Raw genomic sequence first — 41,707 nt, forward strand, 5'->3', positions numbered from 1 at the left:
GCCAGCTTAACGAGCGCCCCAGAAAGACCTTGCAATACCAAACCCCAGCAGAGAAATTTGAAGCCTGTGTTGCAGCGACCAATTGAAACCACAGGGACACAGCGGACTTTCACCTGATATTTCCTAATGTCTGCTTTCAATTTAGTTGCGGCAGAAGTTCTCTGACTGCGATCTATCATTTGCGGCTTCACGTTCACGAATGTCACCTAAACGCTTACTATTGACATGGCCATGACATCGGTGTCATGACATCGGTGTCATTTACGTGTTGAGCGATTCTAGATCGATTGACGCAGCGGTTTGGGAGGGCTGGTTATGGCGACAATCTATGATGTTGCACGCGTTGCTGGCGTATCGCCCAAAACCGTGAGCCGTGTGCTGAACGGGGATGCTCCGGTCAAGAAGCACACCAAGGACGCCGTCAACAAAGCGATCACTGAACTTGGCTATGTGCCATCGACCGCCGCACGGGCGATGCGATCAAACAAATCTGGTTTGGTGGGGCTGATCACGGGTGCGATTTCATTGTCTCCGAATCGGTCCGAGAATTCCGGTCTTCCTGATCTTTATATTGTTCAGGGTATCCAACGGGCGATGGAGGCCAGCGGCAGAACGCTGTTGATTGCCGACACGGGCGGGCAGATGGACAGGGTGCCACAGCTTATCCGCACGTTCGAAGAGCACCGCGTCGAAGGGCTTATCTATGCGGCGGACCACCACCGGCAGGTTTCTTTGCCGGCTGTGTCTGCGTCCACGAAGATGGTCTTGGCGAACTGCTTTGATGACAAGGGAACACCATCTGTGTTGCCCAACGACTATCAAGGCCAATTGAACCTAGTGAACAGCCTGATCGCGAAAGGGCACCGGCGCATTGCATACATTTCGCTTAGCACCCAGCTTGTTGCGACGGGCCTGCGCATTCAGGGATACAAGGACGCGTTAAGCGCCGCCAATATTGAGTTTAACCCATTCCTGCTTGTGCCTGCCGAAGTGGGTATCGCGGACGATGATGCAGGGGTTCAACTGCTATGGGATGCGATTGACCGCGTTCTTAGCTTGCCCGAACCACCAACCGTTATTTGTTTCGGCAATGACCGAATGGCGATGCGCGCCTACGGGATCTTGCGGAGCCGCGGCGTATCGCTGCCAGCTGATCTGTCGGTTGCGGGCTATGACGGCCATCGACTGATTACCGACACCCTTTACCCGACATTGACCTCAGCCGAGCTGCCCTACGCCGCGATTGGTATTCGCGCTACGGAACTGCTGCTTGGCATAATCAATGGCACCGCAGACGTGCCCACCCGGCCAATATTGGTGGGTGGCCCCGTAAACCCCGGCAATTCCGTCAAGGATCTGCCAACACCCATTACCAAACTTTCGTCAATAGGGAGGACGACCAAATGAAACTCGGAATGACTCTGAGTGCAGCACTTGTTGCATCTGTAAGCTGGGCCAGCATGGCATCAGCGCAAACTGAACTGAGCATGTGGTACCACGGTGCTGGCAACGAAGTCGAAGCCAACATCCTCAACAAGATCGTTGAAGACTTCAACGCCAGCCAGTCCGATTGGACTGTGGTCGTCGAAAGCTTCCCACAGGAGAGTTATAACGATTCTGTTGTCGCTGCGGCTCTCGCTGGCAACCTGCCAGACATCATCGACGTTGACGGTCCAGTCATGCCGAACTGGGCATGGGCGGGCTATATGCAGCCACTGAAAATCGACGAAGCGGCCATCGAAGGCTTCTTGCCCGGCCCGTTGGGCTATTGGAATGGCGAGCTTTACTCCGTCGGCCTGTGGGACGCAGCTGTCGCAATGGTGACACGTCAGTCTACGCTTGATGCACTGGGCCTGCGCACTCCAACGCTTGAGCAGCCTTGGACAGGCGAAGAATTTCAGGCGGCCCTTGATGTGGCAAAGGATTCTGGCGATTTCGAATATGCGCTCGACCTCGGCATGGCTTGGACAGGTGAGTGGTATCCATATGCCTTCAGCCCCTTCCTTCAGTCCTTTGGCGGCGACATCGTTGACCGCTCCACGTACACAACAGCCGAAGGTGCTTTGAACGGCCCAGAAGCGCTCGCGTTTGGTGAGTGGTGGCAGTCCATGTTCGTAGATGGCTATGCACCGGGGACATCTCAGGACCCAGCGGACCGTGACACCGGTTTTGTTGACGGCAAGTATGCGTTCTCTTGGAACGGCAACTGGGCGGCATTGAATGCGCTGGAAGCACATGACGACACCCTGTTCTTGCCCGCCCCTGACTTTGGCAACGGTCCAAAAATCGGTGCTGCGTCTTGGCAGTTCGGTGTGTCCTCTGCCTCCGAGAACCCAGATGGCGCGTCTGCGTTCATCCAGTTCGCTTTGCAGGATCAGTACCTTGCCGATTTCTCAAACGGCATCGGCCTGATCCCACCAACCGCTGAGTCCGCTGCGATGACTGAGAACTACGGCGAAGATGGTGCAATGGCTGTATTCTTCGATCTGACACAGGCGCAGGCGCTCGTGCGTCCTGTAACACCTGGGTACGTTGTGTCCGCGAAAGTGTTTGAAAAGGCACTGGCAGACATCGCCAATGGTGCGGATGTTGCTGACACGCTCGACGCGGCTGTTGATGAAATCAACGCTGACATCGACCGCAACGGGGGCTACGGCCACTAGGGATCGCAATATTCCTCCCGGGGGTGGCGGCCACGCCATCCCCATCTCTAACTTACGGAAAGCAGTGAAAAATGGCGTCGAGACTGACAACATCCAACCGCGCGGGCTGGGGCTTCGCACTCCCGGGCTTTGGGTTGATCATGATGTTCATCGTGATCCCATTTTTCTTTGCCTTCTACCTGTCGCTGACCAACCAGCGGCTGATTTCCCCGAACCCGACCGAGTTTGTGGGGCTGAGCAACTATGATCGTTTGCTCAGCATTTCGGTCCTGACGATTGAGCCTGAAGTCGATGATACGGGTGCCGTGGTGCGTGACGATGACGGCGCACCGCAGTATCCGCGCGTGCGATCCTTCACCCGCAACAATCCAGATTATCCGGAATATGCAGGCATGCGCGAGTGGTTCCGCTGGCATTCCGGCGACACGGCCAAGGTGGTGGTGGCCACTGATGTGGTATTCTGGAAATCCCTGCGCAACACGCTGATGTTTGTGCTGATCGTAGCCCCGGTTCAGGCGGGTCTGGCGCTGGTGCTTGCGCTGTTAGTGAACCAGAAGCTGCGCGGAATAAATATTTACCGTGCCATCTATTTCATGCCTGTCGTGGTCTCGATCGTCGTAGTCTCTCTGCTGTTCCGGTTCATCTATGACGGCAACGACGGGCTGTTGAACAATATTCTTGGTTTTCTTTCCTTTGGGTGGTTTGAAGGCCGCGATTGGCTCGGCAACCAAGACACAGCCCTTGGTGCGATCAAGGCAATGTCGATCTGGCAAGCGGTCGGGTTCCACATGGTCATTTGGCTGTCAGGCCTGCAAACGATCTCGCCTACACTCTATGAGGCATCGTCCATCGAGGGCGCATCCAAATGGCAGACCTTCCGCTATGTCACATGGCCGGGGCTGCGCAACACGGCCGTGTTGGTCATCATCGTGATCACCATGCAGGCCTTCGCCCTGTTTGCACAGATCGACGTTATGACAAACGGCGGGCCATTGGACAGCACCACAACCTTGGTTTTCCAAGCCGTCGAGCGCGGCTACGGCAAACAGGATATTTCGGGAGCCTCGGCGATCTCTGTCGTCTTGTTCCTGATCGTACTGAGCATCTCACTTATTCAACGCTATATCACGAGGGCGCGGTAACATGGCTGCTATCAATCAAGACAACCACGGTCTGCGCCTTGCCATGCGCTATGTCGTCCTGACCCTACTAGCGGTGGTGTTCATCTTCCCGCTGCTGTTCATGGTCATGTCAAGCTTCAAGCCAGACCTGCAATTGCTGCGGGATACGTCCAGCTTGCGGGCCTTCTTGCCGGTCGGTGACATCAGCCTGAACAACTATTATGACGCGTTTGCCCGCGCCCCGATCGGTCTGTTCGTCTTTAACTCTGTGCTGGTGACAGGAGTGACTGTTCTGCTGAGCTTGTTCTTTTGTTCACTGGCCGCATTTTCGTTCGTCTATCTGAACTGGAAAGGCCGTGATCTGGCACTGACGATCATTATCGCAACGCTGATTATCCCGTTCGAAACCATCGCCATCCCACTTTTGTTGTTAGTGTCCAAGCTGCCATGGATCGGGCTGGAGGGGGTCCAGATTGGCTGGCTCGACAGTTACCACGTCCAGATTATCCCATGGATCGCAGACGGCTTGACGGTTTTCCTATTCGTTCAATACTTCAAAGACCTGCCAAACGAGCTGATCGAAGCCAGCCGCGTTGAAGGTGCCACGTGGTGGCAGATTTACCGCAAGGTCGTTATGCCGCTCTCCGGTCCCGTCATTGCAACCGCCGCAATCCTGAAGTTTCTCGTGATGTATAATCAATACCTCTGGCCACTAATCGTTGTGCAACAGGAAACCTACCGCCCCGTAATGGTTGGTCTGCAATACTTCTTCCAGCTCAATATCTCATGGGGTGAAATCATGGCCTATCTGACGATCATCACGGTGCCCGTCCTGGCCTTCTATTTGATACTGCAACGGGCGTTCATTGCATCGATTGCCTCAACCGGCGTGAAAGGCTAAATCATGGTTCTCGCACTCAAAGACCACTTCGTTTGGGACAGCTGGTATGTCTATGATGGTGAAAAATACCACTGCTATTTCCTGAAAGCGCCCCGTTCAATTGGCGATCCGGAGCTGCGTCATGTCAACGTATCCTATGGTCATGCGACCAGCACGGATCTGGTGAATTGGGATCACCTTGGTGAATGCTTCCGGCCATCGGAGGACGGTTGGGACAACTACACCACATGGACAGGGTCAGTGGTGCGCGGCAACGATGATCTGTGGCACCTGTATTATACCGGCACTCGCCAGAACGACCCGCAATTGGCGCAAAAGATCGGTCACGCGACCTCAACCGATTTGCATAACTGGGAACGGGTCGGTGACGGGCTGATCCTCGATCTGGTCGGGCTGAACGCACACCACTACGAGGTTGATGTGTCTAACGGGGAATGGCATGACCGCGCCATGCGCGATCCATGGGTCATGCCGGACCCGGAAGGGGACGGGTGGCTGATGTATTTCACCGCGCGCGCGCCCGGTGTGGCAGAGGCGAACGACGCTGGTTGCATCGGATTTGCCACATCACAGGATGGATATAACTGGACGTTGGAGCCGCCTGTCTTCGTAGGGGGCTTCGGGCAACTTGAGGTCCCGCAGGTCTTTGAAAAGAAAGGCACTTGGTATTGCCTGTTTTGTACCGCCAACAACCACTACTCCGAAGAACAAACTAGCTTGCGCCCCGTCGTAACAGGCAACCACTACCTGATCGGGGACAGCCCTCGTGGCCCGTGGCGTATTGCCCCCGGTTTCCTTGATGGGACTCAACCCTGTACCCGCTATGCCGCCCGCATTGTGGATACGGATGACGGCATGTTCATCCTTGGCTTTGCAGACAGACCAAATGGCATCGATTTCATTGGCCACATCATGGACCCTGAGCCGGTTGAAATCACAGAAGACGGGCATCTGATTATCCCGCCCAAATTGAAAGCAGCAGAATAATGGCTACCGTCAAACTTCGCGATATCCGCAAAAGCTATGGCAAGGTTGAGGTCATCAAAGGTGTCGATATCGATATCGAAGACGGTGAGTTCGTCGTGTTCGTCGGCCCGTCCGGCTGTGGCAAATCCACATTGCTGCGCATGATCGCTGGGCTTGAGGACATCACCGATGGCACGCTCGAAATCGACGGTCAGCGGATGAACGATCTAGAACCCTCCAAGCGCGGCATTGCGATGGTCTTCCAATCCTACGCCATTTTCCCGCATATGACCGTGCGTGAAAACGTGGCCTTCGGTTTGACCATCAACAAGGTGAACAAGGCCGAGAAGTCAGCGAAAGTTGCCGAAGCTGCACGTATCTTGCAGATGGAACACCTGATGGACCGACGCCCGTCGGAACTCTCTGGCGGTCAACGCCAGCGCGTCGCCATTGGCCGTGCCATTGTTCGTGATCCTAAAGTGTTCTTGTTCGATGAACCCCTTTCAAACCTCGATGCCGCCCTTCGCATGGATATGCGAATGGAAATCGGCAAGCTGCACCAAGACCTTGGCGCGTCGATGATCTACGTCACCCACGATCAGGTCGAAGCGATGACATTGGCAGACAAGATCGTTGTTTTGAAAGACGGCTTGGTCATGCAGGCCGGTGCCCCGATGGAGTTGTACCACGAACCCGCTAATCTGTTCGTCGCTGGGTTCCTTGGCGCGCCGTCGATGAATTTTTTAAAGGTCACGGTCGAAGATGTCGGTGACGACTGGGTGCAGGTGACCAGCGACGCTCTCGCCAGCGTGAAAGTCCCCAACAAAGGCCGTCGCTTCACCAAAGGGCAGGCGGCCACGCTGGGAGTACGCCCACAGTATTTGATGGCTGCCCCTGATGGACAGGGCATGCTGAACGGCAAAGTCATACTGACCGAACGGTTGGGTAGTGAAACGGTCGTGAACCTTGCCGTCTCGGATGGAACGACACTGATAGCCGCCATTGCCGAAGATGCCGTGTTGGCGCCCGGAGACGATATGGCGTGGACGTTTGATCCAGCCTCGGCCCACGCATTTCCCGAAGTTGACTAATCACGCGTCGGTTCTGAAAAAATTCCCCAGAGCCGCGCCTTTTTAGCCGAAAAGGCGTCGACTGAAACGTTCACTTTGGGTTTCGACAGGACACCGTGAAAGCAGTCGTTCGTATGTCCTGCAGCATCTGACGTTTTGGGCTCGAAGCAGATCTTCGCTGCTAAGGGAATCAAAGACCGCTTTGGGCCGTCAGTCCCCGAGCATCCAGCTGCCTTCGGGGTGGAAGGCGTGAAACGCGAAAGCGAAGGGGATGTCGTACACCACATCCCGATCCTGCTCATCGCGGACACGGACATTACCCACCTCGCGCCCCTGCCGGATGTTTCCGGTATCGAGCGCGGAGGCCTGCCCCTCGGCCCAACTCAGCGTCAGGCCTGCTTCGGTGATCGTACGCTCGCGAGACAGGCGCGTCAGTGGCCAGGCTCGGTTACCAACCCGGACGACGCGTTCCAGTGGTGGAATACCTTGCGGCGGGTCCTCGCCTGAATAAAGGAAGGGCTGTGTCGTGTCGTATTGGCGATATGGATTGGTGCCGTAAGCCCGGCGCCAGTTCGGCTGGTCGAGAACAAGTCCGTCTGGATGTGTGTGGCGGAACGCCGCCCAGCTTTCCATCCAGGCCGGAAGCTGAGTCAGAGCACGTCCCGACATCTCGCCCGCGATACCTTCTCCTATTGCCTGCTGCCACCAGCTTTCTGTCTGGTGGTCGTACATGATCATGTCCGAATGACGCAGTAAGCCGGAGACGCCAAAGGTCAGAGTCCGTCCGCCCAGTAGACCGTCGAAGACCATTCCAGCGTTGCATAGCGGGCAGAAGGTGACGGTGATTGGTTGTCCATCCACTACGTCGTTTACGATCTCGTGCCACATAAGATAGCGTATCGGATAGGCACGGGCAGGACCGTCGTCCGGCACGTAGGTCATGACCGGTTCGCGGCCATCGAGCCGCGTCTCCTCGGAAGCGCGGATAAAGCTGGGATCGAGGATAGCCGGGATCCCGTCGCGCGGCGGCCCACCCGAGATGACCTCGCCAAGGTCGATGGCGAGGCGCGAGAAATCCGTGTTCGGCCAGGCAGCATCAAAAAGGGTCACCTGTGCCGCAGCAGGTGTAGCGGCCAGCAGGGGCAGCGTGGCAAGAACCTTCAGAAAGTAGCGCCGTGCTCCGAAGGGTTGCTTGGGCGTCATGTGGGCTCTGGTCATGGCGAAAGCTCCAGTCAGGTCAACAACGGCAGATTAGACCATCCCGCGATCACACCGCATACACACTTGCGTCAGCCTCCCTCACCGAAAACTCCTCCATGTTTGCGCAGAGTCTATCCCATAGCGTTTTGGTGTCCGTCGCCATGTAAAATGGAACATCAGAGCGGCTTGAGCATTGGAGGCTCTGGCTCGTTTGTGTGATTGATTATGCGGCTTGTTTTTGATGTTGCAAGCGACGGTGTTGGATTGTCTGTTTCTTGATCTTCTTCCTTTCCCTGAGAATGGCTTTGTCGCGGCCGAAGTAGACGTCGGCGGGTGTGACGTTGTTGAGGCTCTCGTGGTAACGCTGGTTGTTGTAATACTCGACGAAGGCCCCGTTTTGGCGTTCGAGATCACCGGGTATGGAACAGGTTTTCTATGCTGAATGACGGGGCACTTAGGTTGAGCCAACAGACTGCTCGAACGTGCTGTGCAATGTCTGACGTCAGAGCTCTTTTGGCACTTCTTGTTCGGGAATACCTCTCCATCCCCTTTTTCATAGGAGTTGCTCGGTCTTCCCTTTGCCACGCCGAAAGTGCGCGTAGGTTCGGTCAAGGTCAATGCGCCCTCCCGCAACCAAAATAAACACAACCAATCAATGCGTTAACAGCCACCTTCGGGTGGCGCTTTGCGTTGGCAAATCCCAGCTGGAAGCACTGTGGAAGCAACCAAAGCGAAATCACAGGTGCGGCAGCCAAGCAACGCGCAACGGTGAACCGTACATCCGACCGTTCCCACGAAAGCCTATGGTCGAGCCTCATAGCCCATAGAAATTTGACGTACCGCAGCCCGTCGTAACCCTCCGCAATCAACGTGGATCCACCCAACCGTTCCATTCCCGTAAGTTATCCGTTCCGAACCGTGCGACCAACCGTCGGCAACGGCTCATCCAACCGCACAAATCAATGGGATACGAAAATGACTGTGAACGCCAACCAAGCCAAACTCAGCCTCCTCCTGCCAGCACTCATCAATCCAGCAACCGCAGCAGCAATCGGCCTTGGTATCGTCGCGGTAGGATTTTTCAACCTGCTGGGGGATGATGACGAGGAAGATGCGCCAAAGCTGATCGCAGGACCGGACAAGGCAACGGTATGCGCGCCAAAACACTGTGGGGAAGAACAGTGTTTGAATTACTGTGGGGCAAAGAAAAAGTTTGCCACAAAGACGATCCATGCATTCTCTACAATTCGTTGCGCTCGCTAATTTCAAATCCTGGCAATATTATAATGATCCCGAAATCAGAAGTGCGAGGCATCAGTATGAAGACAGATGAGATTCACACTGCGCATGGCCTAGTAGAAGTTACGTTCAACTCTGATTTAGACGCAGTCTATCTACGTTGGATCAGCGAGTATGACGAAGGGACACGAGTGAGAGACGCTGTCCGGGCTGCCTTAGATTATGTCCGCGCCAATGATGTCAAACACTGGGTCGTCGATGTTTCGATGTCTTCTCATGCATTGTCTAACGAGGACTACGAATGGGTAAGCAGTGAGGATTTCAGAGCCTCAATCCGAAACTCGCCTTTGCAGAAATTTGTGCTATTGCCGCCCCTGCCGGATTCAGGTCAAGATGATCGTTGGGTCAAAGACTGGGAACAAAATACTCTTGCCAACTTTGGCGACCGCGTGAAAGCCAAAGTCTGCGACGGGCTCAAAGACGCTCGTACATTCTTGCTACAGGAAAAGGAGTAGCTCGGTCTTTTCACTTTCAAATGGAGAAAATCATGAGCGTTTACGTTGTCGGCCAACTGAACATTCACACGCCTGATGACTACGAGGAGTATCTGGCTGGGTTCACGTCAATTTTTGAGCGCTACAAAGGTGAATTGCTAGCAACATCTAAGCAGGAGACTGAAGTTCTGGAGGGGACTTGGGCAATGCCGCGCACGGTTTTGATGCGATTTCCGACCGCCGAAGCTGCTCGTTCCTGGTACAACGACCCTGATTACCAAAAGCTCGCTGAAATCCGTCGTCGGAACGCAGACACAAACTTGGTTATCGTGCATGGTATCGATTGATCGGTTGCCGATGGCATAAAGCGTGTACAGACATGCTTTCTTCGACCGTTGCAGCAAACACTTTGGGAAAGAACTGTGTTCAAGTTGTTGTGGGCAAACACTGTGCTGCATTTACTGTGTTCACACAGTAAATCACCCCACAAAACCTCCCACCAACACACGAAAAGCTGTGCGATGAGTGTGCAATGCAGGAACTGAAAACTGTGCGATGGCTATGCTATTGTCTATGTTGGTAAAAATGGTGCCCGGGGGTGGAAACGAACCAACGACACGAGGATTTTCAGTCCTGGGCTTTCTTGATTTGCTCAATTTTGGTGACTCATCAGACTGATCCTAGTCCAAATATAAACCTATACCGCATCCTCGTGAAAATCTGGAAATATCTATAGCTGGACATGCGCGTGCTTCACACGACTTGAAAGTGCTTAAGAATAAAGGAAGCAACAATGTCTGAACATGAAGGTATGACTCGGGCGGCGCCGTTGCAGGATCCCACGCTTCTTTAAGTCCGCGCCTATGTGAATGGTGAGTGGATCACTGGTACTGAGACATTTTACGTGACAAATCCAGCAACCGGGCAGGTCATTGCAAAGGTTGCTGATCTGGGCGTTTCTGACACATCTGCTGCGATTGATGCCGCTTATAAGGCTAAGCCAGAATGGGCCGCTTGGACAGGGAAAGAACGCGCGGCCGTCTTGCGCAAATGGTATGATCTGATGATCGCGCATGCCGATGATCTGGCAATGATCTTGACCATGGAAATGGGAAAACCTTGGGCCGAGGCCCGCGGTGAAGTCCTTTGTGGTGCGTCGTTCATTGAGTGGTTCGCCGAGGAAGCAAAGCGTATCTATGGTGATGTGATCCCGGGACACCAACGCGACAAACGGATCATTGTGCTCAAGCAACCAATTGGTGTGGTCGGGTCAATCACGCCTTGGAACTTCCCCAATGCTATGATCGCGCGAAAAGTTGCACCTGCCTTGGCTGTCGGCTGTACCTTTGTGGCGCGGCCTGCTGAGGTGACCCCGCTTTCGGCGTTGGCCATGGCCGTGTTGGCTGAACGTGCTGGAATACCTGCAGGCGTGTTTAACGTGATCCCTTCATCGGACAGTGCCGCAATCGGCAAAGAGCTTTGTGCAAATGAAAAGGTGGCCAAGATCACCTTTACGGGCTCGACGCGACTGGCCAAAATTCTGATGAGCCAATGTTCGGACTCCATAAAGAAAATGTCATTGGAGTTGGGCGGAAACGCCCCTTTTATTGTCTTCGATGATGCGGATATTGATGCTGCCGTCGCAGGTGCAATGATCGCAAAATACCGCAATAATGGGCAAACGTGCGTCTGTGCCAATCGGATATATGTGCAGACCGGTGTCTATGATGCCTTTGCGCAAAAACTGACGAACGAAGTTGCCGGGCTCAAGGTTGGGAACGGTTTTGCTGATGGCATTGCAACTGGTCCTTTGATCAACGCCGCCGCCGTAGCAAAAGTTGAAGACCACACTGCCGATGCCGTCAGCAAGGGTGCGACAGTTGCCCTTGGCGGCAAGCAGGCAGAACTGGGCGCTGGCTTCTTTGAACCCACCGTGTAGACCGGAGTGACCCGCGACATGAAGGTCGCACGCGAAGAAACCTTTGGCCCTGTGGCCCCTTTGTTTAAATTTGAGGACGAAGCGGATGTTGTTGCTATGGCAAACGACAGTGAGTTTGGACTGGCGTCGTATTTTTGCAGTCGTGACATGGCCCGTATCTGGCGGGTGGCTGAAGCGCTGGAATCCGGCATGGTCGTCATCAATACAGGCTTGATTTCCACTGAAGTGGCCCCTTTTGGTGGGGTCAAGCAATCTGGGCTTGGACGCGAAGGCTCAAAATACAGCACTGAAGACTATTTGGAAATCAAATATCTCTGCATGGGCGAAGTAGGTTAGGCACGCAGTCCCAATATCGCCCGCGCTTGCGCGGGCGTGGCGACTGGGCGGTCATATCGCGCGCAAATTTCTGCTGTGCGTGTCACCAAAGCTGCGTTGGAAGGGGCAAGCGTTTGCTTGTCCCATCGCACATTGTCCTCAAGCCCTGTACGCGTGTGACCGCCAGCGGCGATGGCCCATTCACTGACCGCGACCTGACCTGCGCCAACACCTGCCGCACACCATTGTGCGTCGGGGGCCAAGCGGCGGACCGTTTTGACATAGTAGTCGAAGACATCGCGATCCACTGGCATTGCGTTCTTCACGCCCATGACAAACTGGACATATAGGTCTCCGTGAATGCGCCCGTCACGGTTCATCGCGGCGGCCTGATGAATATGGGATAAATCGAAAGCTTCGATTTCTGGTTTGATCCCATATTTGCGCATTTCGGACGCGAGCCAATCAACCAGATCAGGCGGGTTCTCATAGACGCGGGTAGGAAAGTTGTTCGACCCAACGCTGAGCGATGCCATATCAGGGCGCAATGGCAGCATGCCTCCGCGTTCTTCACCAGCGCCGGATCGCCCACCTGTGGACAATTGAATGATCATGCCGGGGCAATACTTGGTCACGCCTTCCATCAATGCCGCGAACTTATCGGGATCAGAGGATGGTGTTTCATCATCATTGCGCACATGCGCATGGCAAATCGTAGCCCCAGCTTCAAACGCGGCATGGGTGGATTCGATCTGTTCATTGATTGTGACTGGAACCGCCGGATTGTCTTGCTTGCGCGGGACAGAGCCGGTGATTGCAACGCAGATAATACATGGGTTTGTCATCATAAGACTTTAGTGTTGTAGCGCCTTGTCGATGGCGCCAGCCAGTTTTTGTACCAGTTCGTCAATTTGAGCGTCACTAATAATGAACGGCGGTGCCAAAAGTACGTGATCACCTGTTTGTCCGTCGATTGTACCGCTCATCGGATAGCAGATCATGCCTGCGTCAAATGCGGCTTGCTTGATCTTGGGAGCAATCTTGCGCGAAGGGTCGAAGGGGGCTTTCGTATCGCGATCCGCCACCAGTTCAATGCCCTGAAACAGCCCGCGCCCCCGAATATCGCCCACGTTCGAATGTTGGCCGAACTGGGCATGAAGTGCCGCCATCAGCTTGTCACCTTGTGTTTTGACGCGCGGGATAAGCTTGCGATCCAGCATAGCGTTCACGACAGCAACACCGGCGGCCGCGGCGGTGGGGTGCCCGAGGTAGGTGTGCCCATGCTGGAAAAACCCTGACCCCTTCTCGATGGTCTCATAAATCTCGCGACTGCATAGCATTGCGCCGATTGGTTGGTATCCAGCGCCCAAACCTTTGGCGATACATAGAATATCTGGCGCAACACCGTCTTGTTCACATGCAAAAAGGCTGCCAGTGCGGCCCATGCCGCACATGACTTCGTCCAGGATCAGCAGGATGCCGTATTGATCACAGATTTCGCGGATGCGTTTAAAGTAGCCCGGGGCAGGGGCCAATGCACCTACAGTCGCCCCAACGACAGGTTCGGCGGCAAAGGCCATGACGTTTTCGGGGCCAACGCGGAGAAGCTCTTCTTCCAGCAGGTTTGCGGCCCGCAACCCATAGGCCTCGGGCGTTTCATCTTCGCGTTTGAGGCGATATTCATAACACGGATCAATATGGCTCATGTCGATTAACAGTGGACCAAATTGCGCACGCCGCCATGCGTTTCCGCCGGCGGATAAGGCGCCCATTGTGTTCCCATGATAGCTTTGCTTTCGCGCGATAAGGCGGCCGCGCTTTGGTTCACCTTTTTCGACGAAATACTGGCGCGCTAACTTAAGCGCTGCCTCCATCGCCTCTGATCCTCCAGAGACAAGGTAGACGCGGTCCAAGTTCCCCGGTGCATGTTCAATAAGCAAGTCTGCGAGTGTTTCAGCAGGTTCTGATGTAAAGAAACCAGTATGAGCATAAGCCAGCTTGTCTAGTTGGGCTTTGACTGCGTTAATAATGGTTTGATCCCCATGCCCTAAACACGACACGGCTGCGCCGCCAGAAGCATCCAAATACTGTTTGTCGTGGTCATCATAGAGATAACATCCCTCACCACGTACCGCGACGGGTGGTAACTGTTTGGTATGGCGCGGAAATATATGTGACATCTGATGATCCTTATGCAGCGCCGGGGATTTGCACTCGACGGCCGCCTTCTTGGAAATTATCCATATCGAGGTTCCATATCGTGCCGGGCCAGCGGACTTCCATTTGTTGGAGCCTTGGGCGGTAAACAGCGGTGTAAAGCGTGCCAAAGCCGGCATCGAAAGCGGTGGAGTAGAGCGGTGGGCGCAGGAACGCGCCGATGAATTTATCTTCTGGATCCCGGTGCAAGGTGAGCCGTTGCAGCAGGAACCTTTCGCGTTCCACCGTAGCGGTGAAACGTGCGTGACTGAGCCACTCGACGTTTTCTTGGTGGTTGGTCGCGACAGCCGCATGTGTGATAACCGCAGGCCGATCCGGTGCCATCATCGCAGTAAGGTAGCGGCGTTTGGCATCCAGCACGGTCACGTTGTAGCTCATGTGGGTCGGCACACGTGCGAGAACGACACCAGCCTCTTCAGCAGTTGTGCAGGTCTGCAGAACGTAGCGCAGGATGAGCGGAACACCGAATCCATCGCCGACAACGCGCCTGCCGCCAAACGTCAGCGAGATAGCAAGACCTGCGTCATTCATTCCGTCAACCAGGCCCCAAAGCCCGTCTGACGTTCCCATCACACGACGCCCTTGCCAACGGGTGTGCAAGACAAGGCTGTCGAAGGCGTTCGCATTGTAGTCGTAGTTACGCACCATTACAGGCTCTTCACCCGGCCAAATGGCTTGACTACAACCAGAAAGATAAGGCGGCGGGCAATAGAAACTCAGGAAGCGCGAAGCCTGATCGCCGCCACCAGCCAATTCACAAAGCTCATCATAAAGTGGGACGATCTCTGGCATATGTTCTTTGAGCGCACGGCGGCTTTCCAGATAACTCGGCCGCGCCGCGTCGCCTTCTTTCAGCCACCAGCGTTTGTAATCCGGCCAATATTCCGCGAAAAGCCCGGTCCATTTTGGACCGGGCAAATCTTCGCTGAGGGCGCGCCAAAGCATCGTTTGTTTCCTCTTACAGAATTTTGAACGCAGGTTCTGCGATGGCAGGGCCCGCATTGGCGACCGGTAAGGCTTTGCCGTCCACGGTTTGCTTGATGCCGTGGATCCACTTTTTCGCGCGCTCATTCAACTGGAAGTTCTTGGTCATCGACCGGCCTCGTGTCACCAAGATGCCGATGTCGGCACCCTCATAGCGGTAGCTCCCAGGCTGCATGATCTGCAAGAAAAAGGCTTCGTTTTCGGATTCAACGGCACGTCGGTGATAGTCGAAACGGTCAAAGACAACGCGCCCATCTTCCAGCATTTTGTAGATGCCGGTTTCAGGGGCCGCAGTGCAGATATCGACGTTGTCTTCGGTGTGTTTGATCACCATTTGCGACCAACTGTCGATCATATCGGGGTTGGCCCAACGATCGTTTAGCTCTGTCGTATCCAGATCAAACTTTTTCTTGGAAAATTCGAGCAGGTGAAACAGGAACAATGGTGCATCAGCATGCGCGAATGCAGCGTGGTTGGTCATGGAAGAGGCGCCCGTGATACGCGGGTTCAATTCACCCAACCAAAGATCACCGGTCTTCTTGTCGATTAGGAAATCCAGTTCAAAGTAGCCACGATAGCCTTCCTTACGCAGCTGCTCGCCGAATTTGAACGTCAGCTCGCGTGCCTTTTGACGAACCTTTGGCGGGAATGCCGTGGATAGGATCTCATTGCCGCACCAGCCGCCACGGTAGGGTGTCAGTTCTTTGAAACCGACGAGTTCCGTCATCAATGGCCCAACGATTGTGCCCTCCTTGGTCGCACATGCCTCGATCGCTGACCCCCGGCAATCGATCCGCTTCATGATCTTTATCTCGCCTTCGCCGATGATCTCATGCTCATGGCGCCGGAAATCTGCTTCGGACTTGATAAAGAAAGTTGTGTGGCCACTGTCGCCAAAAGCGGACTGCAGCACCAGATCATGGCCGATACCGGCCTTTTCACAAGTCTTCTGCAAGTCTTCGTAAGACTTCACTTCGGCCAGTACGTTAGGCACGGAAGGAACGCCAGCCTTGTTACCAATGCGGACAGTTTCAATCTTGTTGTCCATACTCGTGCGCAGTTTTGCCTTTGGGAACCAAACTTCAGCGCCCAGTTCTTTGGACAGCCGTTCTGTTTCCTCATCAAACATCAAGAATACGAACTTTGGCTTGCCGCCGCGACGTTTAATAAAGTCGATGACTTCTTTGTGCTGCAGCAGATAGTTGTTAATGTCTTCGATGGATTGGAATTCTGCGTGCGGCTGTTCAGACGGGCAGAAGACGTTTGGGTGCTTGCCACCGTAGCAGTCAATGTAGCAGATATATTTGAAATTCTTCACCCATTCATCAAGACCTAGCAAGTTGAAGTTGGTCGCCGAAATGAAATAGATCGGATCCTCGTTGCGGTGAAAGAAGCGGCGGATTTCCGAGATGTTCTTCAGCACTGTTGGCATTGTATTTTTCCTTTTCTTATTCGGCGGCGGTTTTAAGGTTTTTGGCTTTGGGCAACGCAGCCAGGGCCTCTGATGTGAAGACGCGCAAACCCAGATCGGCGCGGTAGCCGTGGATTTCATTCACATCAAGGGCCAGCATAAAGGCCAAGATTTCCTGGCTGATGACTTGCCCCGGGACAAGGATAGGAAAGCCGGGGGGGTAGGGGATGATGAAACCCGCCGAGACAACCTCTTCTCCCGCATCAAGCGCATCTTTAAGCGATCCTGTGAGTTCCAGGTAGTCACAGTTGGATTCCTGATAACTCAGATAGTAGGCCGTCCGGATATCGCCCTCTGGTGTCACGTCATCAGGACGGAATGCATCGTGGAACCGGCTGAAGTCAGGTAGCGGAGGATAGTTCTCGGTGAGGTTCTTCACGCGTTTGTCGAATGACAACCGCTCCATCCGTGAGGCATCATCGAGCAATTCGTCCAGCTCGTTGGCGATTTCAACCAGTACTTCGATCAGATAGGCAACTGATGATCGGGTGGTTCCGATGTTGGTCATGAACAGGACGGTATTTCGCGAAGTCTTGTTTATCTGGATACCATATTTGTCCATCAGAACGTCGTTCTTGAACGTGTCTCCATCCCAACCGGTGCCGCCAACAGCCAGCGTGACGCGCGTGGCATCAAGCACGAAATCATCCTGCTCCCAGCAATCCCACATGTCGGTCCAGCCTTGATGATTGTCGAAATAGCTAGTGACACCGCTTTGCCGGTATTGTTCCGGGATCATGTCGCCCGCGGTCAGCACCTTGAAGTATTTTTGCAGCAAAGGGTGGCTGCTGATGGCCTTTCGCATCGACATGGCGGCCTCAATCTGGCGCTGCACGAATTCGAACCCTTCAAGCTCCACCTGACGGCGACCAACATCAAGCGATGCGATGATCTGGTAGTTGGGCGAGGTCGATGTGTGGGTCATATAGGCTTCGTGGAAGGACTGTTCGACTTCACCTTTGAAATCCTGATCGCTCACATGGATCATTGACCCTTGCCGCAAGGATGTCAGCGTTTTGTGCGTCGATTGCGTGGCATAAACCCTGATCCGCGCATTCGGTGGTGCAATGAGACGAGTGTTCAGCAGTTCTTCGTCACTGGCATCTGCCAGCTCTTTCTGCTGCGCTTCATAAGCTGCACGGTGCGCGTCCGTCTTTAGCCGCTTGCGCAAATTATTGGCCGTGCGCATGCCAGTGCGCTGGCGGTAGGTGGGGCTGAAGCGGGCAAATGCAAACCATGCCTCATCCCATAGGAAAACAAGGTCAGGCTTGATCGCCAAACATTCTTCCATGACCCGTTCGACATTGTAGACCAATCCGTCAAATGTGCAGTTAGTCAGCAACAGCATTCGCACGCGGTCGAGCTTCCCAGCGGCCTTGAGCGCCAATAATTGATGTTTGATTTCTTTGAGCGGCACTGCCCCGTACATGGAGTATTCATTGAGTGGATAGCTATCGAGATAGACAACCTCGGCACCCGCCAGCACCATCCCATAGTGATGCGATTTGTGGCAGTCGCGGTCCACCAAAACAATATCACCGGGCCTGACAACGGCTTGCACGACGATCTTGTTGCAGGTCGATGTGCCATTGGTGGCAAAGAAGGTCTGTTTGGACCCGAACGCGCGGCTTGCCAGCTCTTGTGCCTCTTTGATAGGCCCGTGTGGCTCCAGCAGGCTGTCGAGCCCTCCAGACGTCGCAGATGTTTCGGCAAGAAAGATATTGGGCCCATAGAACGCGCCCATATCTTGAATCCAATGTGAGCGGGTGATCGACTTGCCTCGGCTAATCGGCATGGCATGGAAAACGCCCGTCGGCTGTTTGGAATAATTCACTAGAGCGGTGAAAAACGGAGTCTTATTGCGGGCCGCAACACCGCGCAGAATATTCAAGTGCAGCTCCATAAAGTCTTCTTGATTGTAGAAAACCCGCCGGCAGATGCCCAGATCAAGACCCGCGATGTCCTCGACGGATCTTTCGGTAACGAGGTAAGCATCCAGTTCTGGTCGGACCCGTGCAATCAAACGGCAAAGTTCGGGTCCATAGTCCTCAGGGCGCATGGCGTCGATTTCATCTGAATCGCTCGCGTTGCTCAGGTATTTTGTCAGGATTTCATTGGCGTTCTTGGATTTCAGAACCAGCCCTGGCCGGACCACGATCGCTTGGATGTTGTGGTTGAACAGAACTGCGATAAGCGCATCCTCAAGGCTGGGCACAACGACGGCTTCGTAGCTAAACGGATCCTCCGGGCGGCGCATGCGTGTTACGTTGCTTTTCAGCCAGCGTTCTTGGTGATCATTCACATTGTCGACGATCAGCACCTCGAAATAGGGGCGGGTCATGGCGCGCGCCTCTGGGGACAGCATCGCCTCGTCGTTGTGTTCTTCGTCGTCAGTGGTGTCGCGTTCCAGCGGAATGTTGCGGCGGCGGTAAGCTCCGGTGGTCAGTGCGCGTGTGACGCGATGCACTGTGAAGGACAAATCGTCGTAGTTGTTGTGTTCAAACTGTCGGCGCATATGGTCAAACGCCGCCATGCCGGGGAAGGCCCAATAGGGTTCGATCAGGGCCAGAGATTCGAAAAGGTCCGCGATCCGCGTCTTTAGGGCGGTGATCTTTTTCGCCCCACTTTCACGGCAGATGGACGTAGTCGCCTCACGAAGTGCACTCCATCTGTCGGAACGCAATTGTGTCGCAGAATAATAGTCGCTGACGGAATCCATCGGTCGTTCTCCATATTGTGGCATGCAAACGATGACTGACCCCGCGATGTGGCACAGCCAGAGTTTTTAGCCGCTAGATGTCTTGCCCATGACGGGCGATATTCCCAACGCGCGGGTGCGTTCTGTGGCGTGGGCCTCGGCTTCGGTGTTGACGGGCAAATCGACATGCAATCCAGCCCGAGACCCCTGTTGCGGTATTTCAAGCGGACCCAACGATTTGAGGTAGGCGTCGGTGCCGCTTTCACGGTCATAGACCGAAAAGTCGCTGGACCGGTCGCGGAAGCTTTTAAGAACCTGACCGAGACCCTTCATGCCGGTTTCGCGCTGGCGGCGAACCATAGACAGGTCCACTTCGATGGGGAACATGTCCTCTTGCCCTGCGGATTGGTGCAAGACCAGCGATGTGGGGTCAACAACCAGCGATTTACCCACGCCTCCGGCGCCTAAGCCGTTTACGTCTATGACATAGCACTGGAACTGCGCCGCTGTTGCCCGCGCGATCGCTAGTTCTGCATCGCGGTCCGTGGTTCCTGTCAGAACAGGGTGCAACAGCACTTCGACACCCTGCGATGTCAGCTGACGCGTCGTCTCGGGGAACCACATATCATAGCAGATCGACAGGCCGAACCGGCCTACATTGGGCACGTCAAAGACGCAGAAATCTGTGCCTGCGGAAATGCCGACTTCGTAAGGCAGGAACGGGAACATCTTGGCGTAACGACGGATAACGTTGCCGTCCGGGTCAATGACAAGCGAGGTGTTATAGACGCGGCCATCCTCTGGGTGGGTCAGGAACATTGAGCCGGGGATCAGCCAGATCTTGTGACGGCGCGCGGCCTCGCAAAATTGGTTGATGATGTCGTTTTGCGGCGGCAGCTTAAACTTTTCCAGTGGTCCAAACGGCGCAAGCTCGCTGAACAGCACCATCTGTGTCCACGGAAAACGCAGCATCAATAGGTCAATGCGGTGCAGCATTCCTTCGACGTTGGAATGCAGGGCGTTAACGTGCATCTGCACGCCAGCTATTGCGAAAGGGGTCATCAGCAAAATTCTCCGTAAATACGGAGGCGCACCTTAAGGGCCGTCATGATCTCCGCTTCAGGCAACCCTTACGCCCTTACGACAAGAACTGAAACAGGCGATCTGCGCACAACGCGGTCAGCGTTTGACCCGACCAGAAACTCGCGCACGCGGTCAGGTTTATGCGATGCCATGATCACCAGATCACATTTGATTTCCTCAATCGTTTTGAGCACCTGTTTGTGGATTTTGCCGAAGGCGAGGTGCTGTTTGACGGCGATATCATCAGGTACTTCTGTCTTAACGAGGCCATCCAAAGCGGCACTTGCAGCATCAATGGCCTGCTTTTCAAAATCATCGGGAAAGAACCCTTCCACAAGCGGGCTGCCCATATCAGGCACGACCGACATTATGTGTAGTTTGGATTTTGAAGCACGCGCCAGTTCGACCGCTTGCGGCAACGCTTTTTTCCAGGATGCTGGATGGTTCAGGTCGACAGTCAATAGAATACAGTTGAACATAGTATGTCCTTTCTAAACGGTGGCCGGTTTGCGAACAGCGCGGCCGTTGCGGCCACGTTGCAAGAGGACCACCAAGGCCAGCAGGAGTAGGGCAGGCAGGAACATCAGATACTTTGTAGGCTGCCCGACAGGGCGAAGCACGCGCAGCACCTCCTGATCCCAGTCCAGTCCAGCTGTCTCAGCCGCGCTGCCAAAGCTGACGTCGTCGATGATCAACGTGTCGCCATCGTTACGGAACATCAGGCCCGCGTTTTCCAACCGTTCTTCGCCTGTGGCACCGTCTTCAATTGTCAGAACGGCGACAAACTCAATGGGGTCACCAAGATCGTTCAACCCCGCGACACGCAGGCGCAAGTCCTCACCCACGGGTGTTGCCATCGCCGCTGCTGCAATCTCGGTCGGGTTTTCTTCACTATAGGGCGGATAGACCATGTCCATCCAAAAGCCCGGACGGAATAGCGTGAATGCAATAAGCAATAGCGCCACCGTTTCGTATATACGGTTTTTGGCCAAGAACCACCCTTGGGTCGCGGCCGCGAATAAGAGCATTGCAATGGTTGCGACAATGAACACAAAGACGCCCTGCGCCCAAGTCACATCAATCAACAGCAGTTCTGTGTTGAAGATGAACAAGAAAGGCAAGGCTGCCGTCCTAAGGCTATAGAAGAACGCGACGACCCCTGTTTTGATTGGATCACCACCTGAGACAGCAGCCGCCGCAAAACTGGCCAGGCCAACGGGTGGTGTCACATCGGCCATAATGCCGAAGTAGAACACGAAGAGGTGAACCGCGATCAGCGGTACAATCAGCCCGTTTTGCTGGCCCAGTGTCACAATCACTGGTGCAAGCAAAGCTGATACCACAATATAGTTCGCCGTTGTTGGAAGGCCCATTCCAAGGATCAGCGAAAGGATCGCCGTCAGGAACAAGATGGCGAGGATATTACCGCCAGACAAAACTTCGACCACATCAGCCAAAGCTGACCCAACACCTGTTTGGCTGACTGCGCCTACAATGATGCCCGCTGTCGCCGTGGCGATACCGATACCGATCATATTGCGCGCGCCTGTTTCAAGGCCCTCAATGAGGTCTTTGCCGCCTTGCAACACTGCAGCCCCCAGCGCGTTTTCGCCGCGCATCATGGCCGTCAGTGGGCGTTGGGTGACGAGAATGAACACCATATATGCTGTAGCCCAGAAAGCTGACAATCCTGGTGACAAGCGATCCACCATCAGTGCCCAGACCAGCACGACAACTGGTAGAATGAAGTGCAAGCCGGACCGGATTGTAGGGCCTGGCAATGGCAATGTGTTTACAGGAGCGTTTGGATCGTCAAGCTCGAGCGGCGCTTCTTTTGAAGAGATATAAAGCAAGCCCACATAGACCAAAGAGAGGAAAGCAAAGATGATGTACCCGGCAGAGTTCGGGAACGCGGGACGTATCCAGCCCATGCCATAGTAAACGATGAATGAAATCGCGCAGATCGCAGCGATGGTAAACGCGATGCCGATCAATCTCTGAACGATGGGTTTGGGCGTATATGCGCGTGGCAGACCCTCCATCCCGGCTTTCAGCGCCTCAAGGTGCACAATGTATACCAGTGCGATGTAAGAGATCACCGCCGGTAGGAATGCGTGTTTGACCACATCAAAGTAAGGAATACCCACATATTCGACCATCAAGAAGGCTGCAGCGCCCATCACAGGCGGCATGATTTGGCCATTCACAGACGATGCTACTTCGACGGCTCCTGCCTTTTCGGACGAAAAGCCTACCTTCTTCATCAATGGTATGGTGAAGGTACCCGTTGTCACCACATTGGCGATGGATGAGCCTGAGATCAGCCCTGTCATAGCAGAGGATACAACGGCGGCTTTAGCTGGGCCGCCTTTCATGTGACCCATCAGGCTGAAGGCCACCTGAATGAAGTAATTGCCAGCGCCCGCGCGATCCAGAAGTGAGCCGAACAAAACAAAGAGAAAGACAAACGATGTTGACACGCCCAGGGCTATGCCAAACACGCCCTCTGTTGTAATCCACTGGTGGTTCACAATTTCGGACAGACTGTTGCCTTTGTGCGCGATGATGCTGGGCATATTGGGCCCAAGTACTGTGTAGACAAGGAAGGCCGAGGCCACGATCATCAATGCAGGGCCAAGCGCGCGGCGCGTCGCTTCGAGTAGCAACATCAGGCCAATGACAGCCACGACAAAGTCTTGCAGGATCGGCGCACCGACCCGTCCCGCGATATCACGGTAGTAAACAAAGAGATAAAGCGCTGCGAGAGCACCTACGATTGCCAGTGCCCATTCCCAAACCGGTACGCGGTCTTTGGGAGAGCCGAGAACGACGGCGGCAACAACTGCGATGGCGACCAATGGAATCCACCAGATGACGGTGCTATCTTTAGCGCCCGTCATAAACAGAAAGGCCAGCACCACGGGGACAGTGATGCCCAGCCCGATTTGGAATTTTGTACGAGTTGCCGGAAACGCTGCAAACGCAAGGAATATGGCGAATGCCAGATGGATTGACCGGCTCTCGGTGTCGTTGAAGACGCCCCAGCCAACGATAAATGGAATAGGGGACGCGATCCAAAGCTGAAAAAGTGACCAGGCAAGGGCGACACAGGTCAGGAATATCCCAACCGTCCCAGCGGCACCACGTCCGCCAGTGTCAGAGGAAGCAACCAGCGCGTCGAGTTCTTCCTGGCTAAGACCACCACGACCAGCGGCCGCGTTCTCTACTGCAGCAGCTTGCTGTTGATTTGGATTATCCGACATTTTGTTCCCCCTTGCGGCCCTTTTCGGGCACATCGTCTTGTCTTTTTTGTCTGATGCGGCGGGATTGAGCCGCCGTATCAGTGATCAATCGACACGTGGAGGAATTACATCCAGCCACGCTCTTTGTAGTAACGCTCTGCGCCGGGGTGCAGCGGAGCGGACAGACCATCGCTGATCATTTCTTCTTCGGTCAGGTTCTCAAACGCAGGGTGTAGACGCTTAAACCGGTCAAAGTTGTCGAAGACTGCCTTTACGACCTGATAAACGACTTCATCATCAACACTGGCGGATGTGACAAATGTCGCTTTGACACCAAAAGTTGAGGTCGCATCAGGCGAACCTTCGTACATGCCACCAGGAATTGATGCAGCTGCATAATAAGGGTTGTCCGCGATCAATTGGTCGATCTCTGGTCCGGTCACGGGGATCAAAACCGCATCGACGGTAGAAACTGCTTCTTGGATGGATCCGTTGGGGTGACCCACAGTATAGATGATCGCATCCACCTTGTTGTCGCCCAGTGCGGCAGCCTGCTCGGCTGGCTTCAACTCGGACGCAAGTGCAAAGTCATCCATGGTCCAACCCAATGCATCCATAACAACTTGCATGGTCGCATATTGGCCCGAACCGGGGTTGCCGATGTTGACGCGCTTTCCCTGCAGGTCGGCGAAGGTTGCGATGCCGGCGTCAGCACGTGCGATCACAGTGAAAGGCTCACCATGGACAGAGAATATGGCACGTTCGTCCGAAAACTGGTTGCCTTCGAATTCGGAGGTCCCGTTATAGGCGTGGAACTGCCAGTCAGATTGGGCCACGCCCATATCCATATCACCAGCCATGATCGCGTTGATGTTTGCGATAGAACCGCCTGTCGATGGGGCGGTGCATTTCAGGTTGTGATCGGGTGTGCCACGGTTGACCAAACGACAGATGGATTGGCCTACAACAAAGTAGACTCCTGTCTGGCCGCCGGTTCCGATGGTGATGAATTGTTCTTGTGCAGTCGTCGCGGTACCGGCCAGCATGGCCCCCGCAAACGCAAGGTGCTTAAAGACTTTCATTATTTTCTCCCAGTTATTTCAATCGTATCGAGCCTTCCTTCGCGGAGGGCTTTTTTGCCCTTGGGGGCGGACAAACAGACGCAACACTGTGCCCTGACACTCTTCGTTCAAGGTTGCGGCGCTGCGTATTCTGCGCCAAGTCAAAGAAGTTCGTACTGACCAAGACTGACAAAGGGATATGATTCATGCAACAAAATTCATCATCTGATGGTCAAAATGTTTAATATATTGAACATTGGGCGGTGTAATTGGCGAGAATAGAGGCTTTCCCGGCAGGGAACTGATACTCGCGTGGCCAAGTACAGGGGCCAAAACGAAGAAAAGCGGGCAATTTGCCCGCCTTTCCTAACATATAATTCATCTTAAGACTGTTGGTCGGCAACGGCAGCAGCAAGAGCCTCTTCGAAGATAGTCAAACCTTCGTCGATAATGGCGTCCGATGCCGTCAGTGGGACCATGATCCGCAAGGCATTCCCATGCATACCACAGGCCAGTAGGATCAGACCGCGCTGCAATGCATGCGCGACAACCGCTTTAGTCAGATCTGGATCTGGCTTGGCTGTTTCAAAGTCAGTGACAAACTCAACCGCCAGCATTGCGCCAAGACCGCGAATGTCCCACATCCGGTAAGGTGCGACCCGTGCTCCAATTTCAGCAAAGCGTGCGCGGAAAGTTTCGCCCAGGGCCGTTGACCGTGCCAGGAGACCCTCTTCCTCAATCGCTTCGATCGCTGCCAAGGCAGCTGCGCAGGCAACAGGGTTGCCGCCGTATGTGCCGCCCAATCCACCTGGGATAACAGAATCCATCACTTCGGCGCGGCCGATGACGCCCGCAATCGGGTATCCGCCAGCCATCGATTTTGCGACAGTGATCAAGTCAGGCACGACGCCTGAATGCTCAATCGCGAACCATGTGCCAGTGCGGCCGAAACCGGCCTGGATTTCATCGGCAATCAGCATGATGCCATGGGTGTCGCAGATGTCGCGCAGGGCTTGCATCATCTCGAATGGGACAGGTGTGTAGCCACCTTCGCCCAAGACAGGCTCAATAATAATGGCGGCGATACGCTCTGGCTGTGCATCTGTCAGGAACAGATTTTGCAGACCGGTCAGTGCGTCCTGAACGGTGATCCCGTCACGCACGCTTGGGAAGGGTGCGCGGAAGATATCGGACGGGAAGGGCCCCACATCTTTCTTATAAGGGCTGATCTTTCCGGTCATCCCGAGCGTCAACAGAGTGCGGCCATGATATCCGCCAGTAAATGCAATGACACCGGGGCGGCCAGTTGCCGCGCGCGCGATCTTGACCGCGTTTTCAACGGCTTCGGCACCTGTCGTTACCAGCAACGACTTTTTCGTATGATCACCGGGAGCCAGCGCATTCAGCTTCTCGGCCAAGGCGATGTAGGGCTCATAAGGGACAACCTGAAAACTTGTGTGGGTATAGTGATCTTCTTGAGCTTTGGCCGCGGCGATCACTTTGGGATGGCGGTGCCCTGTGTTGAGCACTGCAATACCACCTGCGAAATCAACGAAACGGTTGCCTTCGACATCCCACAGTAGTGCATTTTCTGCGTAGCGCGCAAAGATGGGTGCTGCAGACGCAACACCGCGCGCAACAGCGGCCTCGCGACGTGCGATCAATGAGGCATTTGTTGTTGCAGTCGCAGCGACGTCGGGAACCACGGAGATTTTTGGCGGGGTCTTGGTGGCAGACTTGCGAGATTTCTTCTTTGCAGTGGTCGTCATGTCAGGTGATTCCTTGTTGGAGAGAACACGATCCTAAAGGGGGTGTTTAAAATTTTCATAATGCGTTTAATTTAGCTGTCAATATAGATTCTTACTCTGTGATGCATAGATTTGTTGCGGTGCAGGAAAACACTGTTTTGAACGCAATAGGTGTTCCGATAGTCTGAGTGTTGCACTACGTTGATCTTGTGACAAAAATTGAACTGCCCCAAAGGAAGTACGCGTGGACATTGGCAAAAGACTGCAGACTATTCGCAAGCAGAACGGATTATCCCAGCGCGAACTTGCGGCACGTGCAGGCCTGACCAATGGCACCGTTTCACTAATTGAGCAAAACAAAACGAGTCCATCGGTCGCATCACTCAAAAGCTTGCTGGATGCGATTCCTCTGAGCATCGCAGAGTTTTTTGCAACGATTGAGGAGAGTGATGAGCCAAAGATCTTCTATAGCGCGAACGAATTTGTCGAAGTAGCCCCACAATCAGGTTTTGCCTCGGTCTCTTTGCGCCAGCTTGGCAATGCAAGTACGCATACCTTGCAACTCTTGGACGAGACTTATCCTCCAAATGCCGACACTGGCCCAGAACTGTTGTCACATGCAGGCGAGGAAGCTGGGATTGTAGTGAGTGGTCAGATCGAGATAACAGTTGGCGATCAAGTCCGTGTCTTGGGCCCAGGCGAGGGTTATCTCTTTGAAAGCCGTCAGCCGCACCGTTTTCGCAATGTTGGAAAAGTTGTCTGTCGCGTAGTTAGTGCCTGCACTCCGCCGACATTCTGATCCACGCTCTGCGCAATCCTCATGACTCTTCAATTGGATTGAAAACAGGGAAACGGCTCCAGCAAACCGGACTTTAGCTGCGACGGTCATCAAGGTCTGCTTGGGGCCGTTGGCGCCAAGCACTGCCCACATGCCAAGGGCCAACCAAAAGTCGGCAGCAAGCAACAAACACAGTCGGTCCCAAAGCTGGGTTTAAGTGCGCAACGCCACTGACCCAGAAAACAGTGTTTTGACAGCAACTTGAAAAACTGTGGTCCAAGACTGTGTTGGGTTGCTGTGTTCCAAGAGTAAGTTCATTTGCTGTGTTGAAGATACGATGGGGTAAACACTGTGTTCCATTTACTGTGTTAACACAGCGATTCCAAAACACTGTGTTCAACACAGCAAATCCATCATCAAATCCCACACAAACACACGAAATACTGTGCGATGAGTGCGCAACGCAGAAACTAAAAACTGTGCGATGGCTATGCTATTGTATTTTTGCAGAAATAGCGCCGATAGGCGGAATCGAACCACCGACACGAGGATTTTCAATCCGTGACACGCTTCGGCACTATCGCGAAGCAATTTCATAACCCAAAGTCAGCTTCATACCAAGAGCGGACTCTGGTCCAATCCGTGGCGACGACTGGGTTGCGGGACAAAATGCCTTTTCGCGGCGGTTGCGCCAACAAAGGCTATGAGAAGGTGGCAACGAGCTTGGTAAGCGAGGCGACCCTGAAAATATGAAATTTTGACAGGGTCATCTTCGTAACTCTCATTTGAGGATTTCGACCATTTCAGCATAGCCGCGTGACGTGGCATGTTGCAGCGGCGTGACCCCGTCGCGATCTCCGATGGATTTATCTGCACCTGCATCAACGAGGATCTGCACTGTCTTGATGTGGTCAGCCCCACCGTCGCCCAAAACGACAGCCTCTATTAAAGCCGTCCACGCCAGATTGTTGATATGATCCAGCGGTGCGCCACCTTCGACAAGACGCGCAACTACGTCGTGATGCCCGAGGTGGGCCGCAGCGATCAAGGCTGTGCCGTCGTAAACGCTGGTGATCAGGTCCGGCGCGTTACCGAGCTCCATTGCCAGCGAGACCATTTTGGGGTCATCTGCGACGGCTGCGATTGTCAGCACATCATATACGCGATTTTCGAAGGCATTCATATCCGCTCCACCATTGGCCAGTGCGATCAGCGCGTCATCATGTGATGCAAAGGCTGCGACATGTGCGGGTGTGCGCTGTGAGCGATCCCGGATGTCCACATCGGCGCCTGCTGCAATCAAACGGTTGATCTCCTCCACGTCGCCCTCGTGGGCGGCAAGGTGCAAGCCTGTGTAAGACGCGATGTCTGAGGCAGATGGGGCCGTTTGCGCATGGGCAGATCCGGCGGTGCCGATGGCCAAAGCGAACAGGAGGGAACGAAGCATCGTGTTACCTTTCAAAGAGAGGGGCCCGCCCCAATAAGGGACGGGCCGTGTGATTTATTCAGCGCCGATTGCGTCAAGACCTGCACGGGCGCATGTCTCGTCGATTGCGCCGGATGGCGCGCCGCCAACACCGATGCCACCGACCAATGCGCCACCGATCCGGATGGGCAGACCGCCAGCCTGGATCACCAGACGGTCATCCATATCGCGCAGTCCACCGTTTTCTGGGTTGCCGCCGATAAAGCCCGCAAGACCTGTCGTGTCACGGCCCATGCTGGCGGATGTGAATGCTTTGCCAGTGCTGGAACCCACAGTGTGTGGACCTGCATTGTCAGCGCGCAAAAGCACTTTGGTCTCACCACTGCGCGCAACGATTGCGACGCTGACATTGTGGCCTTCGACAGAACAAGCAGCGACAGCGGCCTGGGCGGCTGTGGTTGCCATCTCAAGCGGCAAGTAGGGTGCTGTGGGCAGGTCTTGGGCGAAGGTTGCGATGGGTGTTAGCAGAGCTGTGGCAAGTGCAATGGAACGGATCATTGGTGTGTTTCCTTTTGTTGAACTGATGCACCGTTTCTAATACGCCGCGCTGACCCGCGATATTCGTAGCATCCGCAAAAGTGTCCGTAGTTCTACTGATCCGCCCGTTATTCTGCCTGCGCGTCCAGCCAATACCGCGTGAGTTCCGCCGCCGAAGACGTGCCCGCTTTGGTCGCGATCGCTGCACGGTGGCTTTCGACCGTTCGGGGCGACAACGTCAGCGCATCAGCGATTTGCTTGGTAGTCAGCCCCTTTGCGATCATTTCAAGGACTTCTTTTTCCCGCGCGGACAGGTGCTGTAGCAACGCCACCGCTTCTGCGCGTTCCTCTGATGCCTGTCGGCGTGTTTCCAATTCTGCATGACCCTTCTGGATCGCGTCGATCAGGTCATTTTCGTCTACCGGCTTGCTGAGGAAATCAACCGCACCATTGCGAAACGCGCGCCTGCACGCCTCAATATCACCGTGACCACTTATTATCACAGTTGGCCAAGTCACGCCTTGTTCCGTCAGCTTTTCTTGTAGCTTCAGACCCGAAATCGCCGGCATCCGGATATCAAGGATCAGGCACCCCGGCACAAGGTCAGCGGCTTGCGCCAAGAATGTCTCGGGTGATGCAAAGCTGCGCACATTCAGACCGACGGTTTCCAACAACAGGCCCAAGGCGCTTCGCACCGCCTCATCGTCATCAACCAGATAGACGTGGTTGGTCATAGCGTCACTGCTTTTTTTGAAAGCGGCAGGGACAAACGAAATGTTGTCTGCTTGGAAACATCGAGCAGCATAATGTCACCTTCCATCTCTTCAACCAGCCTTTGGCAAAGTGCGAGGCCCAAACCAGTTCCACCCGGCTTGCCGGTGACGAAAGGCTCAAAAATGCGTGGCTTGATGTGTTCGGCCACACCCGGCCCATTGTCGCTCACATCCAGAATGGCCGAATGCCCATCGACATGCGCGCTGATCGTCACCTTTGCGCCTTCCGATGCATCAAGCGCGTTGCGCACCAAATTAAACACAACCTGTTCCAGCTCGACCGGATCGGCGTCGATAAACAGGGGATTATCATGCAGCGATAGGGTAATCGTGGCCCCCTTCTTTTTGGCCTCCAATGCCAGCAGGTTCTCAACGCATTGGGCGGCTTCATGGACAGAACAGGCCTCAGATGGCGCACGGTTCGGTTTGCTCCAGCGTCGCAGGCGATCAAGGATATTCGCCGCACGTTGTGCTTGGGAAACCGTGTCGTCCAACACCGTGCCAAGTCGTTCAACATCACCGCGCCGTGCCAGGTGACGACCAGCCTGTGCTTGGCTGAGGATGGCAGTCAGCGGTTGAGCCAATTCATGCGCCATACCGCTTGCCATTTCACCCATCGCATTGACGCGCGACGCATGAGCTAGCCGGGTTTCCTGCGCACTGAGTTTCGCGCGGTTTTCTGCATCTCTTGTGCGTGCGCGTTGCTTGAGCCCGAAGGCCGACAGCAAAAGAAGCGCCGTGACCAGTGCGATGACAGACAGCACTTTTCCGACTGGCAAGAGGTCCGGCAGTCCAACGGCCAAAGAGGCCTCAAACACCAAAGGCTGAGACGCACTGCCAAGGGGTTTGGAGAACCCTGCTTCTTCTGATTGGGGTTGACCCACCAATACCGTTTGGCTGTCCGGCGTGGAAAGACGCAAGGACGTCGATGGCGCGGCCCAAAACGGATCATCCGTGGCAATCAACGCACGGGCGTCAATCACCAGCGCCAAACCATGCTGCGCCGCATCAGAGTTTGGTGTACGCTTCACAAGCAGGTAGTGATCCGGCAGATCCGGCATTTGCCCTATTTGCAATGCCCCCGACGAGCGGCGCGCCAATTCGATGACGTGTTCTCTTGCCTGAACCGAAAGTCCGGGCTGTGTTTCTATCGTGGTTTGGGATGGGTCGTACGGGACGACATTCACCGATGCAATACGCGGGTAAAACCGAGTGATTGTTGCCGCGACATCCAGCAACAAATCTTGCCGCTCGACCCCACCCGCCACAAAAATCGCAGACAAAGACGTCAAATGCGCATCATGCTGATCAGCCCGCTGGGAAGCCAAGCGATGAAGCGTTGCACTTTTGGCAGTCAGTTCACGGATCAAGTTTTGTCGTTCAAAAAACGCCAAGCCGCTGAGCGCGAACATGATAGCAAGCGTCCATAGCAAGGCGTATCGCCAGAAGTTATTTGGGTGTGAGACAGCCATTTACATTCATCGCAGGTGTGGGCACAAACACCAATCCGTATTTCTACGGTGACAGAGCTTTATTGCAATGCAGGCTCGTTTGAAATCCAACGCCCAAAAAATTCTTCACTTTCATATTTTCATCCGGGTACCCGTCACTTCTCCGCACGTGTGCCAACGCAACCAGACGCTGCCGGAAAATCGGCCAACTGTCAGATCACATCTGAACTACTACAACTGACAAAACGACCGCTAATATCGACGGAAAATGCTTGCAATGCAGGAGCCACCCACAGATTCTGTTCATCGGGTTGGGTCACGCCGCAATGCAGCTTCACCAAACCGGACTTTCGCCGTGAGCGCAAAATCCAGTGGTGCTCGAACTCATGGTCTGCGGACTATCCGGTCGTTGCACTTCCGAGTGTTTGCTAACGCAGAATACCAATGCATGAGCAGCATCTCACATTCTGCAATGCAGCGAATTCGCCAAACCAGTCACTCACACGGGCTGATTTGGAACGATCAACAGCATTGCCGCTTCACTCCGTTTCAACAATCGAGACGCGAGACAAAACTTCCATTGTTGCCGCCTGTCCCAAATCATCCAAATATGTTTGGAGTGCCGGTGCTCGTGTTCAAGCTTGTGCCTGTTCTGACACGATCTGATCGCGCAAGAACCGGCGCATGATTTTGCCAGATGCGGATTTAGGGACTTCATCGACAAACCTGATCTGATGTAGCTGTTTGTAGCTTGCCAGCGTTTCAGTGAAGTGAGTATCAATTTCATCTTTTGAAGGGCCATTTTCTTCCCGCACAACGAAAGCGATTGGCAGCTCTCCGGCTTCGTCGTTGGCTATGCCAATTACCGCTGCATCAACGATGCCATCCATTGCAATCAGTGAAGCTTCTAATTCCGCTGGAGCAACCTGAAATCCTTTATATTTAATCAGTTCTTTGAGACGATCGACTATGAACATATATCCATCGCTGTCCACACGCGCGATGTCGCCTGTTTGCAACCATCCATCTGCATTGATCGTCTCGGCAGTCGCGGTTGGACTGTTCAAATATCCTTGCATGACCTGCGGTCCTTTGACCCAAAGTTCGCCTTCTGCACCAGTTGGTTGAGCCTCGCCTGTTTCCGGATCAACGATTTTGCAGGTGGTATTGGAAACAACGATCCCCGCCGCCCCGGAACGTGGCGCGTTACCGGGGATCAAATGCGAAACAGGGCTGAGTTCGGTCATGCCGTAGCCCTGGAGTGCCACGCAATTCAAACGTGCAGAGACTGCATCTGTGAGCTCGGCACCAGATGGTGCGGCTGCGATAAAGACTTCTTCTAACGGGCCCAGATCATAGTCATCAACCAGCGGGTGTTTTGCCAGCGCCAATGCGACTGGTGGTACAATCCACATCCGCCGAGATTTGTAGTCTTGGCTGATCTGTAAAAACAGCGGCAAGTCAAAGCGGGGCATCGTGACCAAGGCACCACCACCAGCCAAATGCATGTTCATCAAAACAGTCATGCCGTAGATGTGGAAAAATGGAAGGAATGCCGCCGTGACTTCACCCCTTTGAAACTCACCGCATTTCATTGTCTGGTCAACGTTCACAACCAAATTTTTGTGCGACAGCATAACACCTTTGGGTAACCCTGTGGTGCCCGATGAGTAGGGCAGAACCACGGTGTGCTGGTCCAGATCAACACGCTGCTGGGCCAGAAGAGGTTCACCGAACAAGGCGTCGAATTCTGGCGTACCAATCGCCACGACCGGCCGGTTGCCTGCGCCTGCGGTTGCGGTTTCCATAAAATCAGGAATTGTGATCAGGATGTCGGCATGCGAGTCCGCGAGCTGGTGCGCCACTTCCGATGATGTATACGTTGGATTCAATGTTGTTATTGTACCGCCGGCCCAAGCAACGCCATGAAACACAACACAATATTCAGGGATATTGGGGGCCATCAAGGCGACGACCTTGCCACCGGCAAGATCTGCAGCCTGAAGCCTACCCGCAAGGTGTTTTACCTGATCCATGAACATCTGTGCGGTCATTGTCCGTCCGCTTGGGCCATCGGTCAGTACAACCTCATTGGGGCGGTCAACCAGCCCCTCGAAGACGCGTTCAGTGATCGACTTGTCAGTGATGACAACGTCTTCAAAAGGGCTGCTAAAAATGGTCATGGTATCCTCCGGAGTTTCTGGCGTCTTGGATGGCAGGCGCAAACGTCAATCGGGCGTCGCTTTTGTCCATGGAAAGACGACGACACTTGGAGCGGCAACGAATGACTTGCAGGCTGCCAACGACACATCGTTGCCATTGGCTTTCGCAAGTGCTGACATGATCGGGTTTAACGCCCTTTCTGCTTTTTCTGCAGCGATGCCTCGCTCTTCGTCATTGTCGAAGTGTTGGTCAATGTGTTGCGCGGCGAAAGTGGCCCAATAAGACGTGGCATCTTCGGTGATTGTCATTGCCTGGCGGTCTGCCTCGCGCTTGAATGCATATTGCAATCGGCCCCTTCGCATCTTGCTGAAAACGTCGCTCATAGGCCATGCACCTTTCGGGAGATTGCCGGTTCGGACATTCCCAATTGTGCAAGAATGAAATCTGCAATTTGGGAGGTGTTGTTCAGATCAAGTATAGTTTGATCCGTCTGTAGGTCAGCTACGTCTGTGGCGACGGCCTTGATGGTCGGATCAGTGGATCCAATGAGGGTTTGGCCGGCTGCAGCACGGAATGTTTCGATCTTTGGGTGCGTGTCGCGCTTGTATCCTTCGATCAAGATCAAATCGACGGGATTCATTCCAGCCAGGAGATCTTTCAAGGTCGGCTCTTTCTGATCACGTAGCTCAGTCATCAACGCCCAACGGGATTGCGACGCCAACATCACTTGGCTGGCACCGGCGGCACGGTGGCGATGGCTGTCTTTGCCTTCCTGATCTATTTTGACAGAGTGATGCGCGTGCTTGATCGTTGAAACACTCATGCCCAGTTTTGTAAAATGTATCACAAGGCTTTCCACGAGGGTCGTCTTGCCCGAGTTCTTCCAACCTGTGACACCATAGACATTCACGCTATTTTCCTTATTTAATTCATAATGTTATATCTAATTACGCCTCGGCGGGCAGTCGTTGACCTGCGCTATCGAGACTGTTTTAACTTTTGAGTTTTATATTTTTTGGACAAAAACTTTGGACAATGCAACAAAAAACTTATCTACTTGTTGTGACATCCGTTTCAAAGGAATAATGGGTAGCAACAAAAGCAGCTTTGGTGCACACGGGCATTGAATTCAGAGTGGTAGCGAAGCCAGATGGACAAACTGAGCCTCAAGTTAAACGATCGCGTGAAACGCAAGTCGAAGAAGCGCGAAGACAAGCGACGACAGCTTGCAGAGAGCGCAGCGCATGCGCTGTGCACGTTGGGTTATGCAAATACAACCTTGCGTGACATTGCGGAACACTCTGGCAATGCGCTTGGGACACTTCACTACTACTTTGAAGATCGGGTCGACCTGATTACATTTTCCGTAAAAATGTATAAGAGCGCCTTTCTCGATGAGTTGCGAACAGCCGCCAATGCAAGTGAGACATTGGCTGAAGCGATTGCCAATTTGAGTGCGGGGCTATCCCACGGTGTGTCGTTCAATGCAGATGAACACAAGCTTTGGTTTGATATTCGCAACCAAGCGATATTTGACGAAGTCTTTGAGGATTCGATTGCAGAAATTGAAGGCGAAATAATTAAGATTTTTGCCGAGATTGAGCAGCGCTTCCTTGTCGGGCGCGATGCGGCGATCCTTGACTACGCAGCGATCGATGGTCTGTTCAGATACCTCATGCAAAGCAAATTGCCAGAGCATCGCAACTATGATGCAAATCTCGCCACGTTTCAAAAGATGCTTAACTACCTCTGGGTGAAGTAACAGGCTTGATTGGACAAACCTACTTACACTGCGCCTGCCATCCGCAAGATATTCCCACGTTTTGGACAGGTTTGATGGACGGGTGTCCAAAAAAGTATTGGACAAGTGACCAAAATTCGTGATGCTACTCTCAACCGCCCTTGCTCAGGGGGCGGAGTTTCTTTGGGAGGAAAGTCATAATGCCAGCACCAATGCCAATCGGTGAAGAAGCTCTAGCTCATACCAAACCCGTTTTCCGTGAAAGCGAACGTGAGGGTGTCGTGTCTAAACGCGCGCTTTGTCAGACCTGCGACATGCAGTGCGCCGTTGTGACAGAAAGCATTGATGGGCAGGTTGTGCGGGTACGTTCGTCTGACAATCCAATCTTCAAAGACCATATTTGCATGAAAGCGATTGTGTCGCCCAAAGGATTTGCGCACCCTGATCGTATTCTGCATCCCCTAAAGCGCGTCGGCGAGCGGGGCGAAGATAAGTGGGAACAAGTCACATGGGAAGAGGCGATGACCGACATTGCATCCCGTCTTAAGGGTGTGATTGCAGAGCACGGGCCCGAAGCATGGGCTGTCTCAACCAGCCAATGGAACACGGGCACGGACCATGGTTTGGGACGCCGATTGATGAACCATGTGGGCTCGCCAAACTGGATTTCCGGTGTGTCTCTGTGTGCGGGCAACACCGCCGCTGTCAGCCGGTTTACCTATGGTTGGTTCCCGCTTGGAGATTTTCATTCCACAAAGTGTATTGTGCTTTTCGGTCATAACCCGCGCCGTCACAGCTGGACGATGATTTACAACTACATCCAACTGGCCCAGGCCCGTGGAGCCAAACTCATCGTGCTGGACCCCCGCGAAAGCAGCAGCGCGATCCGCGCAGACATTCACCTTCCCCTGAAAGCTGGCAGCGATGCCGCCATGATCTTTGGCTGGCTCAAGGTGATCATGGATGAAGAATTGTACGACAAAAAATTCGTGAAAGAATGGACCGTTGGATTTGAAGAACTGCGCGACCGTGTGAATGAATTCCCGCTGGAACGTGTTGCCAAACTGACCGGGTGTGAGCCGGAGATGATCCAAAAGGCGGCCCGTATGTATGCAACCGAAGGTCCATCGATTATCCCCTGGACGCCGATCACCGATATGCAGCGGAACTCCACTTCGGCTATTCGTCTTCAGGGGTGTTTGCGCGCAATCTGTGGATACCTGGATGTGCGTGGCGGCGACACTTTCCAGGGATTGGTTGATGGTGTCGTCAACGACAGCCAGATCGAAATGCACGAAGTGCTGCCACACGAGCAAAAGATGAAGCAGCTCGGCTCTGACACTCATCCCGCGTATACCTACAAAGGCCAAGAGGCGATGCGCGAACCGCTCAAGCGCGTCTGGGGGCATGAATATATCAACCAAGTGACCGGTTGCTATATGGCCAACCCACCATCGGTCTTCCGTGCCATGGCCGAAGGTGACCCATACAAAGTCAAAGCCTTCTTCGCCCTCGGTAATAACGCGGTGATGAGTTACTCCAATATGAACCAGATTATCAAAGGGTTGATGAATCAGGAATTGGTGGTGGTCCAAGAACACTTCATGACCCCAACCGCGCAGCTGGCCGACTACGTGTTGCCCGGCGACACATGGCACGAACGACCGTGGCTGTCTGACCTGTTCGAATGGATAGGTTTCGTCCGTCCGTCCGAACAAAGCATGGAGCCGATGGGTGAAGCCAAGAGCACATGGGAGTTTTGGAAACTACTCGCCAACGCGATGGACATGCCCGAGGTCGTGCCGTGGAAAGACATCTATGAATTCTACGATTACCGTCTGGCGGGGCTCGGAAAAACATTTGAAGAGTTCTGTGCGACGACCGATGTCCATTTTGAACCGATCAAATACAAGAAATACGAAAAGACAGGTTTTGCGACGCCCTCCGGCAAGGTTGAACTGAAATCTTCGATCCTTGAAGATCTCGGCTTTGATCCGCTTCCGTACTTCCGAGAAGACCCCCCAATGCCAGAGAATTATCCGCTCATGATGTTCACTGGCGTGCGGGAGGATCCGTATTTCCAGACAGGCGGCCGTCACATTCCCGAAATGCGGGCGCGTATTCCAGAACCTCAGATATTCATCAGTACGAAGACTGCCAAAGTTTGGAATGTTATTGCCGATGAATGGGTCGAGGTCGCGAACGACCAAGGGTCTGTTCGCGTTCAGGTCAAGATCACGGACAAGATGCCTGACGATCTGATCCGCGTTCCTCACGGTTGGTGGAAGCCTGAAATGGAACGCGGCAATGGCAAGTTGTCCGGCGCGTTGATGTACTCTGACAACCAGATGTGTCGCGAAGATTTTGACTACATGGATCAGGAACAGGGCATTCCGCATCTCAAAGGTATCCCATGTAGAATCAATAAGTTGAATTCGGTCACAGAAGAAGAAAGGTTGGCTGAAGATGCTGTTTAAACTGCTCAACATCTTCCGTTTTGGGTGGATCGGTAAGGTCATGATCTTTTTGGTTGGAAAGGCGGCGTTAAATCGCACGCCTTTCCAAAAGGTCGCACGCCTTATCGTCCATGGGGTTTTCTTGATTCCCAAGAACAATGATTTCATGGCCGATGACTTTGTCGATAATGATGAAGGATTCGATCTTGATGAACTTCGACGCTACCAAAATGGCGAAACCGTCCCGACCAAATAACGCAGTTTCCGATAGCGCAGCCTGAACCTGCGCTGTCCGTTTGCCATACGGCAATCTGTGGGTCTTTCCCGCAACAGGAGAGCTGCATCTAATAGATTAGTAATAATAACCGATACGCTGGGGGTCCCAACATGAACATGGCAAACAACAACAAGGCATTCGAAGCTGAAGCCTATGAGGCAGACCTGATCGCTCTGGAAGCCGCCAAAGACAAATGGGCGCAATCATCCGTTGAAACGCGGATCGAAATCTTGTCGCTGATCAAAGATGGTTTGATGGAAGTGGCAGAAGATTGGGTCACCGCCGCAGCGAAGGCGAAGCAAATTCCTGACGGATCGGCGTTAAAAGGGGAAGAGTGGATTTCCGGCCCGTTTCCCGTCATGGCGGCATGTAATGGGCTGATGACCACGCTGTCGCACATGAAGGACAAGTCCTTTGCCAAACATTTACCAACGCGGCAACTGCCCAACGGCAATACGGCCGTGAAAGTCACACCACATTCGATTTGGGATCACCTGCTGATATCTGGCGTGAAATGCGAAGTTTGGCTCCAATCGGGCGTGAACAAAGGTAACCTCGACCGTCATGTAGCCAGTGCATACGACCAGCCAGAGGCCCAACGAAAGGGCAAGGTTGCTTTAATCCTTGGCGCAGGCAACATCGCGGCAATTACACCGCTTGATGCGTTCCAAAAACTGTTTCTGGAAAATCAGGTCTGTGTCATAAAGATGAACCCTGTGAACGACTATCTAACGCCGTTCTTGAAACAGGCGCTGAAACCACTGATCGAGGTGGATGCGCTACGCATCGTGAATGGCGGCGGCCCCGCCGGTGCATATCTTTGCGACCACGCGCTTGTGGAAGAAATTCACATCACCGGCGCGGGGGCGACGCATGATGCGATTGTTTGGGGGAGCGGAAAAGAAGGGGAAAAGAACAAAAAAGCCGGCAAGCCCAAGAACCCTCGCAAAATCACGTCTGAACTTGGTGCTGTTTGCCCAACCATTGTGGTTCCCGGATTCTGGAGTAAGGCCGATTTGCGGTTTCAGGCTGAGAATATTGCGACACAGAAAATGCATAACCACGGCTATAACTGCGTCGCTTGTCAGGCATTGATTTTACCGGAGGGTTGGAAACATACGGATGCTCTGATGAAAGGCTTAAGCGACGTCATGGCGAAATGCGCGCGCGGGCCGTATTACCCTGGTGCGCAGGGCCGTATGGATCGCTTTGCTGAAAGTGCCGGCAAGACGCGGAAAGTTCAGCGCAAAAATGGCCCCGCTGTCGAAATAGCTGAGATTATGAATGGTGACGCGGATTGGTTCACTCAAACCGAAGTCTTCGGCCCGGCCATGGCAACAAAAACGCTTCCTGCGTCTGATGCCGAAAGCTATCTGCGCGCAGCTATTGCCTACGCGAATGACGAACTTTACGGGACACTTGGCGCGAACATCGTCATTCATCCACGGACAATTAAAGAGATTGGCAAGGCGCGATTTGAAGAGATTTTGAGCGATCTCAAATATGGGACCATCGCGATCAACGGCTGGACGGGCATTGGGTTTCTTATCACCGCGTGTCCTTGGGGCGGTTTTCCAAACGCAACTTTGGAAAACGTTGGTTCGGGCATCGGAACAGTGCACAACACATTCATGTTGGAAAAAGTCGAACGCACCGTGGTCAAAGCTCCATGGAGACCTTTTCCACGCGGCGTGCTCTCTGGTCAGTTAACCCTATTGCCGCGCCCGCCTTGGTTCATTTCGAATAAACAACAACACCATGTGGGCAAGTTGCTTACTCAGTTCCAATACAAACCTTCAGTCTTGAAGCTTCCGCGCATCTTCGCGCATGCTTTGCTGGGCTAGAGTTTGGGTTAAGATAGTTTTCTAATGGGAGTTTAGCACCACAGAGGTGACTGCTCCGGTAAAAGCACGGGATCGTACGTGAGCGAACCGCCTTTTGTCCGCGACTTGATCCTTGACCATTAAGAATCGCTGCGGCTCGTACGGATGGCCGGTTTCATCGCCTTATCGCGGCAGATAAAACGGTGTACTTGCAGCAATTTTGCGCTGCGAGCGCACGCGGCACAAAACCGAATTCACAGTGGGGGCTCAGCACTACCGTCGGTGATATTAAAGGCTGCGACCGCTTCGGGATGACGAACGGCTCATGCCGTTCGTCAAAGTTCTTAGATGTCGATCCGTTCGGCTATACTCAGGGCGTCCTCCAATTCGACTCCCAGATAACGAACAGTGCTATCAATCTTGGTGTGGCCAAGCAAAAGCTGAACGGCACGCAGGTTGCCAGTCTTGCGGTAGATTTCCGCCACCTTCGTTCGGCGCATAGAATGCGTGCCGTAGCCACTCGGTTCCAAACCAATCGAGATAACCCAATCCCGAACCAACCGCCCATACTGGCGTGTTGATATGTGCGGACGATCATGGAAACGGCTGGGAAACATGAACTGGCATCCCATCATTTCCGGAGACTTGATCCAGTTGGTCACGGTTGCTAGCGTGTTTTCAGCCAACTCAAACTGCACTGGCTTGTTTGTCTTACTCTGAACGATTGACACTCTTTCTCGCAATCGGTCATCCCTGATCAGATCCGAGGTCTTGAGCGAAACCAAGTCGCAACCGCGCAATTTGCTGTCGATTGCGACATTGAACAAAGCAAGATCGCGAAGATTGCCCGTGAGTTCTAGGCGCGCGCGGATGGCCCAGACTTGCTTGGGAAGTAGTGGGCGCTTTTGCCCGACAAGACGCCCCTTGTTCCATGCTCTGCGTTTTGGGGTGACGGCGGGAAGTTGGACTCTCGGCATAATTTGCCCTCCATCCAACCCTCCGACCCAAACATCAACACAGCGTTGACGAAGTATTATAGCCCGATTTCCAATGCCAGCTTTGCGATGGGGGCGTTGCCAAATATTACTGCACGTGAATTGGGCCGGTCTGAGCCCAAATTAACATGGAAGCTAATAATTGTTTTTTGCGTCCATTGCGGGTCAAAATGCCCGATCATTGCCAACCCTAAGATTTCTATCCACGACAATCTGATCGTCATGGAAGGCTAGCTTTCATTCAGGCTGCAATGCGTAATTGCCCAGCTCCTATCAGGCTGACGGGCAAGAATACTCATCGAGGAGCCGCTCCCAGTAGTTCCTTCACTAAAGCGCGCAATACACCAACCAAGGTCGTCACTGCACTCTGCACCGTCTTCAACCCATTCTTTGTAAGTCGCCTCGATGGCTTGGCGTCAATGGCAGGTGGTCCAAAAGGCGAGTACATCTCAGCCTCAAGACTATACACAGATGCGCAACCAGCCGCATCGCCTTTGCGGTAGTATGATACATATTGATCGAGCAATTGCTGACACTCTTCTCGAAAACTCATTGCATTCCCCAAGCTGTACTAACTGAGCATCCTATTTGGAGAGTATTTGTCAACTATTGCACCTTGCTAAGGTCCCTTTGTCCGCGACTTGATCCTTGATCTGCGCTTCCATGCTGCACTTTGAATGAACGGCGGGTCTACACGCCGCGTTGCGACACCGAGTTCTTAGCAATCGCAGCATAAACCGTGCCGCGAGCGCACGCAGCGAAGATTCTGTTGGTCTCCTGTGGGCTCATGGACGAAGCCGCTCGCGCGGCAATGGCGCTTGTGGCTGATGTTTCGCATTGTTCCTGACGTCGCGCATTTTGTGAACTGACGAACC

At 53.8% G+C, this 41,707-nt stretch carries 35 protein-coding genes and 2 pseudogenes; 15 read left to right on the forward strand and 22 right to left on the reverse strand.

Translation table 11 applies throughout. The annotated features are described in order from the left end of the window. A partial coding sequence (locus C8N45_RS23460; RefSeq protein WP_211095490.1) for a hypothetical protein occupies positions 1-197 on the reverse strand: 197 nt, incomplete at its 3' end. 118 nt (positions 198-315) lie between these two features. Here C8N45_RS23460 and C8N45_RS21280 point away from each other — a divergent pair. From C8N45_RS21280 to C8N45_RS21305, 6 genes are all read left to right on the forward strand, one after another. After that, positions 316-1,407, forward strand: a complete 1,092-nt coding sequence (locus tag C8N45_RS21280; RefSeq protein WP_108388793.1) for a LacI family DNA-binding transcriptional regulator — start codon at positions 316-318, stop codon at positions 1,405-1,407. Then, the gene (locus tag C8N45_RS21285; protein ID WP_108388795.1) at positions 1,404-2,663 is read left to right on the forward strand and encodes an extracellular solute-binding protein; all 1,260 of its coding nucleotides are present in this window, start codon (positions 1,404-1,406) and stop codon (positions 2,661-2,663) included. The genes C8N45_RS21280 and C8N45_RS21285 overlap by 4 nt, the downstream gene beginning before the upstream one ends. Before the next feature lie 71 nt (positions 2,664-2,734). Further along, complete coding sequence (locus C8N45_RS21290; protein ID WP_108388797.1) at positions 2,735-3,805, forward strand: carbohydrate ABC transporter permease; 1,071 nt, start codon at positions 2,735-2,737, stop codon at positions 3,803-3,805. A 1-nt stretch (position 3,806) separates the two neighbouring features. Continuing rightward, a complete protein-coding gene (locus C8N45_RS21295; RefSeq protein WP_108388799.1) occupies positions 3,807-4,685 on the forward strand; it encodes a carbohydrate ABC transporter permease in 879 nt (292 codons plus the stop codon). A 3-nt stretch (positions 4,686-4,688) separates the two neighbouring features. After that, the gene (locus tag C8N45_RS21300) at positions 4,689-5,672 is read left to right on the forward strand and encodes a glycoside hydrolase family protein (RefSeq protein WP_108388801.1); all 984 of its coding nucleotides are present in this window, start codon (positions 4,689-4,691) and stop codon (positions 5,670-5,672) included. Then, complete coding sequence (locus tag C8N45_RS21305; protein ID WP_108388803.1) at positions 5,672-6,742, forward strand: ABC transporter ATP-binding protein; 1,071 nt, start codon at positions 5,672-5,674, stop codon at positions 6,740-6,742. Before C8N45_RS21300 ends, C8N45_RS21305 begins: the two co-directional genes overlap by 1 nt. 189 nt (positions 6,743-6,931) lie before the next feature. On the opposite strand, the gene C8N45_RS21310 is transcribed toward C8N45_RS21305, so the two are convergent. Together C8N45_RS21310 and C8N45_RS21315 are read right to left on the reverse strand one after the other, a co-directional pair. After that, positions 6,932-7,939 (reverse strand): DUF3179 domain-containing protein, encoded by a 1,008-nt coding sequence (locus C8N45_RS21310; protein WP_245882793.1) that lies wholly within the window; start codon positions 7,937-7,939, stop codon positions 6,932-6,934. Positions 7,940-8,144: 205 nt separating this feature from the next. Next, positions 8,145-8,342: pseudogene (locus C8N45_RS21315) on the reverse strand (IS3 family transposase); the annotation flags it as partial. Between the two features lie 554 nt (positions 8,343-8,896). Between C8N45_RS21315 and C8N45_RS23055 the strand changes: the two are divergent. The 4 genes and pseudogenes from C8N45_RS23055 to C8N45_RS21335 all read left to right on the forward strand — a co-directional run bounded on the left by C8N45_RS23055 (position 8,897) and on the right by C8N45_RS21335 (position 11,929). Continuing rightward, positions 8,897-9,184, forward strand: a complete 288-nt coding sequence (locus C8N45_RS23055; RefSeq protein WP_114427877.1) for a hypothetical protein — start codon at positions 8,897-8,899, stop codon at positions 9,182-9,184. A gap of 23 nt (positions 9,185-9,207) precedes the next feature. Further along, complete coding sequence (locus tag C8N45_RS21325) at positions 9,208-9,675, forward strand: hypothetical protein (RefSeq protein ID WP_108388807.1); 468 nt, start codon at positions 9,208-9,210, stop codon at positions 9,673-9,675. 32 nt (positions 9,676-9,707) lie between these two features. Continuing rightward, complete coding sequence (locus C8N45_RS21330; RefSeq protein ID WP_168769552.1) at positions 9,708-10,001, forward strand: DUF1330 domain-containing protein; 294 nt, start codon at positions 9,708-9,710, stop codon at positions 9,999-10,001. A 518-nt stretch (positions 10,002-10,519) separates the two neighbouring features. Beyond that, positions 10,520-11,929, forward strand: a pseudogene (locus C8N45_RS21335) (NAD-dependent succinate-semialdehyde dehydrogenase). On the opposite strand, the gene C8N45_RS21340 reads toward C8N45_RS21335, so the two are convergent. The 10 genes from C8N45_RS21340 to gabT form a co-directional block, all read right to left on the reverse strand. Further along, the gene (locus tag C8N45_RS21340; RefSeq protein WP_108388853.1) at positions 11,926-12,753 is read right to left on the reverse strand and encodes a 3-oxoadipate:acetyl-CoA acetyltransferase; all 828 of its coding nucleotides are present in this window, start codon (positions 12,751-12,753) and stop codon (positions 11,926-11,928) included. The pseudogene C8N45_RS21335 and the gene C8N45_RS21340 overlap by 4 nt on opposite strands. A 9-nt stretch (positions 12,754-12,762) precedes the next feature. Next, positions 12,763-14,088, reverse strand: coding sequence for an aspartate aminotransferase family protein (locus C8N45_RS21345; RefSeq protein WP_108388811.1), 1,326 nt, complete (start codon positions 14,086-14,088; stop codon positions 12,763-12,765). A gap of 10 nt (positions 14,089-14,098) precedes the next feature. Beyond that, a complete protein-coding gene (locus C8N45_RS21350; protein WP_108388813.1) occupies positions 14,099-15,070 on the reverse strand; it encodes a C45 family autoproteolytic acyltransferase/hydrolase in 972 nt (323 codons plus the stop codon). 13 nt (positions 15,071-15,083) lie between these two features. Then, positions 15,084-16,661, reverse strand: coding sequence for a biotin carboxylase (locus tag C8N45_RS21355; RefSeq protein ID WP_258793362.1), 1,578 nt, complete (start codon positions 16,659-16,661; stop codon positions 15,084-15,086). Continuing rightward, the gene (locus C8N45_RS21360) at positions 16,558-19,299 is read right to left on the reverse strand and encodes an aminotransferase class I/II-fold pyridoxal phosphate-dependent enzyme (protein ID WP_108388817.1); all 2,742 of its coding nucleotides are present in this window, start codon (positions 19,297-19,299) and stop codon (positions 16,558-16,560) included. Before C8N45_RS21360 ends, C8N45_RS21355 begins: the two co-directional genes overlap by 104 nt. A gap of 66 nt (positions 19,300-19,365) precedes the next feature. Next, positions 19,366-20,340, reverse strand: a complete 975-nt coding sequence (locus tag C8N45_RS21365; RefSeq protein WP_108388819.1) for a carbon-nitrogen hydrolase family protein — start codon at positions 20,338-20,340, stop codon at positions 19,366-19,368. A gap of 68 nt (positions 20,341-20,408) precedes the next feature. After that, complete coding sequence (locus C8N45_RS21370; RefSeq protein WP_108388821.1) at positions 20,409-20,840, reverse strand: universal stress protein; 432 nt, start codon at positions 20,838-20,840, stop codon at positions 20,409-20,411. A 12-nt stretch (positions 20,841-20,852) separates the two neighbouring features. Continuing rightward, positions 20,853-23,624, reverse strand: a complete 2,772-nt coding sequence (locus C8N45_RS21375; RefSeq protein ID WP_181868966.1) for a TRAP transporter permease — start codon at positions 23,622-23,624, stop codon at positions 20,853-20,855. Positions 23,625-23,728: 104 nt separating this feature from the next. Further along, complete coding sequence (locus C8N45_RS21380) at positions 23,729-24,685, reverse strand: TAXI family TRAP transporter solute-binding subunit (protein ID WP_108388823.1); 957 nt, start codon at positions 24,683-24,685, stop codon at positions 23,729-23,731. Positions 24,686-25,047: 362 nt separating this feature from the next. Then, positions 25,048-26,433 (reverse strand): 4-aminobutyrate--2-oxoglutarate transaminase, encoded by a 1,386-nt coding sequence (gene gabT / locus C8N45_RS21385; RefSeq protein WP_181868967.1) that lies wholly within the window; start codon positions 26,431-26,433, stop codon positions 25,048-25,050. 223 nt (positions 26,434-26,656) lie between these two features. Here gabT and C8N45_RS21390 point away from each other — a divergent pair, with 223 nt between their 5' ends. After that, complete coding sequence (locus tag C8N45_RS21390; protein ID WP_108388825.1) at positions 26,657-27,211, forward strand: cupin domain-containing protein; 555 nt, start codon at positions 26,657-26,659, stop codon at positions 27,209-27,211. 760 nt (positions 27,212-27,971) lie between these two features. Here the strand turns inward: C8N45_RS21390 and C8N45_RS21395 are convergent. The 7 genes from C8N45_RS21395 to mobB all read right to left on the reverse strand — a co-directional run bounded on the left by C8N45_RS21395 (position 27,972) and on the right by mobB (position 34,450). Next, positions 27,972-28,637: an ankyrin repeat domain-containing protein gene (locus C8N45_RS21395; RefSeq protein ID WP_108388827.1), complete on the reverse strand. Its 666-nt coding sequence runs from the start codon at positions 28,635-28,637 to the stop codon at positions 27,972-27,974. Between the two features lie 54 nt (positions 28,638-28,691). Further along, on the reverse strand, positions 28,692-29,174 hold the full coding sequence (locus tag C8N45_RS21400; protein ID WP_108388829.1) for a GlcG/HbpS family heme-binding protein: 483 nt from the start codon (positions 29,172-29,174) through the stop codon (positions 28,692-28,694). Between the two features lie 107 nt (positions 29,175-29,281). After that, the gene (locus tag C8N45_RS21405; protein ID WP_108388831.1) at positions 29,282-29,887 is read right to left on the reverse strand and encodes a response regulator transcription factor; all 606 of its coding nucleotides are present in this window, start codon (positions 29,885-29,887) and stop codon (positions 29,282-29,284) included. Beyond that, positions 29,884-31,398 carry a sensor histidine kinase gene (locus C8N45_RS21410; RefSeq protein WP_245882794.1) on the reverse strand — a complete coding sequence of 505 codons (1,515 nt, stop codon included), beginning with the start codon at positions 31,396-31,398 and terminating at the stop codon, positions 29,884-29,886. Before C8N45_RS21410 ends, C8N45_RS21405 begins: the two co-directional genes overlap by 4 nt. 614 nt (positions 31,399-32,012) lie before the next feature. After that, on the reverse strand, positions 32,013-33,560 hold the full coding sequence (locus C8N45_RS21415) for an AMP-binding protein (RefSeq protein WP_108388833.1): 1,548 nt from the start codon (positions 33,558-33,560) through the stop codon (positions 32,013-32,015). 45 nt (positions 33,561-33,605) lie between these two features. Beyond that, on the reverse strand, positions 33,606-33,923 hold the full coding sequence (locus C8N45_RS21420; protein WP_108388835.1) for a hypothetical protein: 318 nt from the start codon (positions 33,921-33,923) through the stop codon (positions 33,606-33,608). Continuing rightward, the gene (gene mobB, locus C8N45_RS21425) at positions 33,920-34,450 is read right to left on the reverse strand and encodes a molybdopterin-guanine dinucleotide biosynthesis protein B (RefSeq protein WP_108388837.1); all 531 of its coding nucleotides are present in this window, start codon (positions 34,448-34,450) and stop codon (positions 33,920-33,922) included. The genes C8N45_RS21420 and mobB overlap by 4 nt, the downstream gene beginning before the upstream one ends. 240 nt (positions 34,451-34,690) lie before the next feature. On the opposite strand from mobB, the gene C8N45_RS21430 reads away from it, so the two are divergent. The 4 genes from C8N45_RS21430 (at position 34,691) to C8N45_RS21445 (ending at position 39,858) form a co-directional block, all read left to right on the forward strand. Further along, on the forward strand, positions 34,691-35,302 hold the full coding sequence (locus tag C8N45_RS21430; protein WP_108388839.1) for a TetR/AcrR family transcriptional regulator: 612 nt from the start codon (positions 34,691-34,693) through the stop codon (positions 35,300-35,302). 179 nt (positions 35,303-35,481) lie between these two features. Beyond that, entirely contained in the window at positions 35,482-37,758 is a 2,277-nt protein-coding gene (locus C8N45_RS21435) for a molybdopterin-containing oxidoreductase family protein (protein WP_211095491.1), read from the forward strand. Further along, the gene (locus C8N45_RS21440; protein WP_108388843.1) at positions 37,748-37,993 is read left to right on the forward strand and encodes a hypothetical protein; all 246 of its coding nucleotides are present in this window, start codon (positions 37,748-37,750) and stop codon (positions 37,991-37,993) included. The genes C8N45_RS21435 and C8N45_RS21440 overlap by 11 nt, the downstream gene beginning before the upstream one ends. 131 nt (positions 37,994-38,124) lie before the next feature. Continuing rightward, positions 38,125-39,858 (forward strand): aldehyde dehydrogenase family protein, encoded by a 1,734-nt coding sequence (locus C8N45_RS21445; RefSeq protein WP_245882795.1) that lies wholly within the window; start codon positions 38,125-38,127, stop codon positions 39,856-39,858. A gap of 323 nt (positions 39,859-40,181) precedes the next feature. Here C8N45_RS21445 and C8N45_RS21450 read toward each other — a convergent pair whose 3' ends face one another. Both C8N45_RS21450 and C8N45_RS23465 read right to left on the reverse strand, forming a co-directional pair. Next, complete coding sequence (locus tag C8N45_RS21450) at positions 40,182-40,814, reverse strand: tyrosine-type recombinase/integrase (RefSeq protein ID WP_108388845.1); 633 nt, start codon at positions 40,812-40,814, stop codon at positions 40,182-40,184. 708 nt (positions 40,815-41,522) lie between these two features. Beyond that, the coding region (locus tag C8N45_RS23465) for a hypothetical protein (protein ID WP_211095492.1) at positions 41,523-41,707 on the reverse strand (185 nt) is incomplete at its 5' end.

Origin of the sequence: Yoonia sediminilitoris (assembly GCF_003058085.1) — a bacterium.
Classification (GTDB): domain Bacteria; phylum Pseudomonadota; class Alphaproteobacteria; order Rhodobacterales; family Rhodobacteraceae; genus Yoonia; species Yoonia sediminilitoris.

Coding starts and splice junctions, on each gene's coding strand:
- C8N45_RS21280 (WP_108388793.1), top strand. CDS start 316: ATGGCGACAATCTATGATGTTGCACGCGTTGCTGGCGTATCGCCCAAA.
- C8N45_RS21285 (WP_108388795.1), top strand. CDS start 1,404: ATGAAACTCGGAATGACTCTGAGTGCAGCACTTGTTGCATCTGTAAGC.
- C8N45_RS21290 (WP_108388797.1), top strand. CDS start 2,735: ATGGCGTCGAGACTGACAACATCCAACCGCGCGGGCTGGGGCTTCGCA.
- C8N45_RS21295 (WP_108388799.1), top strand. CDS start 3,807: ATGGCTGCTATCAATCAAGACAACCACGGTCTGCGCCTTGCCATGCGC.
- C8N45_RS21300 (WP_108388801.1), top strand. CDS start 4,689: ATGGTTCTCGCACTCAAAGACCACTTCGTTTGGGACAGCTGGTATGTC.
- C8N45_RS21305 (WP_108388803.1), top strand. CDS start 5,672: ATGGCTACCGTCAAACTTCGCGATATCCGCAAAAGCTATGGCAAGGTT.
- C8N45_RS21310 (WP_245882793.1), bottom strand. CDS start 7,939: ATGACCAGAGCCCACATGACGCCCAAGCAACCCTTCGGAGCACGGCGC.
- C8N45_RS23055 (WP_114427877.1), top strand. CDS start 8,897: ATGACTGTGAACGCCAACCAAGCCAAACTCAGCCTCCTCCTGCCAGCA.
- C8N45_RS21325 (WP_108388807.1), top strand. CDS start 9,208: ATGATCCCGAAATCAGAAGTGCGAGGCATCAGTATGAAGACAGATGAG.
- C8N45_RS21330 (WP_168769552.1), top strand. CDS start 9,708: ATGAGCGTTTACGTTGTCGGCCAACTGAACATTCACACGCCTGATGAC.
- C8N45_RS21340 (WP_108388853.1), bottom strand. CDS start 12,753: ATGACAAACCCATGTATTATCTGCGTTGCAATCACCGGCTCTGTCCCG.
- C8N45_RS21345 (WP_108388811.1), bottom strand. CDS start 14,088: ATGTCACATATATTTCCGCGCCATACCAAACAGTTACCACCCGTCGCG.
- C8N45_RS21350 (WP_108388813.1), bottom strand. CDS start 15,070: ATGCTTTGGCGCGCCCTCAGCGAAGATTTGCCCGGTCCAAAATGGACC.
- C8N45_RS21355 (WP_258793362.1), bottom strand. CDS start 16,661: ATGAAATCCACGGCTACCGCGCCGATCTGGGTTTGCGCGTCTTCACAT.
- C8N45_RS21360 (WP_108388817.1), bottom strand. CDS start 19,299: ATGGATTCCGTCAGCGACTATTATTCTGCGACACAATTGCGTTCCGAC.
- C8N45_RS21365 (WP_108388819.1), bottom strand. CDS start 20,340: ATGACCCCTTTCGCAATAGCTGGCGTGCAGATGCACGTTAACGCCCTG.
- C8N45_RS21370 (WP_108388821.1), bottom strand. CDS start 20,840: ATGTTCAACTGTATTCTATTGACTGTCGACCTGAACCATCCAGCATCC.
- C8N45_RS21375 (WP_181868966.1), bottom strand. CDS start 23,624: ATGTCGGATAATCCAAATCAACAGCAAGCTGCTGCAGTAGAGAACGCG.
- C8N45_RS21380 (WP_108388823.1), bottom strand. CDS start 24,685: ATGAAAGTCTTTAAGCACCTTGCGTTTGCGGGGGCCATGCTGGCCGGT.
- gabT (WP_181868967.1), bottom strand. CDS start 26,433: ATGACGACCACTGCAAAGAAGAAATCTCGCAAGTCTGCCACCAAGACC.
- C8N45_RS21395 (WP_108388827.1), bottom strand. CDS start 28,637: ATGCTTCGTTCCCTCCTGTTCGCTTTGGCCATCGGCACCGCCGGATCT.
- C8N45_RS21400 (WP_108388829.1), bottom strand. CDS start 29,174: ATGATCCGTTCCATTGCACTTGCCACAGCTCTGCTAACACCCATCGCA.
- C8N45_RS21405 (WP_108388831.1), bottom strand. CDS start 29,887: ATGACCAACCACGTCTATCTGGTTGATGACGATGAGGCGGTGCGAAGC.
- C8N45_RS21410 (WP_245882794.1), bottom strand. CDS start 31,398: ATGGCTGTCTCACACCCAAATAACTTCTGGCGATACGCCTTGCTATGG.
- C8N45_RS21415 (WP_108388833.1), bottom strand. CDS start 33,560: ATGACCATTTTTAGCAGCCCTTTTGAAGACGTTGTCATCACTGACAAG.
- C8N45_RS21420 (WP_108388835.1), bottom strand. CDS start 33,923: ATGAGCGACGTTTTCAGCAAGATGCGAAGGGGCCGATTGCAATATGCA.
- C8N45_RS21430 (WP_108388839.1), top strand. CDS start 34,691: ATGGACAAACTGAGCCTCAAGTTAAACGATCGCGTGAAACGCAAGTCG.
- C8N45_RS21435 (WP_211095491.1), top strand. CDS start 35,482: ATGCCAGCACCAATGCCAATCGGTGAAGAAGCTCTAGCTCATACCAAA.
- C8N45_RS21440 (WP_108388843.1), top strand. CDS start 37,748: ATGCTGTTTAAACTGCTCAACATCTTCCGTTTTGGGTGGATCGGTAAG.
- C8N45_RS21445 (WP_245882795.1), top strand. CDS start 38,125: ATGAACATGGCAAACAACAACAAGGCATTCGAAGCTGAAGCCTATGAG.
- C8N45_RS21450 (WP_108388845.1), bottom strand. CDS start 40,814: ATGCCGAGAGTCCAACTTCCCGCCGTCACCCCAAAACGCAGAGCATGG.